The sequence below is a fragment of the Mucilaginibacter psychrotolerans genome, from assembly GCF_004519315.1.
Classification (GTDB): domain Bacteria; phylum Bacteroidota; class Bacteroidia; order Sphingobacteriales; family Sphingobacteriaceae; genus Mucilaginibacter; species Mucilaginibacter psychrotolerans.
Window position 1 is genome coordinate 1 of sequence record NZ_SOZE01000011.1, and the last position, 57,671, is coordinate 57,671.

General features: G+C 45.5%; 49 protein-coding genes and 1 pseudogene (1 of these 50 running past the window's edge). 36 read left to right on the forward strand and 14 right to left on the reverse strand.

Annotated elements, in window-relative coordinates; translation table 11 throughout:
• Nucleotides 1-150 precede the first annotated feature (150 nt).
• The 3 genes from E2R66_RS12310 to E2R66_RS12320 all read left to right on the forward strand — a co-directional run bounded on the left by E2R66_RS12310 (nt 151) and on the right by E2R66_RS12320 (nt 2,371).
• Nucleotides 151-663 (forward strand): hypothetical protein, encoded by a 513-nt coding sequence (locus E2R66_RS12310; protein ID WP_133231397.1) that lies wholly within the window; start codon nt 151-153, stop codon nt 661-663.
• 25 nt (nt 664-688) lie between these two features.
• The gene (locus E2R66_RS12315; RefSeq protein ID WP_133231395.1) at nt 689-1,471 is read left to right on the forward strand and encodes a hypothetical protein; all 783 of its coding nucleotides are present in this window, start codon (nt 689-691) and stop codon (nt 1,469-1,471) included.
• Between the two features lie 246 nt (nt 1,472-1,717).
• Entirely contained in the window at nt 1,718-2,371 is a 654-nt protein-coding gene (locus E2R66_RS12320) for a dioxygenase family protein (protein ID WP_133231393.1), read from the forward strand.
• A gap of 600 nt (nt 2,372-2,971) precedes the next feature.
• Here E2R66_RS12320 and E2R66_RS12325 read toward each other — a convergent pair.
• The 7 genes from E2R66_RS12325 to E2R66_RS12355 form a co-directional block, all read right to left on the reverse strand.
• Complete coding sequence (locus E2R66_RS12325; protein ID WP_133231391.1) at nt 2,972-3,976, reverse strand: NADP-dependent oxidoreductase; 1,005 nt, start codon at nt 3,974-3,976, stop codon at nt 2,972-2,974.
• Nucleotides 3,977-4,016: 40 nt separating this feature from the next.
• Nucleotides 4,017-4,784: an SDR family oxidoreductase gene (locus E2R66_RS12330; protein WP_133231389.1), complete on the reverse strand. Its 768-nt coding sequence runs from the start codon at nt 4,782-4,784 to the stop codon at nt 4,017-4,019.
• A gap of 22 nt (nt 4,785-4,806) precedes the next feature.
• Nucleotides 4,807-5,622: an SDR family NAD(P)-dependent oxidoreductase gene (locus tag E2R66_RS12335; RefSeq protein ID WP_133231387.1), complete on the reverse strand. Its 816-nt coding sequence runs from the start codon at nt 5,620-5,622 to the stop codon at nt 4,807-4,809.
• A 45-nt stretch (nt 5,623-5,667) separates the two neighbouring features.
• Nucleotides 5,668-6,264, reverse strand: a complete 597-nt coding sequence (locus E2R66_RS12340; RefSeq protein ID WP_240049311.1) for a TetR/AcrR family transcriptional regulator — start codon at nt 6,262-6,264, stop codon at nt 5,668-5,670.
• 444 nt (nt 6,265-6,708) lie between these two features.
• Nucleotides 6,709-6,918 (reverse strand): hypothetical protein, encoded by a 210-nt coding sequence (locus E2R66_RS12345; protein WP_133231383.1) that lies wholly within the window; start codon nt 6,916-6,918, stop codon nt 6,709-6,711.
• A 341-nt stretch (nt 6,919-7,259) separates the two neighbouring features.
• Nucleotides 7,260-7,442, reverse strand: coding sequence for a hypothetical protein (locus E2R66_RS12350; protein ID WP_133231381.1), 183 nt, complete (start codon nt 7,440-7,442; stop codon nt 7,260-7,262).
• 62 nt (nt 7,443-7,504) lie between these two features.
• Nucleotides 7,505-8,557, reverse strand: a complete 1,053-nt coding sequence (locus E2R66_RS12355; RefSeq protein ID WP_133231379.1) for a serine hydrolase domain-containing protein — start codon at nt 8,555-8,557, stop codon at nt 7,505-7,507.
• A gap of 167 nt (nt 8,558-8,724) precedes the next feature.
• Here E2R66_RS12355 and E2R66_RS12360 point away from each other — a divergent pair, with 167 nt between their 5' ends.
• The 5 genes from E2R66_RS12360 (at nt 8,725) to E2R66_RS12380 (ending at nt 19,186) form a co-directional block, all read left to right on the forward strand.
• Nucleotides 8,725-10,263: a TROVE domain-containing protein gene (locus E2R66_RS12360; protein WP_240049312.1), complete on the forward strand. Its 1,539-nt coding sequence runs from the start codon at nt 8,725-8,727 to the stop codon at nt 10,261-10,263.
• 1,128 nt (nt 10,264-11,391) lie between these two features.
• Entirely contained in the window at nt 11,392-12,219 is an 828-nt protein-coding gene (locus E2R66_RS12365) for a hypothetical protein (RefSeq protein WP_133231377.1), read from the forward strand.
• A 175-nt stretch (nt 12,220-12,394) separates the two neighbouring features.
• On the forward strand, nt 12,395-15,739 hold the full coding sequence (locus E2R66_RS12370) for a transglutaminase family protein (protein WP_133231375.1): 3,345 nt from the start codon (nt 12,395-12,397) through the stop codon (nt 15,737-15,739).
• A 22-nt stretch (nt 15,740-15,761) separates the two neighbouring features.
• Nucleotides 15,762-18,314 (forward strand): circularly permuted type 2 ATP-grasp protein, encoded by a 2,553-nt coding sequence (locus E2R66_RS12375; protein ID WP_133231373.1) that lies wholly within the window; start codon nt 15,762-15,764, stop codon nt 18,312-18,314.
• Entirely contained in the window at nt 18,311-19,186 is an 876-nt protein-coding gene (locus E2R66_RS12380; RefSeq protein ID WP_133231371.1) for a transglutaminase family protein, read from the forward strand. The genes E2R66_RS12375 and E2R66_RS12380 overlap by 4 nt, the downstream gene beginning before the upstream one ends.
• Nucleotides 19,187-19,386: 200 nt before the next feature.
• Here E2R66_RS12380 and E2R66_RS12385 read toward each other — a convergent pair whose 3' ends face one another.
• A complete protein-coding gene (locus E2R66_RS12385) occupies nt 19,387-20,490 on the reverse strand; it encodes a zinc-binding metallopeptidase family protein (protein WP_133231369.1) in 1,104 nt (367 codons plus the stop codon).
• A 272-nt stretch (nt 20,491-20,762) separates the two neighbouring features.
• On the opposite strand from E2R66_RS12385, the gene E2R66_RS12390 reads away from it, so the two are divergent.
• The 16 genes from E2R66_RS12390 (at nt 20,763) to E2R66_RS12465 (ending at nt 39,022) form a co-directional block, all read left to right on the forward strand.
• Nucleotides 20,763-21,152: a BlaI/MecI/CopY family transcriptional regulator gene (locus E2R66_RS12390; RefSeq protein WP_133231413.1), complete on the forward strand. Its 390-nt coding sequence runs from the start codon at nt 20,763-20,765 to the stop codon at nt 21,150-21,152.
• Nucleotides 21,153-21,177: 25 nt separating this feature from the next.
• Nucleotides 21,178-22,923, forward strand: coding sequence for a M56 family metallopeptidase (locus tag E2R66_RS12395; protein ID WP_133231367.1), 1,746 nt, complete (start codon nt 21,178-21,180; stop codon nt 22,921-22,923).
• A 101-nt stretch (nt 22,924-23,024) separates the two neighbouring features.
• Complete coding sequence (locus E2R66_RS12400; RefSeq protein WP_133231365.1) at nt 23,025-25,451, forward strand: outer membrane beta-barrel protein; 2,427 nt, start codon at nt 23,025-23,027, stop codon at nt 25,449-25,451.
• A gap of 105 nt (nt 25,452-25,556) precedes the next feature.
• The gene (locus E2R66_RS12405) at nt 25,557-26,873 is read left to right on the forward strand and encodes a DUF5690 family protein (RefSeq protein WP_158288399.1); all 1,317 of its coding nucleotides are present in this window, start codon (nt 25,557-25,559) and stop codon (nt 26,871-26,873) included.
• A complete protein-coding gene (locus tag E2R66_RS12410) occupies nt 26,824-27,924 on the forward strand; it encodes a zinc-binding dehydrogenase (protein WP_133231361.1) in 1,101 nt (366 codons plus the stop codon). Before E2R66_RS12405 ends, E2R66_RS12410 begins: the two co-directional genes overlap by 50 nt.
• Nucleotides 27,925-28,009: 85 nt before the next feature.
• Entirely contained in the window at nt 28,010-28,690 is a 681-nt protein-coding gene (locus tag E2R66_RS12415) for a phosphonatase-like hydrolase (protein ID WP_204985915.1), read from the forward strand.
• 356 nt (nt 28,691-29,046) lie between these two features.
• Entirely contained in the window at nt 29,047-30,099 is a 1,053-nt protein-coding gene (locus E2R66_RS12420; RefSeq protein ID WP_192901971.1) for a hypothetical protein, read from the forward strand.
• The gene (locus tag E2R66_RS12425; protein ID WP_133231359.1) at nt 30,089-30,916 is read left to right on the forward strand and encodes a cytidylyltransferase domain-containing protein; all 828 of its coding nucleotides are present in this window, start codon (nt 30,089-30,091) and stop codon (nt 30,914-30,916) included. The genes E2R66_RS12420 and E2R66_RS12425 overlap by 11 nt, the downstream gene beginning before the upstream one ends.
• A 7-nt stretch (nt 30,917-30,923) precedes the next feature.
• Nucleotides 30,924-31,757: a transketolase gene (locus E2R66_RS12430; RefSeq protein ID WP_133231357.1), complete on the forward strand. Its 834-nt coding sequence runs from the start codon at nt 30,924-30,926 to the stop codon at nt 31,755-31,757.
• A 1-nt stretch (nt 31,758) separates the two neighbouring features.
• Nucleotides 31,759-32,694: a transketolase family protein gene (locus tag E2R66_RS12435; protein ID WP_133231355.1), complete on the forward strand. Its 936-nt coding sequence runs from the start codon at nt 31,759-31,761 to the stop codon at nt 32,692-32,694.
• Nucleotides 32,695-32,700: 6 nt separating this feature from the next.
• Nucleotides 32,701-34,047 carry an aminotransferase class III-fold pyridoxal phosphate-dependent enzyme gene (locus E2R66_RS12440; RefSeq protein ID WP_133231353.1) on the forward strand — a complete coding sequence of 449 codons (1,347 nt, stop codon included), beginning with the start codon at nt 32,701-32,703 and terminating at the stop codon, nt 34,045-34,047.
• Nucleotides 34,047-34,850 (forward strand): SDR family oxidoreductase, encoded by an 804-nt coding sequence (locus E2R66_RS12445; protein ID WP_133231351.1) that lies wholly within the window; start codon nt 34,047-34,049, stop codon nt 34,848-34,850. The genes E2R66_RS12440 and E2R66_RS12445 overlap by 1 nt, the downstream gene beginning before the upstream one ends.
• Nucleotides 34,851-34,861: 11 nt before the next feature.
• Complete coding sequence (locus tag E2R66_RS28980) at nt 34,862-36,301, forward strand: N-acetylneuraminate synthase family protein (RefSeq protein WP_133231349.1); 1,440 nt, start codon at nt 34,862-34,864, stop codon at nt 36,299-36,301.
• Nucleotides 36,302-37,228 carry a sterol desaturase family protein gene (locus E2R66_RS12455; protein WP_133231347.1) on the forward strand — a complete coding sequence of 309 codons (927 nt, stop codon included), beginning with the start codon at nt 36,302-36,304 and terminating at the stop codon, nt 37,226-37,228.
• Nucleotides 37,229-37,231: 3 nt separating this feature from the next.
• Nucleotides 37,232-37,606 (forward strand): DMT family transporter, encoded by a 375-nt coding sequence (locus E2R66_RS12460; RefSeq protein ID WP_133231345.1) that lies wholly within the window; start codon nt 37,232-37,234, stop codon nt 37,604-37,606.
• Nucleotides 37,607-37,771: 165 nt separating this feature from the next.
• A complete protein-coding gene (locus E2R66_RS12465) occupies nt 37,772-39,022 on the forward strand; it encodes an alpha/beta hydrolase-fold protein (protein ID WP_158288400.1) in 1,251 nt (416 codons plus the stop codon).
• An 85-nt stretch (nt 39,023-39,107) separates the two neighbouring features.
• Here the strand turns inward: E2R66_RS12465 and E2R66_RS12470 are convergent, their stop codons facing one another.
• The 3 genes from E2R66_RS12470 to E2R66_RS12480 form a co-directional block, all read right to left on the reverse strand.
• Nucleotides 39,108-40,127 (reverse strand): LLM class flavin-dependent oxidoreductase, encoded by a 1,020-nt coding sequence (locus tag E2R66_RS12470; protein WP_133231341.1) that lies wholly within the window; start codon nt 40,125-40,127, stop codon nt 39,108-39,110.
• A gap of 310 nt (nt 40,128-40,437) precedes the next feature.
• The gene (locus E2R66_RS12475; protein WP_133231339.1) at nt 40,438-40,854 is read right to left on the reverse strand and encodes a hypothetical protein; all 417 of its coding nucleotides are present in this window, start codon (nt 40,852-40,854) and stop codon (nt 40,438-40,440) included.
• Nucleotides 40,844-41,560, reverse strand: a complete 717-nt coding sequence (locus tag E2R66_RS12480; protein ID WP_158288401.1) for a GNAT family N-acetyltransferase — start codon at nt 41,558-41,560, stop codon at nt 40,844-40,846. Before E2R66_RS12480 ends, E2R66_RS12475 begins: the two co-directional genes overlap by 11 nt.
• Nucleotides 41,561-42,205: 645 nt before the next feature.
• Between E2R66_RS12480 and E2R66_RS29275 the strand changes: the two are divergent.
• The 7 genes and pseudogenes from E2R66_RS29275 to E2R66_RS12510 form a co-directional block, all read left to right on the forward strand.
• Nucleotides 42,206-42,346: pseudogene (locus tag E2R66_RS29275) on the forward strand (DNA adenine methylase); the annotation flags it as partial.
• A 458-nt stretch (nt 42,347-42,804) separates the two neighbouring features.
• Nucleotides 42,805-43,515, forward strand: a complete 711-nt coding sequence (locus E2R66_RS12490; protein WP_133231335.1) for a c-type cytochrome — start codon at nt 42,805-42,807, stop codon at nt 43,513-43,515.
• Nucleotides 43,488-43,889 carry a cytochrome c gene (locus E2R66_RS12495; protein ID WP_133231333.1) on the forward strand — a complete coding sequence of 134 codons (402 nt, stop codon included), beginning with the start codon at nt 43,488-43,490 and terminating at the stop codon, nt 43,887-43,889. Before E2R66_RS12490 ends, E2R66_RS12495 begins: the two co-directional genes overlap by 28 nt.
• A 4-nt stretch (nt 43,890-43,893) precedes the next feature.
• Nucleotides 43,894-44,436 carry a YceI family protein gene (locus E2R66_RS12500; RefSeq protein WP_133231331.1) on the forward strand — a complete coding sequence of 181 codons (543 nt, stop codon included), beginning with the start codon at nt 43,894-43,896 and terminating at the stop codon, nt 44,434-44,436.
• Complete coding sequence (locus E2R66_RS28340; RefSeq protein ID WP_158288402.1) at nt 44,436-45,380, forward strand: DUF5777 family beta-barrel protein; 945 nt, start codon at nt 44,436-44,438, stop codon at nt 45,378-45,380. Before E2R66_RS12500 ends, E2R66_RS28340 begins: the two co-directional genes overlap by 1 nt.
• Nucleotides 45,381-45,387: 7 nt before the next feature.
• Nucleotides 45,388-45,801: an OB-fold protein gene (locus tag E2R66_RS12505; RefSeq protein WP_158288403.1), complete on the forward strand. Its 414-nt coding sequence runs from the start codon at nt 45,388-45,390 to the stop codon at nt 45,799-45,801.
• Between the two features lie 715 nt (nt 45,802-46,516).
• Complete coding sequence (locus E2R66_RS12510; protein WP_133231327.1) at nt 46,517-47,338, forward strand: alpha/beta fold hydrolase; 822 nt, start codon at nt 46,517-46,519, stop codon at nt 47,336-47,338.
• A 477-nt stretch (nt 47,339-47,815) separates the two neighbouring features.
• On the opposite strand, the gene E2R66_RS12515 is transcribed toward E2R66_RS12510, so the two are convergent.
• Nucleotides 47,816-48,175 (reverse strand): winged helix-turn-helix transcriptional regulator, encoded by a 360-nt coding sequence (locus E2R66_RS12515; RefSeq protein ID WP_133231325.1) that lies wholly within the window; start codon nt 48,173-48,175, stop codon nt 47,816-47,818.
• Nucleotides 48,176-48,299: 124 nt separating this feature from the next.
• On the opposite strand from E2R66_RS12515, the gene E2R66_RS12520 reads away from it, so the two are divergent.
• The 4 genes from E2R66_RS12520 to E2R66_RS12535 all read left to right on the forward strand — a co-directional run bounded on the left by E2R66_RS12520 (nt 48,300) and on the right by E2R66_RS12535 (nt 51,531).
• Complete coding sequence (locus E2R66_RS12520) at nt 48,300-49,094, forward strand: SDR family oxidoreductase (RefSeq protein WP_133231323.1); 795 nt, start codon at nt 48,300-48,302, stop codon at nt 49,092-49,094.
• An 18-nt stretch (nt 49,095-49,112) separates the two neighbouring features.
• Nucleotides 49,113-49,436 carry a nuclear transport factor 2 family protein gene (locus E2R66_RS12525; RefSeq protein WP_133231322.1) on the forward strand — a complete coding sequence of 108 codons (324 nt, stop codon included), beginning with the start codon at nt 49,113-49,115 and terminating at the stop codon, nt 49,434-49,436.
• A 157-nt stretch (nt 49,437-49,593) separates the two neighbouring features.
• Nucleotides 49,594-50,475, forward strand: coding sequence for a helix-turn-helix domain-containing protein (locus tag E2R66_RS12530; RefSeq protein WP_133231320.1), 882 nt, complete (start codon nt 49,594-49,596; stop codon nt 50,473-50,475).
• A 42-nt stretch (nt 50,476-50,517) separates the two neighbouring features.
• Nucleotides 50,518-51,531, forward strand: coding sequence for a hypothetical protein (locus tag E2R66_RS12535; RefSeq protein WP_204985916.1), 1,014 nt, complete (start codon nt 50,518-50,520; stop codon nt 51,529-51,531).
• A 302-nt stretch (nt 51,532-51,833) separates the two neighbouring features.
• On the opposite strand, the gene E2R66_RS12540 is transcribed toward E2R66_RS12535, so the two are convergent.
• Complete coding sequence (locus E2R66_RS12540) at nt 51,834-52,973, reverse strand: ISAs1 family transposase (RefSeq protein ID WP_158288404.1); 1,140 nt, start codon at nt 52,971-52,973, stop codon at nt 51,834-51,836.
• A 342-nt stretch (nt 52,974-53,315) separates the two neighbouring features.
• Complete coding sequence (locus E2R66_RS12545; RefSeq protein ID WP_133231316.1) at nt 53,316-56,336, reverse strand: ligand-binding sensor domain-containing protein; 3,021 nt, start codon at nt 56,334-56,336, stop codon at nt 53,316-53,318.
• On the opposite strand from E2R66_RS12545, the gene E2R66_RS12550 reads away from it, so the two are divergent.
• Nucleotides 56,313-57,671 carry the 5' portion of a clostripain-related cysteine peptidase gene (locus E2R66_RS12550; protein WP_133231314.1) on the forward strand. 432 nt of this gene lie beyond the right edge of the window, so only the first 1,359 of its 1,791 coding nucleotides appear in the window; the start codon lies at nt 56,313-56,315; its stop codon lies off the right edge, out of view. The two genes, E2R66_RS12545 and E2R66_RS12550, sit on opposite strands and share 24 nt — an antisense overlap.

A 57,671-nucleotide genomic window follows, 5' to 3' on the forward strand; every position in this document is an offset into this window, starting at 1 on the left:
ATCGAAAAAACCGACATCCAGAGAGCCAACAAAGTAAGGTCAACAAAGGGCTTGCTTGTACATGTCTTTGGCAAAATTGCCGCTGCCTTTATTTACCTAATATTTAACTCTTGATTCGCATAAATAACACAACTCCTTATTCCAAAGAAAATGTTTAAAGTAAACTTACTATCGCATGATGGCTACCAGTTCAGTGATCTGGAGAAGCTGCAAAAAGCATTGAGCCTATTTGAGGCGGCAATGAATACTGAAAGATTAAAATCAGAAATCGTTAATTTCTCATGCGTACTGGGCAACAAGTTCGAAGACAACCAGGGGCTTTCAAACCAACAGGTGTTTGAGAAATTATATGCGGGCGAAGAACATTACGCTGCGGGTATTAATTTTACGGCGGATCTTATTCTGGTGTTGGTTAAAAAAAGAAAACCGCCATTTTTCATTCTACATCCGGCTATCGGTTTTGGTATGCCCGGGCAAAAAGAAATTAACACCTATACATGGTGGTTTTACCGGGCGGAACTCTATGAATTAGCTGGCCATTTTGCCCATGAATGGTCACACAAATTAGGTTTCGACCATTCATATAACCCCACACCTACAAGAGATTTTTCCGTACCCTATGCGTTTGGTTATATGGTAGCGGAAATTGCAAAAACGTTATAATTTAATCATCAATAAAACTACTCAAATGAAAGGACCACAAGAACAATATACAGACGAACTGAAAAAGAACTTCGGTTTTATCGCAACCTGGCTTCCCGGTACCCCGTTCCTGTTAGGGGATATCGGCATCTTAAATGACAATGTTTTTACAAGGGTTGCCAGCTTGGAAGATTTCCATATACAGTTCGATATACGGGAAGACGATACGGCTGATGACCTGGATTATTCATCCAAAGGGTCTGTTTCTGTTACTACAAAATTTTCGGGAAAAGCATCGCCACAGGGCAGCGTGCTTGGAGATGCAGATGCTGGTTTCATCGTAGAATTTGGTCACGAAAACGCTGTCCTCTTCAAAGCTAAACAAACCCGGACCAACCTGATTAAAGATACCATTAAGTTAGGAGAGTCGGTTTTACAACTTTACAGGGACGGCAAATGGAACAAAAACTGGGTAATCATTACCGAATTGGTAAAGGCAGAAAGTGCTACCATACTAATATCCAATAGCGTAAACGGAAAAATCGAACTTAAGGCATCCGCTAATATCGACGCAGCTAAACTTGATATTGCCGACGCTAAATTCGAGTTCGCATCTGTTTTTTCTAAAGGAATGGATACGCAAATCGTTTCAAGCCAAGGCCTCACACCGCTATTTAAAGTTAAAGGGATAAAAACAAGGATATTTTTACCACCGATTTTCAAGCAGAGAGGTTTAAGCACCTTGGATTTATTTACGCCAGAAACAGCCAAAGGAGAGCATAAAGACCAATTATACTTTGACTACATATCTGATGACGTTAGGGAATAAGGCTTTATCATTCATATGCGACAAACCTATCAATGCCATTTCTGCTGGTGATAGGTTTGTCGCATAATTTTAGTGTGAAAAAATCCATGAGTATAATGTTTCAAATTTGCGCAATAATTTTACTTGAAACTTCCTCCTACTGTGCGCTCAAAATCAAAAACGCAAATTTATATCCGGCCTTTATATCCTATTTTCCTGCAAACATGCTTAAATTGCGCTACCCAATTTAACTGGCTGATTACCCATATGAAAAGAGCAAATTTCCTCTCCGCTTTAGGGCTAACGTTTTTGGGCACCATGTTATCGTCGTCGAAAAAAGCCGCCATCATTACCTACTGCGGCGACCCTATAACCCCGCCCATACCCGAAGGCCCTTACTATAAAGACGAAAAGCTCAACCGCATCAACATTGCCGAGCATAAAGAAGGACTGCCTATTACTTACCTTTTTAAGGTAGAGGATAGCGATTGCAAACCCCTTGCAGGCGCTATTGTAAATATATGGCAATGCGACAACAACGGCCACTACTCCGATTATCAGCAGGAAAAAACATTAGGCGAAACCTGGCTAAGGGGCTACCAGGTAACGGATAAGCAGGGCAATTGCCGTTTTGATGCGGTGTTCCCGGGTTGGTACAATGGCCGCCTTACGCATTTGCACGCCAAAGTGCGCGTTGAGGGCAAGAGCACGCTCACTACAAACTTCTTTTTCCCCAAAGAAGTGGAGAATAAAGTTTTCCAAAGCCCGCTGTACCCCAAAGGCCCAAACCCCGTTACCATGGCGCAGGATTTTGAACTGCGGGGCGATAAAGACACGCACCGCCGCGATACGCTGGTTATGCAGGTTTCGCAAGATGATACTGGTAAAATGGTGGCTAAATACACTATTGCGATAGCATAGGCGGCACAAAAAAAACATCGAATATCGAACTCCGAACGCCCAACATCGAAGTTTTTTTTACTTCATTATTGGATATTCAGAATTCGGCGTTCGATATTAAACAGGTCGCCAAACAAAATCCAGAAATATCTTTACAATACTACACACCCTCCCCTACCAGCTTGGCGCAGTTAATCTCCTCTTTGTGTCCCCGCTTTCCTGCATGGATTCGAACCACAATCTCCTGAACCAAATTAGGCGTGCTACCGTTGCACCATAGGAAAATATTAGCCTAAAATTAAGCCCCCCAGCGCCCTGAAGGGGGAGCCGGATTTATATCTTATTCGATTCCCCCTTCAGGGGGCCAGGGGGATTAACCGTCACTGTATAAGGGTGTTGCTCTAACCATTGAGCTATATTTCCTTAATAAATTGTAGGGTAACCCGGGCTCGAACCGGGAACCTCTCCGTTCCCCTAACCACCTAAAGTAGTAAGTTCAATGTTTAGCCGATTAATGTGGCGGTTTAAACATAAAGTGGTAAAATACTTATGTCTTTAATTTATAACCTACTATCCCTTGTTTTGCAACTGTGATAGCAGGGATAGTCACTCACACATTCATTATTTAACTTTAATGACCACTTTTCCTTTTGCGCGGCCAGATTCCACATAAGCCAATGCATCGTTGGTTTGCTCAAACGCAAATAATTTATCGATCACCGGTTTAATAACCCCTGCTTCTATTAATGCTGTAATTTTTGAAAGTTGATTGCCTTCTGCCCTCATAAATAAGAAGCGAAAGGTCGCATTTGCTTTTTTTGCTTTTTTCTTTGCGCCGGAACTCAGAAGCTTTGTCACCAATTTTAGATACCAGGGCAAGCCGATCTCCGCTGCAAATTCCGGCGTAGGTGGTCCGACCAACGAAATCAGCTGCCCGCCTGCTTTCAGGATATGGAATGATTTTTCGAGGATTTTGGCATCACGATTACTGTGTATAACCAAATCATAATCTTTCAACAGAGTTTCAAAATCCTGTGTTTTGTAGTCAATGACGAGGTCTGCACCGAGTTTTTTAACCCAATCAGCATTGGCAGCACTTGTCGTGGTGGCAACATAAGCACCTAAATGTTTGGCCAACTGGATAGCGAATGTCCCCACACCACCGGAACCCGCCTGAATGAAAACCTTCTGACCTTTCTTTATATTGCCAATCTCGACAAGCGCTTGCCATGCGGTTAAGCCAACCAATGGAATAGAGGCAGCTTCATCCATAGTCAAACTTTTAGGCTTTAAGGCTAAGTCGCCTTCACTAACCGCGATATGTTCTGCAAAAGTACCGATGCGGTGATCGCCCACTCTAGAAAATACCTCATCACCAATTTTGTATTTGCTGACTTTTGCCCCAACTTTAGATACTACACCTGCCATATCATGGCCGGTTATAAATGGTGGCTTGTAGGGTAAAAACAGTTTGAAATCGCCGTTTCTGATAAGCGAATCCAACAAATTGACACCTGCTGAGTATATTTGTACCAATACCTCATTTTCCTTTAAAGCTGGTTCCGGCAATTCGGTCAGCTGTAATTTTTCTTTTTTGCCGTAGCTTTTTACGATGAATGCCCGCATGATTTTTAGTTTTTTTATTACTTTTAGTATTGTAATGATTTTATGATGCTATCACCGCGTGACTTTGCTTAGGATTAACCAATCCGAAGGCCACTTTTGGGAAAAGCCTGTTGAGGATATAAAGCGCTTTGGTATCGCCAACCCTGATCGTAAGCTGATCTTTCTTCAAACCTCGAATAAGTGCTATCACCAAACCTTCCGTAGTCATTTTTTTGCCCTTCCGCTCAGCGGTCATTTTGGTAGCCACAACAGGTGGTAATAGTTCGAATACTTTTACGTTGCTGTTCAAAATTTGCAGGTGCTTTCTCAACGTTTCTGTATAAAACCGCAATGCAACTTTGGATGCTGAATAAGTGGCTTCCAGTAATGAAGGTACATAGCTGAGTATGGACGTGGTATTGATAATCGCACTTTCATTCCTTGACTTCAGCATATCCATGAACAGGTTATTAAGCCGGATCACCCCGAGGTAGTTGACGTTTATTTCATAAGCCGCGTCTTCAAAATGCCGGTCGTTTGCTATTCCCAGGTTAGTCGGGTCGGTTAACACACCAGCGTTATTGTACAAAATATCTATCCCGCCCAATTGCTGTACCTGGTTGAAAAGCTTTTTCGTATCGTTGGCGTCCGATACATCACTTTTAATGGCCGTAATTGCCGGGTACAGCTTCCTTGCTTCATCTAATTTTGCCCGGTTCCTGCCGGTAATGATCACATGGGCGCCGTTGATTAAAAATTGTTTTGCTGCTTCCAGCCCTATACCCGATGCACCACCCGTGATCAATACTGTTTTTCCTTTTAATTGCATGATATGCTCTTTAATGTGAATGTTATTTCGATGCGTTAACCGACTTCAGAATAGATTTTTCGAACAGCTTATAGGCGAAATGTTGCAGCAGCAGTATGATCGATGAGCCTTTTCCGACAGGGAAGCCAAACGTTGGATTTTTTTCTCTTACCGCCCGCAGCAAAGCATCGATAACAGGTGCAGGCTCGGGTGCCTTTTCAAATGTCTGTTGGGTGTACGCAACAACTTTTTTTCTGAACGGATCGTAATCTGCGATATTTTTCCCAGTTGCCACAGTTCCGCTTTCACCGATATTAGTTTTAAAACTCATTGGCTCAACCATTACCACTTTGATGTTAAATTGGTTCAATTCAAACCGGAGCGCCTTAAAATAGCCTTCGAGGGCATGTTTGGACGCCGCGTAATAGGAAACGTATGGAAGGCTCACTAAACCAAGGAGAGAACCGATGGTAATAATTTTTCCATGTTTTTGCTTCCTGAAATAGGGCAGCAACTCGTTGGTTAATTTGATGGTTCCCCAAAAGTTAGTCTCAAACTGCTGTTTGCCTAACTCAATGGGGGTTTCTTCGGCAAGTCCGTTGACTAGGTAACCCGCGTTATTGATCAGCACATCTAATGTTTTAATCTCGCTGAACAAATGCTTGCCAAAAGAGGCTATAGAATGGTCAACATTCAAGTCCAATGGCAGTAACTTAAATGGCAATCTTGCCTGATGCTTTTCCGGGTTCCGGCTTGTGCCGATTACCTGGTAGCCATTTTCGTGTAGCTTGCCGGCAACAAGCAGCCCGATGCCCGATGAGGCACCGGTGACTAATACCGTTTGTTTCTTTAATTCCATGATTTTTTATTTTAGACTTTTTAGTATATTTTACGTTAAAAAAAATCAGAGCGCATAGCCCTCTAATTCCGACTTGAGACTATTGAGCAAACTTGCCATGGGTTTTGAAGTATTCATGGCCTTGCACATCACAACGGCACCTTCAACGGCAGCTACTGCCTTAAAAGCGTAAACAGCAGGATCAAGTTTGTTAGAAAATTCACCGTTCTCAATACCCTGATTCAAAATGCTGACAAACAATTCCTGGCCATGGCGAATTACACCCGCAATCTTTTCCTTTATCGCCGGAAAGTTATCATCAGATTCCACTGCGATATTAAATATAGGGCATCCGCCCTTAAGGTAAGTGTTCAAAGGATCCTTATAAAAATCGAGAAAAGCAAATACCTTAGCCTTGGCTGTTTTACCCTTACTGATGGTCAACAACATTTTCTCGCCGTTAGCATTCAGCATATGTTCAACAACCTGTAAGGCCAGGTCCTCCTTACCTTCAAAATGACCGTAAAGGCATCCTTTAGTCAGTTTAGTAGCAGCAAGCACGTCGTCTATATTAGCGCCGGATATCCCTTTCTGATTAAAGATAGGAGCCGCTGTTTCCAAAATAAATTGTTTTGTTCTTTCCGCTTTGGTAAGCATACTCATGAGTTTAACTGCACAAAAATATACTAAAAAGTATAATTAATTAAACTTTTTAGTATATTTTACACAACAATGTTTATTTAAGGTTGATCCCATGTCTTTACAAGCTTAATTATAGAAAACAATTTGATTTTAAAAGAGCTAATAGAAATAAGTATTGCATTTTGTATTTGTGAAAAATATTTATCGATACCCAAGAGTGTACATAGTAAGGAATAAAAAGTATATTCCCTTCTATCGTTGGCAAGCTTATTTCAAAGGTAATTGAACTCGAACCGATAAATGTTTAATATACCGTAATTTAAATAAAAATAAAACGTTAAATGAAGGGTACAATTAAAAAAGCCTTCAAAATCAATGACTTTGAAGGCTTTTACTTTTAAGTGCGGAAGAAAGGACTCGAACCTCACTTCCCGCTACGCCAAGTCCTAATTCTAATAATTCCTATCAGCCATTTCCTTTATTTCGCAGATTCATGGCCTGGGCGCTAATTTGGGCTACATCCATGCCTTCAAAAGCACTTCGCTGCCATAAAGTATAATCTAAAGGATCCCGGTTCAGCAAGATTATAAAGCGTTCTGCATCAACTTCGCCCAAGGCATCTAATAGTGCACTCAATCCCTTTCTTTTAACTTCCGTATCTGTTATTGTTGTCATAACACGTCAATTACATTTATAAATTCGAAAGGAGTTACGGCCCTGTATTACCGGCACAATATCAAATTTACCGAGCCCGACCTGCCCCGAAAAATAATATTGAGACGATTGCTTGAACAAATCCTTAAAACTGAAACGCTTCGGTGGCTCTGCTTCCTTTTGCAAACGTTCTTCTACTTCGCAGGGCTTAACGCGGTTGTGATGTAAAAATCATCATAGGGCAGATATTTCATAAATGGTTTGGGCCAATTAAGCTATCGAACTTAAAGACTCTTTTTTAATTTTCGCTTTGCGGATTTGTTAAAAGCCCTGCTCCGTGTTGTACCAACTCTTACGCGCTTTTATTTACCTCTGGAGCTCCTGCCCAAAATATAAATTGAAATAATAAAGGTAATCAGGTAAACAATGTCTAAAGCGGGTTGCTGGAATCTTAAATTTTTAAAATCGAAGTGCTTAAATAACACCACACCTAAAATGACTGCTACGATGCCCAATGTAAATGATATTGATTTTTTCTTTTCCATATGTTGATGTTATTTAAACTGAAATCATCATGCACCAAATGAATAGCACAATGATAAAAAACTTATTTTACCACCGGCAATTGAAATGGTTTATTGTAAATAACGTAAATGATGTTCTTTATAAAATCTTCTTTAACGATGCGTTCTCCATTTGTAGCATAGGCAATAGAAATATCAGCTTCCGGGTTGTATATCAACACAGTATGAGACCCTAAAGTATCTCCGCCATGCCCATAAAACGTAATCCCATCAAAGTCGCAAATGGCCATACCCCTCCCCCAGGTTTCTTTTCCCACAATGGGCATCATCATCTGCAATGACTCCGTTTTGATGATTTTGCCGCGAAACAGGTTTTCGTTGAAAATATTGAGTTCTTTGGGTGTGGAGACGATGTCGCCAACGCCAATCACATTCAGGAAATCCAGGTCCTTCTTTTCGCTCCAGCTCTTATTTACGTATTCGTAAGGCGCATACACATGTTGAGGATTCGATTTGATGGATGCCAGGCTCTTTAATTTAAGCGGTTTTACAATAAGCTTATTGATGAGTTCGTGATAAGGTTTTTTGTACTTTTTCTCAATGATTTTTGCGAGCAAGTAATAGCCCGTGTTAGAATAATCTACTTTTTCACCCGGCTCAAAGCTTACCCCCTGTTTAATGATCAAATCAAGAATTGCTTTCTCTGTTACTTTTTCCGTTACCCATACTTCGCCGTCTTTTACCACATAACTGCCCAGCCCGCTGGTATGCCCCAATAAATTTTTGATGGTTATTTTTTGTGCGTTCGGTATTTCGGGGTAAAACGCTGCCAGTTTATCGTCCAGCTTAAATTGTCCGTCTTCAATCAATTTAAAGATGAGCGTTGCGGTAAACATCTTAGTCACCGAGCCAACGTGGTATTGATTGGCCTGGCCACCGCCTCCGTTGCTTAAATTTTTCTGGCCGAAGTCTTTACTGTAGACCTCTTTACCGGCATTAAAAATAGATATACTACCAATGCCCAAATTACTGCTTTCGATACAATTCAAATAATCATCAAGTTTTTGCTTATCGATAGTTTGCGCGTAGATACAATTGGAAATGAGTAACAATAAGGCAAAGAGTGTTAATTTCATATAAGTAGGCGGAAGCATGGCCAAGGTTTACGCTGTTTTGCCCGTAAACATACCCCAAAATCGTAACTCCCTCAATTATTAAAAAAAAAATCAAATTTTTTCCTACTGCGCAAATACACTGCGCAGTAGCACTATTCCTTTGTATCAACAAAAAAAGAAAGGAGTAAATGATGAAATTCAACCTGTTAAGCAAATTCAATAACCGAACGGTAAACCACGAGGGTGCCAAAGCCTACCAGCTAAGCCCCGAAATGGAACTATACGCCGCCGTGGTTACCTGGAGCTTAAATGACTCTTTTTACGAAAAAGACCAAACCCGACTAGTCCGCCTGCGCGAGTTGATTGCGCAATGCAACCCAACATTTGTAGGTAAGCTGGCGGTGTACGCCCGAACCAAAATGTACATGCGCTCGGTGCCATTGGTGTTGACTACCGAACTGGCGCACCTGCACCGCGGCGATGGCCTGGTGGCCCGCGTTACCGAAGGCGTGGTAAACCGTGCCGACGAGATTACCGAACTGCTGGCCTGTTACCAACAGCTCAACACGCGTACCGGCACCAAAAAGCTGAACCGCCTTAGCAAGCAGATGCAAAAGGGTCTGTCGGCAGCGTTTAACCGGTTTGATGAGTACCAGTTTGCCAAGTACAACCGCGATAGCAGCATCAAGCTGCGTGATGCCTTGTTTTTGGTGCACCCAAAAGCGGCGAGCCATGTGCAGCAGCAGATATTCGATAAAATAGTGAACGGCACTTTGCAAACGCCATACACCTGGGAAACCGAGCTATCGGCCATAGGTCAGCTAAATTATGATAATGCCGAAGCCAAAGCCATGGCATTCCGCAGCAAGTGGGAAGAACTGATCGACAGCGGTAAGCTGGGTTACATGGCCCTGCTGCGTAACCTGCGCAACATACAGCAGGCCGGCGTAAGCTACGCGCACTTCGAAAAAGTATGCGCACGTTTGGCCGATGCGGATGAAGTGGCCCGCGCAAAGCAGTTCCCCTTCCGTTACCTGGCGGCCTACCGCGAGTTGCTGGCCGATAATAAGGCTGTAGGCAATAAAGGCTACACCGGCCAGTTGCTGGATGTTTTGGAAAAAGCCGTACAGGCAAGTGCCGCCAACATCAAAGGCTTCGGCCCTGCAACAAGCGTGCTGCTGGCTTGCGACGTATCGGGTTCCATGCAAACACCTGTATCGGCCAACAGCAAGATATTGCTGTACGATGTGGGCCTGATGCTCGCCATGCTGCTGCAGAGCCGCTGCAAAAACGTGGAGGTGGGCATGTTCGGCGATACCTGGAAAACCATCATGGTGCCAAACAGCCATATACTGGGCAACGTGCAGGAGTTATACCGACGCGAGGGCGGGGTGGGTTACTCCACCAATGGCTACCTGGTTGTTAAAGACCTATTGCAGCGCTGCGTAAAAATGGATAAGGTAATGCTGTTTACCGACTGCCAGCTATGGAACAGCCGCCAAACTGCCGACGATATACAAACCCTATGGGTGCGTTACAAAGCAGAGGTTGCGCCGGAAGCAAGGCTCTACCTGTTCGACCTGAAGGGTTACGGCCAGGCACCATTGCAGGTACTGAACAACGGCGTGTACCTGGTAGCCGGCTGGAGCGATAAGGTTTTCGAGGCACTAGCTGCCTTAGAAGCCGGAGGCACCGCGCTGAACGCTATAAATAACATGGAGCTATAAACGCGAGCCCCCCGGCCCCCTGAAGGGGGAGCTCGAAAGTAATATCGAACACCGAATATTGAATAATGAATGATGAAGTAAAAAAAACTTCGACATTCAGTATTCGGAGTTCAGTGTTCGATATTATTCAACCTAAAGCAAATTCCCCCTTCAGGGGGTTAGGGGGCTTAAAGATGCCGTTAGAGGTGGGTTACTTCGCCCAAATTAGAAATGCTGTGGTCAGTGCGGCGCAAGCCGTATAAGGTTCAACTCCTTACAAATATCCCACTCTCGCCTGTTGCTCTTTATTAAGCCCCCCAGCCCACTGAAGGGGGAGCAGGAAAGAAATATCCAACACCGAATATTGAATAATGAATGATGAAGTAAAAAAACTTCGACATTCAGTATTCGGAGTTCAGTGTTCGATATTCAAAATCCCCCCTTCAGGGGGTTAGGGGGCAAAAGGTGCCGTAAACAAGTGTTACTTCGCAATCCAAAACTGAGACACCGGTTCGAGCCCGGTTCCGCAAGGATAGTTGAGATGGTACAACGCAGGCAAAAGCCACTTGTTGCTTTTCGCCCTTCTTTTTAAAGGAATTGAAAATAAAAAGGTGTCGTAAATAAGTGTTACTTCGATGTTAACGTCCGGGTCGTTGGTTCGAATCCAACCATGAGCTTCTCGCTTTTTGCGAAGGTTGGTGTAGCTCAGTTGGTCAGAGCAGGAATGCCGCAAGGCCTGTCGCACTTATTGCCTGTTACCCTATGCCCCCCAGCCCCCTAAAGGGGGAGCTTTTGATTTGCAAACTATTGTTCCCCCTTCAGGGGGTTAGGGGGCTTAAAGGTGCCGTAAACCTGGTGATACATCGGTTAGAACGCTCCGATAATGTCGGGGAAACGTCGGTTCAACTCCGGCCAGCGGTTAGTTCCGGAAGTAGTTTAGGAAAAAAAACGTCACAGGTTGGTTGTTGCCCTTTTATTAAGAAAAAACAGGATGCCGTAAGCCTGGGTTACTTCGCCTGTCACGCAAATACCAAAACACGCAGGCAATTTTTGCTCTTGTTTTAAAGGTGCCGTAAACCTGGTGATGAATTTATTAATGGAGCCAATATCAAGCTAATAATACGTATATTACTTTAACCAAATTAAATTATGATTGACCAAAAATCCGAAATCGTTGTTGCCTTTGAAAAATACAAAACCATCATTTTCAATGTGGATGTTGACTTGAATTTTTGGACGGGTTTCGTTAGCACGTCGATTGTAAATTTCCAGCAACGTACTGATATAGGCGACGAAATTTATGAGGCGGGATTTGCAGTATATGATTGGGATATACCGATGGCAGCTGGTTATCTAAAAATGAACCCTCTAACACGCATGATACGCAAAAGCGAATTAGACCAACAGCGGTTAAATTTCTTTGCTTGGATACGCAACTTAGCCGTTTTGAAAAGCTACAATGCTTTAGAATTGTTGCTTATTGATGCTCTTTGGATAATTTATTTCCCTGCGGAAAAAGCCCCCAGCAGTAGTAAAAAAGCAGCTGACAATATTCAAAATAAAATAAAAGAACAACTCAGTTTATTCGGGCTTCCAATCGATTCAAAAAACAATCGCCATCTAATTGAATTTCTAAAACATAAGGTTCCCGATTATTCTCGCTACTTAAATAGCCCTCTAAATATCGACTTAACAACAACATGGGGCAATTATTTTGAAATGATTTCAGTCTTAAGAAATATTATAGCTCATCAGGGAACAATTATAAATACAGACACCCTCAACGAAATTAAGTCGAAAGCCAAAGATATTTTTCAACGGCATTTTAAGGTAGTTAAAGATGATTTTAACGATAATCATTTGCAGCCAAAAGAAATTGCATTTTCCCATTTTGTAAGTATTATTAACACGTTTGCGCTTAATACTATAAAGTTTGCTTCGGGTGAAGTTGATTTTGGATTCTTGAATATGCAATAGTCTATGAAAGACAAAGTTCAAAAACCAATTAATTGTTTTTTGAATCGCAGACATACCATTGTTGGCAATTACCCCTAAGACCATACTTCTATTTTTCCAATTCCCACAAAAAAAACACCCTTTTGTTACGTATTTCATCATAAATAGGCTATGTTTATAACATAAAACGTAGCCGATGTCGATAAAAGTAGCAATCCGTCATTTTACAAGTTATAAATACGACAAGCATATCACGCTGTCGCCGCAGGTTATCCGTTTGCGCCCCGCCGCGCACTCGCGTACCATGATCAAAGGCTATTCCCTTAAGATACTGCCCGAGAAGCACTTCATCAACTGGCAGCAGGACCCTTTTGGCAATTACCTGGCCCGCATCGTGTTCCCCGAGAAGGTGAACGAATTTGTGATAGATGTAGAGGTAATTGCCGATATGGTGGTGATAAACCCCTTCGATTTCTTTGTGGAAGAATATGCCAACCACTACCCTTTTGAGTACGAAGATTCGCTGCAGAAAAACCTGGTGCCCTATTTAGAAATAACCGAGCGCGGCCCCCTGCTGATGGAACTCACCGAAAAAGCTGCCGAACTACTCAAAAAAAATACCGTTACGCAGGATTTCCTGGTGAGCCTCAACCGCTTGCTGTACCTCACCATCTCCTACAACATCCGTATGGAGCCCGGCATACAAAGCTGCGAGGAAACATTAGGGCTTAAATCCGGCTCCTGCCGCGATACGGCCTGGCTGTTTGTGCAATTGCTGCGCCATTTTGGGCTGGCCGCGCGCTTCGCATCGGGTTACCTGGTGCAGCTAAGGCCCGATATTAAATCTTTAGACGGCCCATCAGGCCCCGAAGAAGACTTTACCGACCTGCACGCCTGGACGGAGGTTTACCTCCCCGGTGCCGGCTGGGTAGGCCTCGACCCTACCTCGGGTTTATTTGCCGGCGAGGGTCACATCCCGCTGGCCTGCACGCCGGATCCGCAGAGCGCGGCGCCGATCAGCGGCATGGCCGAGCCCGCCGAAACCGAGTTCCACTTCGAGAATACCATCACCCGCATCGAAGAAAAACCACGCGTAACCAAGCCCTTCTCTGATGAGCAATGGGAAGATATTATGGCCCTTGGCGATAAGGTGGATGAGGAGTTTGCTGCCAACAACGTGCGCCTCACCATGGGCGGCGAGCCTACCTTTGTATCGGTAGATAATAACGAGGCCCCCGAATGGAACTCTGCTGCCGATGGCGAGCATAAACGCCGCCTCTCCAATATCCTGTTCCACAAGCTTAAAGATGAATATGGCGATGGCGCACTGATGCAATACGGGCAGGGCAAATGGTACCCCGGCGAACCGCTCCCCCGCTGGAAACTAGCCTGCTACTGGCGCAAGGACCATGTGCCGATGTGGAACAACGATAAGCTGATGGCCGATATCTCTAAAGATTACGGCCTTGGCCCAAAGCATGCTAAAAACTTTATGCGTCAGCTGGCCAAAGAATTGCATATCGATACTAAAAATATCGCCCCTACCTACGAGGACCCTTTTTACTTTTTGTGGGAAGAAAGCAAAACCCCGATAAATGTAGACCCGCTAAAGGTTGACTTGAAATCGCCGCTGGAAAGGCAAAAACTGGCCGAATTGCTAAACACCGGCCTTAACGAACCGGTAGGCTACGTATTACCCATTAAATGGGATCTGGAGCAAAGCAACTGGCAAAGCTGCAAATGGAGCTTCCGCCGCAATAATTTGTTTTTGGTGCCAGGCAATTCGCCAGTGGGCTTGCGCCTTCCGCTCGATTCGGTACAGTATTTCGACCCAAAAGAACAGGAAGAACTGCCCGAAAGGAGCCTTTTTGCCGATGTAGATGCCCTGCCCGAGGGCGACCATCTTATCCCGTCTGTAGGTGCAAAGTTCAACAACAGCAAAATCATATTTAAAACCGCGCTGGTGGTAGAGGTGCGGCAGGGCAAACTATTCATTTTCTTCCCGCCAACCAGTTATTTCGAGCATTACCTGTACCTGGTAAACGCCGTGGAGCGTACCGCCGAGCAACTGAAGATACCCATCCTGATAGAGGGTTACGACCCGCCTACCGATAATCGCGTTACCAAAATGATGATAACGCCCGATCCGGGGGTTATAGAGGTGAATATACACCCCGCAGGAAGCTGGCGCGAACTGGCACACAATTACGATATCCTATACAAAAAGGCAGCGGAATCGCGCCTGGCTACAGAAAAATTCAATATCGATGGCAGGCACACCGGCACGGGCGGCGGTAACCACGTTACCCTGGGCGGCGAAACGCCAAGTGATAGTCCGCTATTACGCCGGCCGGATATCCTGCGTAGCTTCATCACATTCTGGCAGCACCACCCTTCGCTGTCGTACCTGTTCTCTACCCAGTTCATCGGGCCAACCAGCCAGGCACCACGGGTAGATGAGGGCCGCATGGAAAACCTGTACGAACTGGAAATCGCTTTCCAACAAGTGCCCGAAAGGGCCGAAAACGAAGTGCCGTTCTGGCTGGTCGACCGTATCTTCCGACACTTCTTAACCGATATTACCGGCAACACCCACCGCTCAGAGTTCTGCATCGATAAGCTCTATTCGCCCGATTCATCGAGCGGGAGGCTGGGGATACTCGAGTTCCGCGGCTTTGATATGCCGCCCCATTACCGCATGAGCATGGTGCAGTTCCTGCTCATCCGTACGCTGCTGGCCTGGTTCTGGAAAACGCCTTACAACCACAAGCTGGTACGCTGGGGTACCGAACTGCACGACCGTTTCCTGCTGCCGCACTATTGCCTGAAGGACATGACCGAGGTAGTGAACAGCCTGCGCGATGCCGGTTATGGGTTTGATATCTCCTGGTTCGAACCCTTTTTCAGCTTCCGTTTCCCTTTCCTGGGCGAGCTTCAGGTAGATGATATCAATATCGAGATCAAAATGGCTATTGAGCCTTGGCACGTACTGGGCGAAGAGATGTCGAGCACGGGTACGGCCCGCTTCGTCGATTCCTCGCTGGAGCGCATCCAGGTAAAAATTTCCGGCCTTACCGATTCGCGCTACACCTTCCTATGCAACGGACTCAAAATACCGCTGAAAAGCACAGGCGTGCAAGGCGAGTACATTGCGGGTGTACGTTACCGCGCATGGCAGCCACCATCGGCATTGCACCCCACCATCGGTACGGATACCCCGCTGGTTTTCGATTTATTCGACACCTGGACGCAGAAATCGGTTGCGGCCTGCCAGTACCATGTATCGCACCCGGGTGGTCGCAGTTACGATACGTTCCCTGTAAACAGCTACGAAGCCGAATCGCGTATTATTTCCCGCTTCTTCGATTTCGGGCATTCGGTAAACCTGGTAGAGCCTGCTGCGGCGCAGCAAACCACGGGCGGCCGTTTTGTAACCAAAATGAACATATTACCGCATTACACCATAACTAACGAGGTGGTGAGCCCCGAGTACCCTTACACCATGGATTTACGCAGATATAAAAATGCCAAGAATTTATAGCGGAAAAATATAGATTTGGGAAATGATTGAAACGTACCTGCGGCGGAGCGGCAGCACTGCCAAACCTTTTTTTGATGAGCTTGCTGCCCCTGAAGGGGTGGTGCGCGAACATTGGAAAAAGCTTGCGCATGCTTATGAGGAGCTGGGCCTGGATAAGATGGAGCTGCGCAGCCGCGAAATTAGCCAGGAACTGCGCGATAACGGTGTAACGTACAACGTTTACAGCGACCCCGACGGCATCAACCGCCCATGGAAGCTGGACCCCGTGCCGATGGTTTTCAGCCAGCTGGAATGGGAGAGCATAGAAAGGGGACTGGCCCAGCGCGCCGAACTGCTGAACCTCATCCTTACGGATATTTACGGTGAACGCCGGTTGATCAAAGAGGGCTTCATACCCTTCGATTTGATATTTACGCATAAGGGCTTTTTGCGGCAGGCCGATAAGCTCATCATGCCGGGTAAATTCCAGTTGATACAATACTCGGCAGATTTGGTGCGCGGGCCAAACGGCAAGATGTGGGTACTGCACGATCGTACCGATGCCCCCTCAGGAGCAGGTTATACGCTGGAAAACCGCGCCGCCATGACGCGCGTATTCCCCGATTTGATACGCGAGAACCAGGTACGCAAGATATCCTCTTATTATCAAACGCTGAAGAATACGCTCACCAAACTCTCCATACAAAACAAGGAGAACCCGCGGGTGGTGCTATTATCGCCGGGCACAGCCAACGAAACCTATTTCGAGCATGCTTACCTCGCCTCGTCATTAGGTTTTACCCTCGTATTCGGGCAGGACCTTACCGTGAGCGACGGCTACGTTTGGCTCAAAACCCTCAAAGGGCTGGAAAAGGTTGACGTTATCGTTCGCCGTGTGGATGATATTTTCTGCGATCCGCTGGAGTTCCTGGGCGATTCTCACCTGGGCGTGGTGGGCCTGATGGAAGCTGTAAGGCAAAAAAAGGTAACCGTTATCAACCCATTGGGTGCCCGCATATTAGAGAACCCCGGACTGATGGCCTTTTTACCCCGCCTTTGCCGGCACCTGCTCAACCAGGAACTGATACTGCCATCGGTAGCTACCTGGTGGTGCGGGCATGAAAAGGAAAAGAAATACGTGCTGGATAACCTGCCTTTCCTCATCATCCGCTCTATCTATCGCAGTAATGAGAACCTGCCCTACATCGGCAGTGAGATGAGCAAGAAACAAATCGAAGAGCTACGCAAAGAAATCATCACCCGCCCCTATTTGTATGTGGCGCAGGAGGTGGTGAGCTTCAGCACCACGCCATCACTGATAGATAACAGCCTCCAGGCCTGTAACGCCATCTTCCGCAGCTACATCGTAGCCGATACCGAAAAGGAGGCCTACAACGTAATGCCGGGCGGCTTATCGCGCAGCTTCCCTACCAAGGGCGAGTTCATTATTTCGAACCAAACGGGCGGCATCAGCAAGGATACCTGGGTACTTGGCCCCTCTCCGGAAGATCAACCCAAACGGGCCGTAAACCAGCCAATTTTAAGACAGGTGAAGAACATATTGCCCAGTCGCACCGGCGAAAGCCTTTTTTGGTTGGGCCGCTATTTGGACAGAGCCGTGAGCAACGTGCGGATGATGCGCATCGTGCTGAAAATATACAACGAGCGCGACGACGAGATACATCCCGAAACCAACGAAACCTTGGTGATACTACTCAAGAGCCTAAGTACCCTTACCAGCACCCTGCCCGGCTTCACCGCGCCCGATCAGGCCAAACTACGTCAGCCCGAAAAGGAATTGCTGTCCCTTGCCGTAGAAACAGGGCGCGCGGGCACACTCGCGCAATCACTGCAATCCTTTCTCACCAATGGTTATGCCGTTAGGGATCGTTTGAGTTTGGATACCTGGCGTATTTTAGACAGCATATCTGAAGAGTTTGAGGCGATGAAGCAAAACGGCAACGATTTGCGTAAGATATACCATAACCTCGATCAGTTTATTATTAAGCTGATGGCCTTCATTGGCCTCAACAACGATAACATGACGCGGGCATCCAGCTGGCGTTTACTCAATATAGGCCGCTTTTTAGAATCGGCGTTAAATACTTGTAATATACTGCAGGCTGCGTTGGGCAACAATGTAAAACCCGATGTAGAGAAGCAACTGATGGAACTGGTGCTGATGTGCAACGAAAGCCTGGTTACCTACCGTTACCTGTACCGCTCTACCCTGCAATTGCCGGGTGTGCTCAATTTATTGCTGGTGAATGAGGATAACCCTAAATCGGTGGCGTTTTTAATTGCCAAGATAGACGAGCACCTGGCCCACCTGCCCGATAATTATGATGGTGGCGGCCTTAGTCCCGCCCATAAAAAACTATTGGAAGCGTTGACCATGATCAGGCTTTGCGATATCAATAAGATGGTACCGGCCAACCTAACCGATGATTTTAGCAAAAAGGAATTGAACCGGTTCCTGCATCATTTGATAGAAGTGCTGGGGCAGGCTGCAAGCATCATCTTTGAGAGCTATTTTAGCCCTACCCAAAGCCAGTACAGCTTCGTAAAAAGCAATAACGCCTTACCCGAACTATGAAATACCAGGTTACCCATATCACACGGTACGAGTACCAGCTCCCGGCCTCGCTTTGCCATAACCTGGTGTACCAGGTACCAGTGAACCATAGTTTTCAGGAAGTGGAGAAAGTGCATTACCAAATACATCCTGTACCACATTTTTTGGCAACGCGGGAGGATTTCTTCCATAACAAATTCATTTATTTCTCCATTGAAGAGTCGCATCAGAAACTGACGGTAGAAATAAAAAGCGAGGTTAAAGTGGCCCAGCCCGTTTGGACAAATACCGTAGCCAAAGATACCACACCCTGGGAAAACGTGGCCAGCTGGCTGCGCAGCACCAGTGCGGATAGCGACATCAGGCAGTATTACCTCGAATCGGACCATGTTACGTTCATCCCCGGCATACGGGAATATGCCCTTGAATCCTTCACGCCGGGCAGACCCATCATGGAGGCCATGCTGCACCTGAATGCCCGCATCTTTAATGATTTCGATTTCACGCCGGGCTTTACCGATGTAACCACCAAGCTGGAAGACGTTTTCCTGCACCGCAAGGGCGTTTGCCAGGATTTTGCCCACTTTTCCTTAGCTTGCCTGCGGGCCATCGGCCTTGCCGCGCGTTATGTAAGTGGCTATATAGAAACCCTGCCGCCGCCCGGTAAACCCAAACTCTTCGGCTCGGATGCCTCACACGCCTGGATAGCCCTGTACATCCCTACCGTGGGCTGGACAGAGTTCGACGCGACCAACAACCTGCTGGTAAACGACCGGCACATCCGCACCGCCATTGGCCGCGATTTTGCCGACGTAGTGCCCCTTAAAGGCGTTGTGTACAGCGGCGCTGGCCAGCGCATGTACGTAAATGTAGATGTAAGGCGGGTTGAGTAATTCCTGACTCTGTGTGTTCAATATTAAATATCGAACACCGAATGCTGAATATCGAATGATGAAGTAAAACACCATCAATAACGAATAACGCTATTTGGAATGTCCTGGTGCCGCTGGGTCCTTTTTCAAAGAATACGGAGACGTTATGTAAATATAGAAGTTTCCTACTTCATCATTCGGTGTTCGACATTATTTCTTTCTTAATTCACCCTCGATGCAAAACACACCTTATGTATAAAGCTGAGCTTTTCTACCACTTTTGGCGGTATAACAAACGGGTACAAATCATGGTTGCCCATGCTGCGGTTCATGCTGTTCATGGCGAAGGTTAGCGGCAGCCACATATCCAATAATTGCTGAAAATTTTGCTGCTCGTAAGGGTTTACTTTGATTACCGCGTTGGAGTGATCGCTTTTTGTGGCGATGCGCGGCGCTACGCTTATGCCAAAGGTATCTGCCGTTTCCAGCGTATCCATAATGTGCAGGTAATGCGCCCAGGTTTCGGCCCAATCTTCCCAGGAGTGCGATGTGGCATACTCGCTAATGAAATGCTGCTGCCAATCGGCCGGTGCGCCCTGGCTGTAGTGCCGCTGTAGGGCCTGGCCATAATCTTCGCGCTCGTCGCCAAATATTTGGCGGTATTCATCAATAAAAGTACTGTTATCTAACAGGCAATCCCAATAATAATGGCCCACCTCATGGCGAAAATGTCCCAATAACGTGCGATAGGGTTCGTTCATTTCCTTGCGGGATAGCTCTCGCTTGTCGTCGTCGGCCTCATTGATATTCAGGGTAATCAGACCGTTCTCGTGCCCGGTGAGCACCTTTTGCACGGCATTCACGTCCGTCATAAAATCGAAGCTGAGGCCTTTTTCCAAATCATCCAGTTTGCTAAGCAGGGGCAGTTTCATTTGCAGCAAACTGTAAATAAGGCGGTGCTTTGCGGCTTCAATCAATCCCCATTGCCGTAAGTGCTCAGGGTCGGTCAAATTGGGTACAATGTGGTTGAGTTCGCAGGCGCGGCAATAGGTTTTCTCACTTTCGGCGGGGATCAACCAGTTACAAACGCCATACTGGAAGTTGTTGCAGTACTTAAAAGCGGGTTTGCTGTTCTTCCCGAAAAGCTTACCGAACAAAGGCGTCTTTTCGGTACTGTGCAGGGTATAAGTAAGGTTCTCGCCTTGCACCAGCGTAGCCAGGCTTAAATTTTCGGGAATAAAACCTAATGGGTGTTTGCAGCATTCGCAAAGGCTGTTTTCAAAGTATAACAACTGGCCGCAATTGGTGCATTTAAATAGTTTCATAATTTGTAAAAGCGCCATCCTATTGTGAATGACTTGTGAGTTAACAGATTATACTTCTCCGGGTTTTAAAGAAATGAAATAACCGGGAATGTCTAATTCCGCAAAGCAGTAGTCGCCATAAACAGGTTTGTTCGTTCGATTTTTTGGGGGAATAATACTGGCTATATGCAAACGGCTACAAAACCTACCTGCTCCAGATAAGTGCAAACAAAAGGTAGGAAAAAATTCCTAATTAAATTTGCATGGTAGAAAACTTTTCCTACCTTTGGATTATGGATACCAAAAACGATCGGCAAATGGTGGAGCCAACCAAATCAGAACTGGAGATACTGCAGGTTTTGTGGGAAACCGGCCCGGCGACCGTACGCACTGTAAATGATGAATTGCTGAAGCAAAAGGACGTGAACTATAGCACCACCCTTAAGTTTATGCAGATTATGACCGAAAAAGGTTTGTTAAAACGCGACGACAGCCAGATGAAACATATTTACAGCGTAGCTGAAGCCGAGGAAAAAACCAAAGCACATCTGCTGGATAAATTTGTGGATTCGATGTATAAAGGCTCGGCCGGCAAATTGGTAATGCAGCTGCTGGGCGATAAAAAACCATCGAAACACGAACTGCAACAGATCAAAGACCTGCTTGATAAATACGAAGAATAATACCACAGCACCAAAAAACTACCCAATGGAAACGATACCTAACCACCTCATAAATGCCATTTGCGATACGCTGCTCAGTTCCCTTTGGCTTGGGCTAATATTAGCTGCCGCCGCAGGGCTGGCCGTACTTTGCACCCGTAAGCAAAGCGCACAACTGAGGTATAACCTGTTGGTTGGTGGCCTGGGCGTTTTCACGACTGCTGTACTGTTCGTGTTTGTGAAACAGCTGCTGCCACATGAAACGGTATCCGGCACTGCTTCGGTGCAAACTACTACCCTGCCGACCACCATCGTATCGCAACAACACCTCGACACGAACAAATACGACTTTATTGCCGGCTTGCTGCGCGCACATGCTAACAGCATAGTACTGATATGGTTGCTTATTGTATTGGCCAGGGCATTACAGTTGCTTACCGGCCTACAGAGCCTCTATTTTTTACGACGCAGGCAAATTGCAGCCGTTGGCGATGAATGGGTAGAGCGGGTTCAGCAACTTGCCGACCAGATGGGTATCAAACGATTGGTAGGCATTGCCGAATCGGGCATGGCTAAGGTGCCTATGGTGATCGGCCATTTGAAACCACTCATCCTTATTCCCGCGGGCTTAATTACCGCCTTGCCCCCGGCAGGTATAGAAGCCATATTGGTACACGAACTGGCGCACATCCACCGCCGCGATTATTTGGTAAACCTGCTCATCAGCAGCTTAGAGGTGATATTCTTTTTCAACCCCGCCGTGCTGTGGCTGTCAGCCCTTATAAGGGCCGAACGCGAGAATTGCTGCGACGACATGGCACTCGCCCAAACCGGCAGCAAAACCAATTACATCAAAGCCCTGGTGGCCTGCCACGAATACCAGGCCGATGTACCTGCTTATGCTATGGCTTTCGGCGGGCAAAAAAACCATTTGCTGGGCCGTGTACAACGGATGCTATCTAACAGCAATACATCATTAAGCATAGCCGAACGTGCTGTATTAGCCGTAGGTTTACTTATGGGCGTGTTGTTCACTGCAGCGTTTACAAATCCCGATAAGGTAACACAGTTGGTGTCTAAAGTAACACATACTACCGTTACTATTACGAACAACACCGAGACAGAAACCGCTAAAACCGATACGCTAAAGAAAAAGCTACCCCCGGCAAGCAAACCCAAAAATGTAGCTCCATTAGGCGTGGCAGCCCCGGTTGCACCTGTGGATACGCCGCGCATGACGATTTACCACCCGGAAAAGATTAGCGACTCTACCGATATACTCCTGGGCAATGGCGACATGCAAACCCGCCTGGTAAAAGTGGATGGCGTTTTATACCAGCTGAACAGACGTGCCGACAGGCTGATGTCTATGCAGGTAAATGGCAAAACCGTGCCCGCGGAAGATTATCCCCGTTACCTGAGCATCATCGATAATCTGATGCAAACAAAATTGCGAGGCATCACCAGGCCTGTAAACATTACCACCTCTTCCCCGGCACCCATCAGTAGCGGCCTGGGTAGCTTAAAGCAGCAGCCCGATTACAATACCAGCACACATGCTTATCACGACGGTACAGTGAGAGAAAAGCTAACCGCCGACCTGATTGCAGATGGCATCATCAAGAATGCCGACGATTTAACATCGTTTAAACTGAGCGATACAGAATTCATCGTAAACGGTAAAAAAATTCCCGCCGAAACCTATCAAAAATACCGAAAAGCTTACGTAAAAGCACCCGAAAACGGCAAGCAGGGCAGTTGGGCATGGATGTATAATTTCGAAGAAAAGTAATCGCAACTACATTGATTAACCACAAGGACTTTCAGTCCTTGTGGATACCTATGGCCCTAAACTAAGAAAAACAACATTCAACCTTTAAAAACCCACCCATCATGAAATTAAGAATAGCGGCCTTCTTTGCCGCCTGGATAAGTATTGCCCCAATTTTGGCGAAGGCTCAAAGCATGTACCTGCTTAGCGGTAAAGTACTCAGTTCGGAGCAGAAAGCACTGGACGGCGCAACCGTATACCTACTCAAAGCACAGGATTCTACGCTAATCAAAAGTGCTCTTACTGATGCGTCGGGTAATTTCGCGTTCGCAGGGCAGGCTGCGGGCAGTTACCGCCTATCCGTTACCATGCTGGGTTATAATACAGCTAAAATAGCTCTATTCCATTTATCTGCGGATATGAAACTACCAGACATTATCCTTTCTGCCACGAACAAACAGTTGCAGGAAGTGACGGTAACTGCCGCCAGGCCTTTCGTTGAGCAGAAGATAGACCGCACCGTAGTTAACCCCGAAGCGCTCATCAGCAATGCAGGCAGCACCGCGCTGGATGTACTGGAGAAAGCCCCCGGCGTAATCGTAGACCAAAACGGCGGCATTACCCTTAAGGGCAAAGGCGTTGTGATTTTTATAGATGATAAGCCTACTTACCTATCCGGTGCCGACCTGCAAAACTACCTCCGCTCGCTCAACTCAGCCGGTATCGACCAACTGGAACTCATGACCAACCCACCCGCTAAGTACGATGCTGCGGGTAACGGTGGGGTAATCAACATCCGCACCAAACGGAACAAGGCAAAGGGCTTTAATGGCGGGCTAAACCTGGCTTACATACAGGGCAAATTAGCCAAAACCAATAATAGCCTCAATTTGAATTATCGTTCGGGAAAGCTCAATCTGTTTGGCAATTTCAGTTACAATTACGGCAATGCCTTTACCGACCTAACCATCAACCGCCATTTTTTCGATGCACAAGGCAATCTGTTAAGTAACTTCATGCAGGCTTCATACATCCGCAACCGTAGCAATAACTATTTAGCCAAGATAGGTGCCGATTACTACCTCTCGGACAAGAGCACGCTTGGCGTAAACTTCACCGGCTTATATAACCCCGCAAACCGCATAACGCCGGTTACCAGCAATTTTACCAACGCAACGGGTGTTTTAGATTCCACCGTACTGGCCGATAATGGCCAGCACTACCTGCTGCGCAATGGCAGCGCTAACATCAACTATCGCCACCAGTTTAAAAAAGACGGTCCGCAGTTAAGCGCCGACCTGGATTACCTGAACTATTATACCAACGACCAGCAATCGTTTGATAACCGCAGCTTTTTTGCCGATGGTACCCCTAAGGGCAGCGATCTGCTTACCGGCAGCCTGCCGGCGCATATCGATATCTATTCGGCCAAGGCCGATTATGAGCATCCCCTATCCAGCGGAATCAAGCTGTCGGCGGGCCTTAAATCCAGCTATACCAAAACCGATAACGTTGCCGATTATTTTTATACCACCTCACCCGATTATGGTAAGACCAACCATTTCCTCTATAAAGAAAATATCAACGACGCTTACCTTAATGCCTCCAGGGATATTAAACGCTTTTCATTTCAGGCGGGCCTACGTTTGGAGAACACGGTGTCTAACGGGCACCAGTTGGGCAACGCACAGAAAGCCGATTCCAGCTTCCGTCGCAATTATACCAGCCTCTTCCCTACCTTTTATATGCAATACAAAGCCGATACCGCAGGACTCAATGTATTCAGCATCGACTATGGCCGCCGGATAGACAGGCCATATTACCAGGACCTAAACCCCTTCCTTAATCCGCTGGATAAGTTTACCTATTACACAGGCAACCCATTCCTGAGGCCATCTTTTACGAACAACATCGAGGTATCACATACCTACCACGACCGCTATACCACTACTTTTAGCTATAGCAACACGAAGGACGACGTGAACGAAACCATCGAAATCGTAAATGGCATCTACTACAGCAGACCCGGCAACATCGGCAAAAGCACGGTGATGACCTTATCTTTCGATGCCTCCTTCGACCCTACTAAGTGGCTCAGTATCCAGTTGCACACGCATGCTACGCAAATCCATTCGGTAAGCGATTTTTATACCGGGACGCTCGACACCAAGGGAACCCTCTACTTCGTAAGGCCGGTATTCAGTTTTAAAACCGGCAAAGACTGGACACTACAGCTGGATGGCGGGTATCAAACCAAAGTAACCAATGCACAATTTGTTGTACAGGCCCGTGGGCGGGTGAACGGTGCGGTCTCTAAAAAACTTTCCCCGGCCACCTCGCTCAAATTGGTACTGAACGATATATTCTACACCAATATAACCCATGGTGAAATAAACAACCTGGCCAACACCACGGCAAACTGGGTAAACCGATCTGATAGCCGTACGGCGGTACTCTCCCTATCCTATCGCTTCGGTAAATCTATCGCCGGGCAGCGTAAGCACGAAGCTAACGGCGCAGAAAGCGAACAAAACCGGGTGAAGAAATAGGGCTTATTTGAAAGTGCTAAACAAAACATAACAAAAACTTAATACACGATACACTGCCAAATAGTAAACAATGTTTAGTTTTGCTAAACATTGTTTATTGTAATTGTGGCCAAAACCGAAGCAACTTCTTCAAACACCTTCCCGGCAAAAATATTTGCAAACCCTGCCTGGGCATTGGTGGCGGCCTTTGGCACTTACTTTTGCATGTATGGCTACCGCAAGCCATACACTGCAGCATCTTTTGCCGATGCCGGGTATTGGGGACTTAGCTTTAAATTCAGCCTCATTATTGTACAAACAATAGGCTACGTACTGGCCAAATGGTTCGGCATTAAATTCGTTTCCGAAATAAAAGCCCATCAACGCATCACTGCGATCATTGTATTACTGGCCTTCGCCGAGGTGATGCTTTTGTTGTTCGCCATAACGCCCCGCCCCTGGAGCCTTGCCTTTATGCTGCTAAATGGCTTACCGCTCGGCGTTATATTTGGATTGGTACTGAGTTTTGTAGAAGGGCGCAGGCAAACCGAGTTCCTGATAGCCGGGCTTTGCGCCAGCTTTATCTTATCAGATGGGGTATCCAAATCCGTAGGCGCGTTTTTATTATCCATCCATATAAACGAAAACTGGATGCCCTTTATGGCCGGGCTGGTTTTTGCGCTGCCAACCGCGCTGTTTACAACTATGCTTGCCTGTGTACCAAAACCCACGGCAAGCGATATTAAATCGCGGTCGGCACGCATCCCCATGACGGGTGCCGACCGCCTGCGTTTCTTCAAAAAATATATGCCGGGGCTCATAGCCATCATCCTTATCTATTTATTCGTAACCCTGTTACGTAGCGTGCGTGCCGATTTTGCCGTAGAGCTGTGGGCGGGACTAGGCTATGCGCACACGCCGGATGTCTTTACCACATCGGAGCTATTGGTATCGCTCGGCGTAATTGTGATAACCAGTCTCGCGGTATTCGTGCAAAACCATTACAAGGCTTTCAAAGTTTCGCTTCTTACCAGTTTCGTGGGCTTCCTCATTGTTTTACTGGCTGCTTTAGGTCTGGATTACGGCTTGGGCAAATTCAGCTTTATGGTATTGGTGGGGCTGGGCGTTTATTTGCCCTATGTGGCGGTGCACGCTGTAATCTTCGAGCGGCTTATCGCCATCACTCGTGAAAAGGCAACGGTGGGTTTCCTGATGTACATCGTAGATTCCGTAGGGTATACCGGCTATATCGGCCTCATGCTGATGCGGTTTTTCCTGCCGGCATCAGATAGTATATTATCCTTATTTCTGAAGATATGCATCGGCCTGGCAATTGCCGGCATGCTGCTGATGGGTTTTACGCATTTATATTTTAAAACAAAACTGAAAGTTGATGGACCAACAAATGCCAATATTCCCTCAGGGGCGGGCAGCGCTGTTTGAGGGCGTTGGCAAGCCTTTTAAGGCTATAAACCGCGAAGTACCAGCTCTTGCCGAAGGGGAGATACTTGTCAAAAACCGCTACACTACCCTCTGCGGCAGTGATATACACACCTATTGCGGCCACCGTAAAGAGCCCGATGAAGTGGTTTTGGGCCACGAAATTATCGGCGATATTTTATGGCTGCCTGAAGGCGAAGAATTCAAAGATTATCGGGGTGAGACGGTACAGATTGGCGACCGCATCACCTGGTCGATTTTTGCGGTGCCGGCAGGCATTGAAGCTCCCAGGGCAGACATGCCTCAGAAAAGCGCGGGGCTGTTTAAATACGGCCATGCACAAGCCACCGATACCGATTTGTTCAACGGCGGCCTGGCAGATTACTGCGTGCTCAGGCCAAATACCGCATTCCTCAAGATATCGCCTAAGATACCCATGAAGGTTGCCGCCACCATCAGCTGCGCACACTCCACTGTAACAGGCGCGTTGAGGGTTGCGGGCAATATCAAAGGCAAAAAGGTGTTGGTATTCGGTGCGGGTCTGTTGGGTATCTCCTGTGTGGCCATGTGCCGCGAAGCCGGCGCAAGCTGGGTGGGTTTGATAGATAATGATGCATCGCGCTTAAGCTGGGGCGAAAAGTTTGGTGCCGACGAGCAATTCATCTTCCCCAATAATCCGGTAGACGGCAGTTTTCCCTGGCCGCAGGCGGATGTGGTGTTCGATATGACCGGTCGCCCCGAAGCCATGAAAGTCGGCGTGGAATCGCTTGGCCTTGGCGGCACTGTAGTTTGGATTGGCGCAGTTTTCCCGGCATCACCTGTACCTGTAGATGCACAGCGTGTGGTACGCAACCTTTTAGAAATAAAAGGTCTGCACAACTACAATTATGACGATTTTGTGAACGCCACTATTTTTATAGAGCAGAATTTCGAGAAATACCCCTTTGAAGAACTGGTGGAAAAAGAATATACACTTGACCAGATTGCCGAAGCTTTTAAATACGCCAGCGAGCAAAAGCCGGTGCGTGTGGGCATCAATATAGATAATGACTAAATGCCATTACCTAAGTGGCTACGAAGCGCACCGACTCTTAAATAAACGACATTGAATAACGACAACTAAAACAAATAACAATAATATGGAGCAGCAAATTAAAATGGTAGTTTTCGATATGGCCGGAACCACCATCGACGAGAACAATCTCGTTTACAAAACCTTAAGGAAAGCCATTAACGAAGCAGGTTTCGATTTCACTTTAGACCAGGTACTGGCCGAAGGCGCAGGTAAAGAAAAGAAACAAGCTATACGCTCGGTTTTGGCCGCATTCGCTGGTATAGAAGATGAAGAATTTACCAATAAGATTTATGCTAACTTTTTGCCGCAGCTTACTGAGGCCTACGTTACGGCAGATATTATCCCCCAGCCTAATTCTCTTGAACTTTTTGCCGAACTGAAAAGACGCGGTATTTATGCCGTGCTGAATACAGGGTACGACCGTACTACCGCTCAATCCATTATTACCAAACTGGGCTGGCAGGAAGGTGTTGAGTATGACGGCCTGGTTACCGCCACCGACGTAGGCAAAAACCGGCCCGACCCGGCCATGATTGTATTCGCCATGGAGAAATTCGGCATAACAGATGCTGCCGGGGTAGTAAAAGTAGGCGATTCTATCATCGATATACAAGAAGGCCAAAACGCAGGCTGCAGCGTAAACGTGGGCATCACCACAGGCGCGCATACAGCAGCACAACTGCAAACCGCCAACCCGAACGCCGTAATAGACAATCTGATTGAGCTATTACCGCTGATCAATTAAGCAAACTGTTCTCTATTAAATTCGCCGCAGGCACCCGCCAGGGGTGCTTTGCGGTTTTTTTTATATTCTCTCGTCTTCTATTTGTTCCGGAAGCCTGTAAACATTGACCAAAGGCAACAATATCCGCAAATAAATTCCCGCCCAAAACTCGCATATTCTCTATCAAAATAACCTCATTAATAACAAATTAGCACTTTTAAGTTACCTCAACTTCAATACAGTTTAATGTCATTATTTGATGCTTAACAATTTGATAATGTAAAATATTCATTACCGAAAAGTGGCACGTCTAAATTTATGCTCATTCATATCAGGCTTAAGATTTGTTTAAAGTCTGCTTAACTGAAATGACATATATGAGGAAAGTTTTATTCATTACCGGCTCGGTTCATCAAACATCGCAAATGCATCAGATTGCTGCCGAGCTTTTTGGGGTAGATTGCTGGTTCAGTCAGGTTTTTGCGGATAGCCCGATCATCAATTTCCTTACTAATAAAACCACATTGCTAAATGGTACTGCGCTCGCCGGGCAATTTAGGACTAACTCAGAGAAGTACATGCGCGAGCATGGCTTGCAGGTAGATTATCGCGCCCATCTTAATCATTACGACTTGGTGGTGTATTGCTCTGATCTGCTTATTCCCCATCGCCTGCGCAAAATTAAAACGGTTTGGGTTCAGGAAGGTATGGTAGACCGGATAACACCTGTGAGCAAAGTGGTGAAAGCCCTCAAACTTCATCCGGCATTATCGGGCAATACTTCGCTTAACGGCTCCTCCAATATCTGCGATGTTTATTGTGCAGCCTCAGAGGGCTATAAGCAATATTTCAGCAACCTGGGTACCGAGAAACGCAAACTGGTGGTTACGGGCATACCCAATTATGACAATGCCGTACAATTCAGGGATAATGATTTCCCTTACCATGATTACGTTATGGTAGCCACTACCGACATGCGCGAAACCTATCGTTTCGAGAACAGGCCAGCCTTCATCAAAGACGCGGTAAAAATTGCCGCAGGCAGGCGCTTGCTGTTCAAATTTCACCCTAACGAAGATTTTGAACGGGCCGAAGCCGAAATACGCGAACATGCACCCGAAGGAACGCTGATGTTCCGTAGCGGCAATACTAACCACATGATAGCCAATTGCACTGAGCTCATCACACAATATTCTACCGTGGTTTTCACCGGCATTGCGCTGGGTAAAAAAGTACATTCCTGGTTTGATGTACCCACCTTGCATCAGCTTTCGCCATGGCAAAACGGGGGCACATCGGCGCAAAACATAGCTGCGGTTTGCCAAAGCTACCTCGATTACCAGGGTGATAAAAAACATTTCGACCCAACCGCAGCTATGGCCGAGGCCCTGGCCCATCATTCGGTATTAAACGAGGTATATGCAGGATAAAATCGTCATCGTTATACAGGCCCGTATGGGTTCCAGTCGTTTGCCCGGCAAGGTAATGCTGCCGATACTTGGTCAAAGCCTGCTGGCTCGGATGATAGAACGGCTGCATATGGTGAAACACCCTGTAACGCTGGTTGTGGCAACTTCTGTGAACGAAGCAGACGATGTAATAGCACAGGAAGCCGAAGCACTAGGTGTAGCTTGCTATCGCGGAAGCGAAAATAACCTGCTCGACAGGCACTACCAGGCGGCGCTATTGCTGGATGCCACCGTCGTATTAAAGATACCCTCTGATTGCCCGATGATAGACCCCGCGGCCATAGATGCCGCATTGGAGTATTTCTTTGCAGCTGGCAGCCGCTTCGATTATATCAGCAACCTGCACCCTGCTACCTGGCCCGATGGTAACGATGTAGAAATCATGACCATGCAATGCCTTACCCACGCGCATCAGCAGGCTACCCGCCAACTGGAACTGGAGCATACTACGCCGTATATATGGGAGAACCCTGAGCAATTCCGCATTGGCAACATTGCCTGGGAAACCGGACTGGACTACTCCATGTCGCACCGGTTCACTATAGATTATCAAGAGGACTACGAATTTATCAAAGCCGTTTTCGAGGCGCTTTATCCCTCGAAAACGGAATTTCCCTGTGCAGACATCCTGAATCTGCTTGAACAGCGGCCGGATATTATGGCCATCAACAGCGCCTATGCCGGGGTAAACTGGTACCGCCATCATTTAGATGAACTAAAGACGATAGATGCCGGGCAAACCAAAACCATTACGCCAACACAACACTCAACCCATTAATTGATAAATGGAAAAAATAGCTTTAAACGTACGCGAGCACATCATTAAAATGGCCACCGATGGCGGCTGCTTCATCGGTGCATCGCTTTCTGCAACCGACCTGATGGTTTACCTGTACACCCGTTTCCTAAACGTAAACAAGGATAACCTGGAAGACCCCGACCGCGATTACCTCTTCCTGTCGAAGGGTCACGATGTGCCGGCGCTATACGGTACGCTTGCCGAACTGGGTATCATCGAGAAAAGTCGCCTTGCCAACCACCTATCGCTCAACGATCATATCTACTGGCACCCCAATACCCATATACCGGGTATCGAGTTCCATTCAGGCTCGCTGGGGCATTTGCCATCGGTGGCTGTGGGCGTGGCTATGGATATAAAAATAAGCGGCGGCAACAATAAAGTGGTATGCATTTTAGGCGACGGCGAACTCAACGAAGGCACTTGCTGGGAGGCCGTACTGGTAGCCAATGCTTATAAACTGGATAACCTTATTTTTGTGATAGACCGTAACCAGTTCCAGGCCAATGTACGCACCGAAGAGCTCATCCCGCTGGAACCCCTTAAAGATAAGTTCGAGGCATTTGGCGCGGCGGTAAAACGGGTAGACGGGCACGATTTCGGCCAGTTGGAAGAAGCCTTCAGCGCTTACCCTTTCCAACCGGGTAAACTAAACGTAGTGATAGCTGATACCGTGCGCGGCAAAGGACTGCCAAGCATAGAAGAACGTGCCGACAGGTGGTTCTGCAATTTCTCCGGCCAGGAGATAGACCAGCTATTGCTCGAACTACACGGCGAAGCGGCCACTACCCTTACATCCGAAACCTTAATCGTACGCTAAAATGACCTACGAAGAATTACTGACCGAAACCGCCCTCGCCAATGAACAGGTGGTGGTGATGACCGCCGAAAACCGCGCGCTGGTACGCAACCTGCCGGGCATATTGGGCAAAAGGTTTATAGATACCGGCATAACCGAACAAACCATGGTAGGTGCCGCTGCGGGCCTCGCACTACGTGGCCGTATCCCGGTGATACACGCCCTTACCTCCTTTTTAACGATGCGTGCTTTCGAATTCGTGCGCACAGACGTGGGTATAGCCAACCTGCCGGTAAAACTGAGCGGTTTTATCCCAGGCTTTTTATCAGACGGCAATGGCCCTACCCACCAGGCTATAGAAGATATCTCCCTGATGCGCGGCATCCCGAATATGACGGTTTTTGCACCTGCAGACGAAGACGATCTGGTGAAGATGCTGCCCGCCATATGGCAATCGAAGCGACCCGCTTATACCCGAATCAATACCCGCAAAACCAGCTATCAACATGCAGACTATTTGCCCGGTAAAGCCGAGGTAATAGCAGAGGGTAGCGATGTAACTATACTAACCTACGGATTGCTGTTTGAACAGGCGCTTATAGCACTGGATATATTGAAGAGCGAAGGCCTTTCCGTCGGCCTGATCAACATGCGCAGCCTGAAACCTGTAGATGAGCAGGCGATACTGAATGCTGCAAAATCGAATCTGGTGGTTACGCTGGAAGACCATTTCCTAACCGGCGGGCTGTACAGCATCGTTGCCGAAGTGCTGCTGAAGCACCGCCAAACCGCCAACGTACTGCCTCTTGCGCTGGAAGAACGCTGGTTTAAACCCGCTTTGCTGCCCGATGTTTTGCAGCACGAAGGCTTTACCGGCAAACAGATAGCCGAAAAAATACTGGGTTACCGCACCACCAGCGAGCAACCCGAAATATTACTCACCGAATTTTCAGAATAAATAGATATGGCCAATAAAATAGCTTTAAACCAGGATTATCCGCAGATAACCCAATCCGACGAATTGTACGCCCGTGCGCTTAAGGTGCAGATGCCTGTAACGCAAACTTTGGCTAAGGGACCAGGCCAGTTTACCAAAGGCGTTGCTCCGAAATATTTGGCCAAGGGCAAAGGCTCGCATGTATGGGATGTGGATAGCAACGAGTATATCGATTTCAACGCGGCGATAGGTCCATTGTCGTTAGGCTACGCCTACCCTGCGGTGGATAACGCCATCAGGCAGCAACTGGAAGATGGTATTACCTTTTCGTTGATGCACCCGCTGGAAGTGGAGCTGTGCGAACTGGTGCAACAGGTTATCCCCAATGCCGAGGCGGTGAAGATAGCCAAAACCGGTGCCGACGTATGCTCAGCGGCCATCCGCGTAGCCCGCGCCTTTACTGGCCGTGATAAGGTTTTCTGCTGCGGCTACCACGGCTGGCACGATTGGTACATCGGCATTACCAGCCGCAATGCGGGCATACCAGAGGCCATACAAGACCTCACTTACACCTTCGAATACAACGACATCGAATCGATAAAGGCTGCCTTAGACGAGACCGTAGCCGCGTTGATACTGGAGCCTTTTATCTTCGAGGCACCCAAACCCAACTTTTTGCAGGAACTGGCGGCTGCTTGCAAGGAAAACGGCACCCTATTGATATTCGACGAGATGTGGACCGGCTTCCGCATCGCTGTAGGCGGCGCACAGGAATACTTCGGCGTAAAGGCTGATTTGGCCGTTTACTCCAAAGCATGTGCCAATGGCATGCCTATAGCCCTGCTCACCGGCCGCGCCGATGTGATGGATTTGTTCAATTCCAAGGTATTCAGCTATACTACCTTCGGCGGCGAGGCCCTTTCGCTGGCGGCATGCATAGCTACCATTAACGAACTGATTGATAAACAAGTACCACAATACCTGGATACCAAAGGAGCCTTGCTTAAAGATGGCTACAACCAGCTGGCCCTTGAATTGGGCATGGATAAATATACCCGCTGTATAGGCTACAACTGCCGCAGCATGGTAACCTTTACACCCGAAGCAGGCAACGGCCTGGAGGTAAAGACCTTGATGCAACAGGAAATGATCAAACGCGGTGTGCTTTGGGCCGGTTTCCACAATATGTGCTACAGCCATTCCGATGAGGATATTGCCTACACCCTGGCTGCCTACCGCGAGGTATTGCCTATTGTAAAAGAAGCTATTGAAAGCGGCGACCTCAAAAGCTACCTGAAAGGCGAAGTGCTGGAAGCCGTTTTCCGTAAGGTGAGCAATTACAATATCAAACCAAAAGCAAGCGCACTAGCCTAATGGAACTTTTCAGCTTAAAAGGTAAAACAGCCATTGTAACGGGCGCGCTCGGCCTCATCGGCAAAAAACATTGCGAAGCATTGGCTACGGCTGGTGCAAACGTGGTAGTAGCCGATATGGATGGCAAAATGGCGCAGCACTTTGCCCAGCAACTGGGCAAGGGGCACATGGGCATCGGCATTAACGTTACGAGCAAGGAATCACTTTTAGATGGTGCAGCACTTGTTTATGAGCGGTATGGCAGCGTGGATATTTTGGTAAACAACGCGGCCATCAACGATATGTTCGAGAATCCGGCACTGGCTAAAGATCTCTCGGCCTTTGAAAACTACCCGCTGGATGCCTTCCAAAAATCGTTGGATGTAAACGTTACCGGCGTGTTTCTGTGTTCGCAGGTGTTCGGCACAAAAATGGCCGAACAAGGTAGCGGCAGCATCATCAATATCGCATCAACCTATGGCGTGGTTGGTCCCGACCAAAGCATATACCGCAATGCATGTGGCGAGCAAACCTTTTTTAAATCGCCGGCATACCCGGTTACCAAAGGGGCCGTAATCAACTTTACCCGCTTTTTGGCCGCCTATTGGGGCCATAAGGGTGTAAGGGTAAATACCCTCTCGCCCGGAGGTGTAGAAAACAGCCAGGACGAATTTTTCGTCCAAAGTTATTCCGCAAAAACCCTGTTGGGCCGTATGGCTAAAGCAACAGATTACCAGGGTGCCCTCGTCTTTCTGGCCAGCGAGGCATCGGCATACATGACCGGCGCAAACCTAATTGTAGACGGCGGGTGGACCGCAATTTAAACTAAAGAACCATGAAAGAAATCCTAAAACAAAAAGCTTCAAAAATTAAGTTACTGATTACCGATTGCGACGGCGTTTTAACCGATGCAGGCGTTTATTACGGCCAGGACGGCGAGTACCTAAAAAAATTCAACATCCGCGATGGTATGGGTGTAGAGCGTTTACGCAAATTGGCTGGTGTGGAAACTGCCATTATCACCGGTGAAAAATCGCCCTCGGTAATTACCCGCGCCCAAAAACTACAGATAACCGAAGTGCATTTGTTTGTAAAAGACAAGCCGCAGGTACTTAAAGAAATTATAGCCCGCCTGCAACTGGAAAAAGAAGAAATAGCCTACATAGGCGACGATTACAACGACCTGGAAGTGATGAAGCTGGTACGCCTCACCGCCTCCCCTGCCGATGCTTTGCCGGCCATTAAAAACACCGTTGATTACGTTTGCCAGGCCAAAGGCGGCGAAGGCTGCTACCGCGAATTTGCCGAGTTGATTATCGATGCAAAAAACGACACCGTGGCTGCATTGCCCATAAAATCGGGCGTAATTACCCTAAGCAATGGCCGCAAGATAGGTCCGGGCCAACCCAGCTATATCATTGCCGAAATAGGCATTAACCACAACGGCTCGCTGGAAACCGCCAAGCAACTCATAGACGAAGCAGTTACCGCAAAAGCCGATGCCGTAAAATTCCAGAAACGTACGCCGGAAATTTGCGTACCGCGCGACCAGTGGGAAATTATGCGCGATACCCCATGGGGCCGTATGAGCTATATTGATTACAAGCGCAAAACCGAATTCGGCATAGCCGAGTATGCTACGATTGACCAATATTGCAAAAAGGTAGGCATCGATTGGTTTGTATCTGCCTGGGATGCACCATCGGTAGATTTTATGGAGCAATTTGATACCATACTTTACAAACTGGCATCGGCATCACTTACCGATTTTGAATTGATTGAAAGGATATTGGAAACCGGCCGCCCGCTGATGTTATCCAGCGGCATGTCTACCATGAAAGAAATTGAGAACGCCCTGCGTTTCGTGAACGATTTCGATCCGAATTACCCGGTGTTCCTGGCACATTCCACGTCGGCTTACCCTTGCAAACCCGAGGAATTGAACCTGAGGATGATCAATACACTGGCCAATAAATTCCCGGGCATCCCAATCGGTTACTCTGGTCACGAAACCGGACTGGCTACCACCGTTGCTGCCGTAGCTTTGGGTGCAACCTTTGTAGAGCGCCATTTTACCCTTGATCGCGCCATGTGGGGATCAGATCATGCCGCCTCGGTAGAGCCTCAAGGTTTCCAGCGCCTGGTGCGCGATATCCGCGATATAGAAACCGCAGCCGGAGACGGTATCAAACAAGTTTATGAATCTGAACTGGCCCCAATGAAACGCCTGCGCGTAAACATTGGCGAAGAGTATAAAACAAAGCCATTGGTGTAAATGCCGCAATTAGATGTTTTAACCGTAACTACCGCTATCCTTTTTTGCTGGATAGCGGTAATTATTACCTGGGAACGTGTATCGCCCTATCGCAAAGGCCTGCCCTTTTTGCGCGACGGCTTCTGGGTAGATTTGGTGTGGTACACGCTTATACAAAGCTATTTTCTGAAAATATTGATTTTCGACTATATCATTGCGCCTATGCAAAGGCATTTCGATTGGTCGCGTTTCCAGTTCGTTCAGCATTGGCCCATTTGGGTGCAGGTGCTGTTTTTCTTGGTGATACACGATCTGTATATCTACCTTTTCCACCGTTTCCAGCATAGCAATAAATTCTTCTGGCGGTTTCATGAAGCCCACCATTCTGTAAAACAGGTCGATTTTTTGGCGGGTTCGCGCTCGCATGTCATGGAGATCATCATCAACCAAACCATCGAATTTGCACCCATTATCCTTTTAGGTGCCGACCCTGCGGTGATACCCATCAAGGCCCTGCTCGATTCCATGTTCGGCTTATTCATCCATGCCAATATCAAGGTTAACCTGGGCAGGTTCAAATATTTTTTGAACAGTCCCGGCCTGCACCTGTGGCACCATGCCAATTACCAGGAAGTTTTCCATGCGAATTTCGCTACCAAATTCTCGGTGTGGGATTACCTTTTCGGCACGGTTTACGATCCGGGACATGCCCCCGGCGACAAGCCCGAAAACTGGGGTTTGTATTATGACTACCCGCGCGACTACTTTCTGCAACATGCCTTCTCGGTAAAACGGTTCGACGAGCAGAAGCTTTTGAAATACCCCTGGTTTAAATGGTATTATAACCTGCGGCCCAATATCATCAGGTTTTTTACCCGGAGGACTCCGGTACAACAACAAGCGAAAGATACTACACACCAATCACACATCTTAACAGCAAAGCAGTAAGCCATGGCCTGGTTATTCCTCATCATTGCCGCGGCTTGCGAAACCGCCTGGACCTACTCGCTCAAGCTGATGAAATTCAGCGAGCTAAAAAAACTCAACTTCCAAACGTTGATAACCCCGGCGGTATCGTTACCCGTTGTTCTGCCCTTTGTGGGCTATATCGTCTTCGGGCTTGTTAATGTCTATTTCTTTTCGATGGCAGTTAAACAGATGCCAATGGCTATGGCCTTCGCTGTTTGGACGGCGGTAACCCTTATCTTCATGAAATTCACCGAGGTACTCTTCCTAAAGCAGTCTGTATCCTGGCCCGAGGTATTCTTTATGCTGATGATTATGGGCGGCATCATCGGGCTGAAAACATATGTGGTCACAAAATAATCGGTGTATGTAATTCGCAAAGCATTTGCTGGCCCGTAATATCACCGGGTACATGGACGACTTTCATTACAGTTTAAATTTCCGGGTAAATTAACGGAAAATTTAAATATGAAAAGGCTTTGCGCATTTGGGGGAAACACTAAATTTAGCTCCAAACAGTTCCAGATGAAACCTTTACTTTTCCTGTCCTTTTTATTTGCCGCCCTTAATGTCGGCGCGCAGGTGACCGTTAAAAACAACCAAATTATCCTTGGCAAAACGGATAGTGTTTACTCGAAGATTATAGGCGAAAAAAGAAAGGTTTGGATTTACCTGCCCGGCGACTATAACGACATTAGCTTGCCCCGTAAAATTTACCCGGTGGTTTACCTGCTGGATGGCGACGGACACTTCAGCTCCATCGCCGGGATGATTCAGCAACTGAGCGAGGTAAATGGCAACATGGTGTTACCACAGATGATTATTGTAGCCATACCCAATACCAACCGCATGCGCGATCTTACCCCCAGCCAGGCGAAGACGTCGTATGAAGGCAAAAAAGACCCCGCGTTAGCAATAACCGGCGGGGGCGAAAAATTCACCGCCTTCATACAGCAGGAACTGATGCCGCATATCGATTCGGCGTACCGTACCGCGCCTTATAAGCTATTTATCGGCCACTCTTTAGGTGGGCTGATGGTTATCAACACGCTTATCAACCACAGCGATATGTTCAACGCCTACATTGCTATAGACCCCAGCATGTGGTGGGATGGCAAAAAGCTGCTTACGCAAGCGCGGCAGTTACTGGATCAAAAACGTTTCGGCGGGAAATCGCTATATATGGGCATTGCCAATACCATGGACGAAGGAATGGACACCCTGAAAGTAAGGAAGGACACAGCCAACGCATCCTTGCATATCCGGTCGATCTTAGCGTTGAAGGATATGCTGCAAAACAAGGCCGCCGATGGGCTCACGTTCGGTTATCAATATTATTCCAATGATACCCATAGCTCGGCACCGCTCATAACCGCCTATGATGGGATGCGCTTTTTGTTCCCTTTCTACAAAATGCCGGCGGGTGCCGAAAGCAAAATAGAGACGGACGATGCCTTCGACATCCCCGCGTTTTACAGTAATTTCTACGCCGATATATCAAAACACATGGGCTACAAAGTATTGCCGAACCAAGGCGATTTAAACCAGACCGGCTATTACTTTTTGCAGGCACATAAACCGCAAAAGGCCTACCAATTCTTTGCCATCAATATAGCCAACTACCCGCAAAGCGCCAACGCATACGATAGCATGGGCGATTACTACGCCGACCAAAAAAACAAAGCGAAAGCCATAGAAATGTTTACCAAAGCCTACCAACTGGGCAAAAACCCGGATACGAAAAAGAAGCTAGACAAGCTGGTTGCAGGCAAATAAAAGCCCGAGCAGTTTAACCAGTTTGATTAACAGCAAGCCAATTGCTGCATCCCGCGAATGCTTAATTTAGTTGGCAACAGCTTTGTTACCGCCAGCCCAATGCAGGCGCAACATGCTCTAAGATAGCCGATAACACATGTACGTTGTAATCAACACCCAGGGTGTTCGGTATGGTGAGCAGCAGGGTATCTGCTTCCTGTATGGCTTCGTCCTGCGCCAGTTCTTTGATCAGCTGATCCGGTTCGGCGGCATAGCTTTTGCCGAAAACCGCGCGTTTGTCGGCCTCTATATAGCCAAAGCTGTCGCCACCTTTTGCCTGCCCAAAGTATTGCCTGTCCTGCTCGGTAACCAGCGCAAAAATAGACCGGCTTACCGATACCCTTGCTTCGCGCTCGTGCCCTGCTTTTTTCCAGGCTTCTTTGTATAACCGTATCTGTTCGGCCTGCTGTATATGGAAAGGCTTGCCGCTTTCATCAAATTTCAGGGTAGAACTTTGCAGGTGCATGGCATTCTCGGCTGCCCAAACTGCCGTTGCATTACTGGCGGCTCCCCACCAGATGCGTTCGCGCAAACCTTCGGCATAGGGTTCCAGGCGCAATAAGCCCGGCGGGTTCGGGAACATCGGGTACGGGTTAGGCTCGGCAAATCCTTTGCCCTTTAATTTATCCAGAAACTCCAAAGCTTTTTTCCGACCCATATCGGCGTCATTTTCTCCCTCCTCGGGCGCATAGCCGAAATAGCGCCAGCCTTCGATTACCTGCTCCGGCGAACCCCTGCTGAGGCCCAATTGTAACCGCCCGCCCGAAATCAGGTCGGCAGCGCCGGCATCTTCTACCATATACATCGGGTTTTCATAACGCATATCAATAACGCCGGTCCCAATCTCTATCTTACTGGTTTTGGCACCGATAGCCGAAAGCAAAGGAAAGGGCGAAGCCAATTGCCGCGCAAAATGATGCACCCGGAAGTAAGCACCATCTACCCCTATCTCCTCCGCCGCAACCGCCAAGTCTATCGACTGCAGCAAGGTATCGCCCGCCGTACGGGTTTGGTAAGCGGGGTGGTTAGACCAATGCCCGAATGATAAAAATCCTATCTTCTTCATCAAAAACAATATTTACCGGCAAAGGTAAGCATAGGGGCTTGTGGGAGAGGTCACGGGTGGGTAATAATGATTGGGGAGAGCTTTTTATACGCAGTGCGGTAAAATCGGCCTGGGGTTTACATTTAGGGCGATAAAGCAGTAACAATGTAATGACCTGTTACATTAGGCAATATAACAAGTTGTTGGTTATAAAGGAATAGGTAAGTTTTATGGTATAACACCAACCACAGGCACCTTGTGAAACTTATGCCCCCTCACAACAATCAATAATGTAATTAATTTATTTTTTGATGATAAGCTATTGACAGGTTCAAGCCTTTGCCTTTAGCTCTTTGATGTCTTTAGACATTCCTTGAAGTTCCTTTTTGATCTTGCTGATACGCTTGCTTAAAAGGTTATGCAATTGGTCGTCAAATGAATTGTCGATCATTTTAACAAAAACTTCCAGATAATATGGAGCGGCGAAACTTGTTTTAATTGTTGAATAAACGTTTGTACTGCCAGATAAGCTCAGAAATATATTTGCATTAGATTTCTTCGCGATATAACTTTCATATTCTTCTTTACTTAACAGGTATGCTTCTAACGCTTCATCTAATGAAAAATCCCCATCCGCAATGCTCTGTTCAACAACCATGCATTTATGCAGGTTGTCTTTCTCAGGATCGCTGAAAAGTTCTTCTCCGATATAAGCGGATTCAGTGTATTTCTTTCTGTCAAGCAACATAATATTTAAATTTAGCTAAAAGTTCTGAATTATTCAAATCGATCTCTCCGTGCCAGCGACTTTTCCTTAGTATAGTTTCCATCCCCTCGAGCCGACTCCACTTTACCATTGGAAAGGCCTTTCCATTAGGGTATTTGGAGTAATAATTATCATAAACCCTTTTAACAAACTTGAACTGCGCCGGAGATAGACACTTTTCCGCTTCATCTAAGATCATTTTTACTTCTGTGGGAACAGTTGCCGTAAAAAAAGCTTTGGCCCAAACATAGCTGCCATCGGCAAGCGCGGCTTCAAGTACAATTTTATCAACGCCCAAACGCAAATATTGTTGCAAACTTAAATTGAGCATTTTTTTACCAATTCCCTGTCCTCTTGCCGTTTCCGGGATGCGAAAAAAGTCGTGTTCCGCTATAAGTTCGTCGTCATGCCTGATAAATGCCCGCGACAATGCTAAACCTGTCTCATCATCTCCTTCATCTTCTGAATAGAATTGAACAATGATCATCGGTGGCGGTTCTTCAAAATAAGCCAGCTCTTTTTCTATTTTGGCTTGCGTTAAAGGAGTAAGTAATTCACCTATTTCTTTTAGATATTCTCTAAGATCGAACCCTGGAAAATAAGCTAACAGAAAATCTTTCAATGGCTTTTTGCCTGACGTTATGTTGAAGCCGATTGCCTCGACTTCCGCAATATCTTCAGCTGTCACTATATGGGGATTTCCAGTCGGCATCATTTTTCAAATATCGCTTTTATGGCTGGAAATCTACATCAGTTCATGCAACTTCATAGCCATTGCTGTTCAGCCTGTGGTTGGTGCCTTCACCATACCACCTCCGGGATGCTTTTATCTGTGGTTTATATTTGTGTTACCATGTGGGTTCGTATAAAATGGAGTACGCTGCGAGTAACAAATTCAATCTACATTTAGGGCACGTAGCGGTAAAAAATATAATGCCCTGTTGCATTTGGCAATATAACAACTTATTGATTTTGAGGGTATCCGTGAGTGGTATGATGACACCACCAACTACAGGCACAAAAGCAGTATTCATGAGAAACATTGTACTGATGACAAAAGTGACACCAAATACAAATATGAATTTATACAGGCTGTCAGTTGGCGGTGTAGGTATCATGTTGAAAAGCACCTAACTTGTCCTTTACAAAAATAAATTACGGTCTATTTTTATCATTCTCAATCATTAGTGCTGGCAAGGAACCCGCTAATTATTAAGAAAATGATCAAAATTAAGCTCAAACGCCAATTACCTACTACGGCGGTAAACAAAAGTTGGCTGCAAAGATCGTCTCGCTCATCCCCGACGATCATATTCTTTAAGTAGAAGCATTCACCGGTGGCGCAGCCGTATTATTTGCGAAGCATCCCTTCAGGGCGGAAGTGCTCAACGACCCCAATAAGAAGCTCATGAACTTTTACAGTACCGTACAGAACGATTTCGTTGAACTGGAAAAAGAAATCTATCAAATTTAATTAGTCGATAATTTCTTGAATCAACTTGCAAAGCACGACCGAAATGTTTTAATTTAAATTAAAAACTTGATAATGAGTGTTTTATGTTAAAAATAAATTATTATTTTATGGAAGTCCTTATTTTTCATACTAACTACAGATTCCAATTGTAACATTGTGGTGACAATTGGAGTGGCAAATAATTAAAGCCGGTATCCGTTTCGATTCTATTTTAAAGTAGTTGTTTATGTAAATGAACCATTACCGCAGATTTAACACATACTATTCAATAATTACGCAATTTAAATGCTGTTTTTACTACTCAACTTATTTATAATTAGTTATTTACTAAAATAAGCATGATGTATTTATATTAATCAGTGGCCTTATAATTCGAGCCATTGAAACAAATCTACCGAGTAAAGCCATTCAAATATTAAACGAAATATCCCTGACAAAATTTATTTAATCGCGACATCATGAAAAGATTGTTAATTATTCTCGGCGTTTTATCCAGTCTCACAATTGCATGTACGCATGATGGCGTAGCACCCCAAGGGATAACGGGAGATACAACCACTGGGGGAGGCACAATCACTGGGGGAGGCACAACCACTACACCAAGTGATGTCGTTTGCTTTCAAACAGATGTATTGCCGCTTTTTCAAACCTATTGTGCGAGTGCGGGATGTCACAACGCAACGACTAAAGCCGAAGGCCTTGTATTGATCAGCTATGCTAATATTATGCGGGGTATTAGCGCGAATAACACAAGTGGAAGCAAATATTACAAGGTGATACAGAACGGTTCGATGCCGCCGAGGAATAAACCACAATTAAGCAGTATACAGGTTACTACCATTGCGAAATGGATAAATCAGGGAGCTTTGAATAACACCTGTGCCGTAACTGTATGCGATACAACAAAAACAACTTATAACAACGGCATTTCACAACTCTTCGCAACCTATTGCAATGGATGCCACGGAGTTTCACCAGGGTCTGGAAATGTTATACTGAGCAATTACGCCAGCGCCAAATCTGCAGGAACCTCAATGAAAACGGCGTTTTTAAACGGGATTAATTTCACATCTGCAAATGCCGCCATGAATATGCCGCAATCCGGAAAATTGAGCAGTTGCCAGATAACCCAAATAACCAAATGGATAAACGGTGGATGCCCACAATAAAAACGACAATTATGCGAATTTATATCATTGTTTTTTTCACACTCATCAGTTTAAGCGGTTGTTATTACGACCATGCTAATTTGGTCTATCCCCAGGTGCCGTGTACAATCACTACAGCAACCTACAGCCAAAATGTTTCAGGCATCATCACTACAAACTGTTCGAGTTGCCATAGCGGAAATGCTTCCGCCGGTGCGGGAATCAAATTAGACAGCTATACTGCGTTAAAAACGTATGTGAGCAATGGCCAGTTGATGAACTCTATCAATCACACCGGAGGAATACCAGTTATGCCGCAAAATGGGCAGAAACTTTCCTCGTGCGATATAAAAACCATCCAAACGTGGATAGATAACGGAACCCTTAACAATTAAAATTATGATGAACAAAGCGACCCTTGTTTTATTTCTTGTGACCTTCAGCTTCAGTCTACATGCGCAGAAATTGTTTTCAACTAAAACAGGTCAGATCAGATTCAACGCCAGCAGCCCTCTTGAACAGATCGCGGCGATTAACAACCAGGTCGATAGCAAAATGATCGACAAAACAGGTCAGATCGTATTCAGCGTTTTGATCAAAAGTTTCAAGTTCGAAAATCAATTAATGGAAGACCATTTTAATGAGAATTATTTGGAAAGTTCCAAAATCCCCAAAGCTGATTTTAAAGGCTTCATTTCCAATATCGCGAGCGTAAATTTTGCAAAAGACGGTAAATATCCGGCAGTTTTTATTGGCACATTAACCATTCATGGCGTCCAGCAAAAAGTATCAACTACTGGTGATGTGATCATTGCCGATGGAACCCCGTCAATAAGCGGTGTTTTTAAAATAAAGCTTGCGGACTATGGCATAGTAGGATCGTATATCGGCGGAAAAATAGCGAACGAAGCAGAAGTAACCGTTAATTGCAAATATCAATAATGGAAACATACAATCACAATAGAAGCAAAAAGTTACTCTGGTGTATTGCTTTATTTAGCATCGCTTATTTACTTCCACATAGCGCAGTTGCCCAAACAACCGATCTGTTTAAATTACAGGACGAGCAGGACAAAAAGGATGCGAAAGAAAAAACAGATATCACCACCTCGATATTCAAATCGACCAGGCTGATCAACGGACAAACAATAGAAAATACGGGCGCTGGTATTTTAGATCTTCGAATATCACATCGGTTTGGTATGGTAAATACGGGGGCGTATAATTTTTTTGGCCTGGACCAGGCAACCATGCGCCTGGGACTTGATTATGGTATTACTAACAGGCTTGAAGTGGGCATTGGCAGAAGTACTTTTAATAAGGAATTCGATGGATTTTTTAAGTACCGGATATTGCGGCAGTCAACCGGTAAAACGGAGATGCCCATTTCAATAAGCCTGGCGGAAACAGGCGTATGGCGGTCGCTTAAAGATCCCGCTACTACCTACCAGATAAATTATTCAGATCATTTTAGCTTTGCTAGCCAATTGATACTGGCGCGAAAATTCAACGACTATTTTTCGTTACAACTGATCCCGACGATGGTACATTATAACATTGTTGCAGATAAGGAGATCAAAAATGATCTGTACTCAATGGGAGTTGGTTTTCGTGCGCGTTTATCGAGGAGAGTTAACCTCACGGGAGAGTATTATTACCAAATAACCCAGTTAGGGGGATATAAAAACTCTGCATCGGTAGGATTTGATATCGAGACGGGTGGCCATGTGTTCCAGTTATTTTTCACCAACTCAACAGGTATCAACGAAAGTAGTTTTATTACGCAGACCCAAGGTTTATGGAGTAATGGCGGGGTGCATTTTGGTTTTAATATTTCGAGGGTATTTACGGTTGTTAAACCAAAAAACGCCGGGAGAACAAACTAATATAATCATGAAAAGTAAAATTTCATTAATCATTTTCGTTCTTGCCTTTGCGGCAGCAATTGGAGTTTGGTATTATGCATTTAAATATTCGGTAACAAACCACAGAGATGTAGCAAATGAAAACGCCATTATTGTAAGTGCCTCACAAATCGTTAAGGATTTTCAAACTAATGAAACCAAAGCAAATAAAACCTATTTAAATAAGGTGATCCAATTAAAGGGAGAAGTACTGAAAAAAGACCAGGACCAAGCCGGGAATTACACCTTAACGCTGAAGAGCGACGATCCGTTTTCAAGTGTTTTCTGTACTTTAAAAAAAGGAGTCAAATTAAGCAATAAGGACTCGACCATAACCATAAAAGGCGTTTGCGAAGGCTTTTTATCCGATGTTGTATTGAACGACGGTGTAATTGTAAAATAGCAAGCATCTGCGATTAACACGTTCGTCAGGGGGTCTCTTTCTAAATTAGCCAATGCCGTCTTTATAGCCGGAAGACCTACCGTTATACGCTGGGAGCCCGAATATTATCGACAAAATCGAATCTAAAATCATGATAAGGTTTATACACATTCTAACCAATACCAGATTATTGATTGATCAAAGTGCTATATTTTATCAGGGTAACTGGATGCCTTTAGCCGCAAAAGGTGGTTATTTTGACCTACCAGTGCCTGCCGTGGCTGTATAAATTGAATTAATCATTGATGCTTTTTTACAAATTATTGCAATTGTATTGGCTGGTGTTAGTGCCCTAATAAACATTTTATTTATCCAAAGTCTGGCTCCAGTATCCCGGCTGGGCTAAGTGGTGGGCTACTCGTGCTTAAGCAGGCGTTGGTTGCGTAAGAAAGCAACAGGCCTATCGGCGCAAAACCGAAGGTATCGCTACGATAATATCACCTATACCACCAACAAATCCGGCTAACCCAAGCCCCTCAACCATCTAGCGGCCCACAAGATCCGGCTGCAAATCCTCCCCCCCTAGGCACATTTTCTCTATGAGGGAAAAATGTACAAGATTGTTGTCTTTTTGTCCATTCCCTTGCTTTGGCTTTCTGCCCATCTTTGTAATGTCAAACAAACAACAAAATTTCAAACTACAAATCATTTATCAATAACATTAAAAACTAAGACCATGAACAAATTCACAGTAAAAGACGGCACAGAGATTTACTTTAAAGACCTGGGACAAGGACAACCTATTTTCTTTCACCACGGATGGCCATTATCATCTGATGATTGGGATGCACAAATGATGTTTTTCTTAGAAAAAGGGTTTAGGGTAATTGCACATGACAGGCGCGGGCATGGCCGTTCAACACAAACCTTTCAAGGTAACGACATGGATACCTACGCTGCCGATGTGGCTGAATTGGTGGAATTCCTGGATTTGAAAAACGCTATTCACGTTGGCCACTCTACAGGTGGTGGTGAAGCCATCAGATATGCTGCACAATACGGCAAAGACCGCGTAGCAAAAGTGGTTTTAATTAGCGCCATTACGCCTTATATGATTGCCGATGATAACAATCCGAACGGGGTACCATTAGCCGTGTTTGATGATATTCGCCACAATACGCAACACAACAGGGCGCAGTTTTACCATGATATCACTTTCCCGTTCTTTGGCTATAACCGCGACGGTGCCGACATTAAAAAAGGGATTCAGGACAACTGGTGGCGCCAGGGCATGATGGGCGGCATTAAAGCGCAATACGATTGTGTGAAGGTGTTTTCTGAAACCGATTTTACAGCCGACTTAAAAAGTGTAACCGTGCCTGTACTGGTACTACATGGCGACGACGACCAGATTGTCCCCTACCAAACTACTGCTGTTAAAGCTGCCGAACTATTGCAAAACGGTAAATTAATTATCTATCCCGGCTTCCCTCACGGTATGCCAACAACAGAAGCAGCTACCATCAACAAAGACATACTGGGGTTCATCAACGCGTAATGTTGTAAAAAATAAAGCAACGAAATAAGCTAAAAAGAGGCAGCCCAATATATTGGTACTGCCTCTTTTTTTTATTGAACAGGGAATGCCTGTTGAGTATCGCCGTATAATTTAACAGCCTAAAAGGGACCAGACAGGCGATTTAACTGAAGCTGCTCTTCGGTAACAAAAAGACGTTGAGACTTGTCCATTTTTCTATCCAGAAAAATCGTGTTTAAATTAATACGAGCCAGGGCTTGTGCGATGAGGCTGTATCATAAATAAACCAGGTATTAAACAACAAAACTAAATTTGTCAAGATAGGCTTTGTGCCCTTTGTGCTAAACAATATGCCAATCTTTGCGGACTTTGTGGTTAAAATTTTACCACAAAGTCCACAAAGGGAGAAACACAAAGAACACAAAGCCAAATTTAATTTTGAGTGAAATGCGTAAAATGTATTTGTGATACAGCTTCGTAAAAACCTAAATAAAAAAATTACGCCGGGAATTGCTTTGTTATCACGGTTCTTAAGCGGTCCTGATGCTCATCGCCCCACAGCCCGATAGCCTGGATGAGCGGGATGAGTGTTTTGCCAAATTCGGTGAGGTCATATTCCACTTTTGGGGGCATCACCGGGTAAATCTTCCGGGTAACCAGTTCGTGGTCTTCCAGTTCTTTCAGTTGAATGTTCAACACCCTCCTGGAAACATCGGGTATCTTGCGCTGCAGTTCGCTGGGGCGTTTGTGGCCCTCATGAATAAACCATAATATCCTGATCTTCCACTTGCCGTAAAGTACTTCGCCAACCAGGTCGAGGCCGCAATGCAGATGGGGTAAGATCTTTCTTTCGTACATCAATACAAAGATAGCGCTACCACCCCATGCGAACAATAGGGATAAATTCCGCCCTATATGAATCGTAAGCCCGTACTTGTTAGGAGTTGATGTACTATCGAAATTTGTACAAAAACACAACCCTATGAAAAACGAGTTCAATTTCGCTAATGAGTTGGCGGGCAAGATAGCCCTGGTTACAGGTGGCACAAAGGGAGCCGGCAAAGCCATGGCCAACCGCTTACAGGCAGCCGGTGCAACCGTTATTATTACTGCCAGGAATAAACCGGAGGGAGATGAGGCGCATCTGCATTTTATAGCTGCCGATTTGAGTCGGCCTGAAGCGGTCAATAAAGTTGTTGCGGAAGTACTCAACAAATTTGGCCGGCTGGATATACTGATCAACAACCTTGGCGGTGCGGATACACCCGGCGGCGGGTTTGCGGCGTTAAGCAACGAAGACTGGGAAACTGCCATGCGTACAAACCTGCTGGCACCGGTAGGTTTAGACCGCGGTTTCCTGCCGCAAATGTTGCAGCGTGGCAGTGGCGTAATTATCCATATTGCATCCATTCAGGGCAAACTACCCTTGTTTGACTCTACCCTACCCTATGCGGCGGCAAAGGCGGCCCTGATTAATTACAGCAAGGGTTTATCGAAAGAAGTGGCGCCTAAAGGCGTGCGGGTGCTCACCGTGTCGCCGGGCTGGATCATGACCGATGCTTCTGAACGCATGATGGAGCGGATATCCCAAAGCGCGAACATTACCCTTGATGAAGCGACCAAAAGCGTGATGGATGCTTTAGGCGGCATACCGATGGGCAGGCCCGCACAGCCGGATGAAGTAGCCGAACTGGTTGGCTTCCTGGTATCGCCAAGGGCGGGCTATTTAACCGGGACCGAATTTGTAATTGACGGCGGAACCATACCAACTATTTAACACATCAATACTAATACCATGAATTTACATAAAACCATTGCGAACCTGGTAGCAGCGCAGAACAATCACGACAGCCAGGCCTACGTAGCCTGTTTTTCGGATGCCGCCATTGTGCATGATGAGGGTAAAACACATCAGGGCAAAGCCGAGATAAGGCAGTGGATAGCGCGCTCGGACCATGAATATCACACCGAATTGAAGCCGCTTACCTTTGAGGAAACCGGAGCGAAAAGTTTATTAACCGCAGAGGTATCGGGCGAGTTCCCGGGAAGCCCTGCCGTTCTTCGGTTCCATTTTCAACTGGAAGAGGGCCTGATCAGTTCATTGCGCATAACCGGGTGATGCGTATAACGATCAACTGTTTTTTTAAAATGAAGATCTTTAGCCTTAACTTTGAAGCAAATCAACTACGCTTGCCTGCCGGACGATGGGTGTGCAGGCAAGTGTATTTTGCATATCGCTTCGGCACACCTTAACTGTAGCGTATCACAAGAAGATTATGAATAAAAATATTTTTGACACCAACCTTAAAACCATTGGCTTGCTGCAGCTGAATGCCGAAAATCTGGAGTTGATCAATGCTGATGCGTATAAGACTTATATCAAGGTGATGTATCTGCCCAAAGGATGCAAGGTAAAAGTGGACTTTAGTATTTATGAGACCGATGGCCCCGCACTTTTTTTTATCAGCCCCAACCAGGTGCTGAGCATTCAGGAGCTATGCTCCGGATCGGGTCATTTCATTTTCTACAACCGCGATTTCTATTGCGTACAGATACATGACGAAGAAGTGGCCTGCGACGGCTTGTTATTTAATAATATCAACAATATGCCGATGACCGCCGTACCCGGGCATGAGGCTGCCTTTATTGACCACCTTTTTTTGCAGATAGCGCATGAATTTGCACTTAAAGACTCCTCGCAGGAGGAAATGCTGCGGACTTATTTAAAACAACTGCTCATTAAATCGACAAGGTTGTGGAAACAGCAGCATCTTGGCGGTGTACTCACCGATCAAAACAATGACCCAGATACGTTCAGGCGTTTTTCGCAATTGGTAGATGCGCACTACAAAGAAAAGCATACCGTAGCCGATTATGCCGATCTGCTGCTGATCGCTCCGAAAACACTTACCCACAAATTTAAAAGGATGAATTTGCCACAACCCAATGAGGTGATCAAAAACCGCATAATATTGGAGGCAAAAAGGCTTTTGGTGCATACGGCCATGTCTGCTAAAGAGATAGCCTATGAACTGGGGTATGACGACCCCGCTTACTTCAGTCGCTTGTTTTTGATTAAAACCGGCGAGTCGCCGTCGGGTTTTAAAGCGAAGTACCTTACACAAAACAGCGCAAAGGCGGCTGATCTGGATAGCTGATCAGCATAAAGCCACTTACCGCCAAAATAAAACAATCATTTGATGATCGCCATATTTTTGAAAAACGCCATAAAATTCTGCAAGGTTAAAAGCTCACTTTGCTTTTTTGCCGTCGTGCTGCTGACCGCGCCGCAAAGCTTTGCACAAAATAAAAAGATACTGACCCCGGGGTCGGCGTTGCAAGAAGTTCAGCACCAATACGGGCTTAACCCCAAAAGCACTTTCCTCTCTAGGGTCACCACCACGCCGGATGATATCATGCAGAAATTCCGTGACGCCGGGATGTCGCCAACAGCACATCAGCTAACAAATGAAGAGCGGAAGACCATCGCAGCGGCCTTTGCTACCTTACCTCCCCTACACCAACGGGTATTGAAACAACATCTAAAAAGTATCAGCTTTTTGGATAATATGCCCAATACGGCATTAACATCCCCGGTTACTACAGTCGAAGGTATCAACCTCTATCATATCACCTTTAGGGCCGGGATACTGCATCAAACCATTTCTGAATGGGTTACCGAAAAAGAACGCACCTGCTTTGCCAGGGGCGATTCAACGATAACGGTGTCGGTTGAGGCAGGTATGTTAAGTGCCTTAACCTATATCGCGCTGCACGAGGGCACCCACGTGGTGGACGGCTCTCTGCATCTGATTGCTACGGACACAATAGCCGGGCAGTCCGCGCCAAATACTTTTACCAAAAGTTTTGCGCAGGGTATATGGAAAAACATCAATACCCCCGAGTGGCCGGTAACAGACTCCATGGTGCTGAAAAGCCGCTTTCGTGCGGGCGGCCGGCGTTTCCTTACCACAGAAGCTGCGAAGGTTTATACGGCGCTTAGTCAAACCCCGTTTGTATCGCAATACAGCACCGCCAGCTGGCACGAAGATCTGGCCGAAATCCTGACGGTGTACCACCTGACGCATGTACTAAAGCAACCATTCCGTTTGGTGGTGAGCCAGAACGGTAAGCCAGTTTTTAGTTATGACCCGATGAGCTCAGCTTCAGTAAAAAAGCGTAGCGAAATACTGAAGCGATTTTACACCCAATAGCTTTTAATTCGGTTTTGGTTACTGCCCCCATCTACCCTGCAGAAAAAAGTAACAATCCGTTCTATGAGAGCCGTGCTAAATGGCGGGCTATGCATACCTGTAGCCAACCTGGAATTCCCCGGAAAACCACGGCTAAAAATTCCGTTTGCAGGGAAATGAGCTCGTTTTTGCAGTCAGTCAAAAAAAACTCCGAAAAACAAAGAAAAACAAAGAAAAACACGGATTTATTTCGGGTTTTGGAGGGTAAAAATCACCCGGAAGGGTGATGTATGGCCCGTCGCGGACGGGCCAGGGCCGACGCATTAGAAAAAATCATTTGCTAAAATTTTGATGAGATAATTTTCATTCCATCCAGCTTTCAGCCTTCTGGCCTTGAGGCTGAGCTTACTTGTTTTATCTGCTTTGAGTATATTGATAGCCATTTTTCTGACTAAAGCGAGATTTTGAGCCGCCTGTCCGTTACGGGTAGTATTATAGTCCTCGCCGAAGCCGACATCTAACTGCCAGTGGAGGTGATTCTCAATTCCCCAGTGGCTTCTGACCGACGAGTTAAACCAAGCGGCATCGGCGGGCAGACTGGAAATATAATACCGGTCCTGTAAACTGCTTTTCTCGCCAATAATCCGTTCTGAACTTATTTTTATAATGCTGCTTAGCTTAGTCAAATGCTCTTTTTCATCCAACCAGTTTAGTTGTTGGATGACTTTACAGGTTCTGATCTCAATCCGGCCGTGGCCCTTGTCGTGGCTTTGGCTATAACTATCCTCTTTATAGCTGTTGAACAGGCTGGTTACTTGTTCATAAAGCGCCCCCTGGTTTTCTTTCAGCGAGAGGATATAGTCACCCTGGGCAGTAATGATCTGTTCAGCAATCTTCTTTTGTGTCCCCATCGCGTCTATGGTGACAACGGAATCTTTAATATCCAAAAGGGACAGTAACTCTGGTATAGCTGTAATCTCGTTGCTTTTATCGGCTACTTTATACTGCCCCAGCACCAACTGGTTATGTGCCGACCAGGCACTTACCAGGTGTAGAGCCCCCAGGCCCTGCTGTCGGCAGGCGCTTTTGCGCACACTTTTAACGTCGATAGCAATGATTGTCTTTTCTACAGGGCCTTCATCCCTTACCTGCTTTTGTGCAGCCAAAACCTGGCTAAGCTCTGCCGTCCAGGCCCGGAATGCACGCTCGAATAACCGCACATCTATCACCATAAAAACCCGGTTGAAAGTGTCGTGGCTCGGAATACCGTGCTCCAAAGACAGAAATTGCTTGAGAAATTCTTTTTTGTCGTTACCAAAGGCCTCCATGTCATACCAGCTTTCTGCTCCGCATATTACTGCTATGACCGATAAAAGTAGCACCTCTACAAGATTATGGAGCTTGTGATTCCCCCGACGCGGATCAGGTATCCATCTGAAATGTTTGTGAAAGGATGTTTCCATGTTCTTTTTACAAAAAAACATCCTATCAAGGTAGTATCCCTTTTTTCAGCCCTTAAGTTATCTCTTCTTTACTAACACTTTGTGAATATCTACCCGATTTTTCAAACTTCTTATGCGTCAGCCCTGAAAATCTGGTACCATATCCCCAACAGTGGTAAATACACTCCGAAAAGACTGCTTTTAAATATATAGGGCAGTCGACTTATTCACCAAACCCTAAGTAGAGGGAACGCGCGAAATGTCGAACTTTTTGGAGGATATACAATCAATCATTGATTATCAAAAATCAAAAATTGCGCTGTTAAAATAACTATTCTTCTCAAACCACTCCGATTTTGAAAATTACTTTTTTTCAACTGTTATAGTGGTTCCATTTCCGGGAGATGAATTATAATGAATCAAATAATTAATTTGTTCTGCTCTATATTTCATATTATTTAAGCCATACCCTTTTGATTTATCGGCGATGTTAAATCCTGCTCCGTCATCTGATATTGATAATGAAATTTTGTTATTGCTTCCTGGTTTAATTATGATTGTTATTGTTCGGCATTCAGCATATTTAAAACAATTATTTATTGCTTCCTTTGCAATTAACAGCAGATTCCTTTTTTCTGTTTTTGAAATGCTTTGGCTGCCAAGGCCTTGTTCAATCTGATGCTCAAAATTTATTTGATTTGCATGGGCAATCGGAGTAGCAAACTTCTTAATCCTATCCAATAGTTCGTTTATATCATCCTGCGAATCTTCTAACACCCAAAGCATATCCCGAAGCCCAACGGCCGTACTGGTTATCAACTTTTCAATTTCGTTTAAATAGGAGGCGTTTTGTTTTTTTTCGAGAGCAAGGTGAGTAAATATTTTAATTGAGTTTAAGGAACCGCCCAAGTCATCATGCAGGTCGTTAGCGATGTCCCGTCTTATTCGCTGCTGGATTTTAATTTGTTTAATACGATATTGATAAAAAGCACTCACAATTATTACACCTAAAATTATCATTCCAAGTTTAAACAACCATGTTTCGAACCATTTGGGTTCCACTTTCACAATGAGCGTTTTCGGATAACTCCAATAACCATCCTCGTTTGCTGTTTTTACCTCAATGGTATAGGTGTTTGGTGGGAGACCAATAATATTGATCAGTTCGCGATGATTATTATTTATCCAGTTTGTGTCGATTTCCTTTATGCGATATTTATAAGTTACCCGCTTAGGATTGTCAAAATTTATCCCAATAAATGATATTGATGTTTGCAGCCAATTACTGGGAATTGGGAGCGTTTTGATATCGAGACTTGTATTAACACTATTTTGGCCGTTGTTTAACTTTACCTCAACGGTTTCGTAATAAAGAATAGGAGGCCTTTTGTTTACAACCAATTTAGACGGGTCTATCACAGTAAGGCCGTTGATGCCCCCTGCATAAATCTTACTGTGATAAATTGTAGACGTAACTTCTTCAAAACTATTCGATTGCAATCCACTTTCGATGTAATAATTTTTAAAATTTTGCTTTTTTATATTGTAGAACGATAGGCCGTTATTGGACGTGATTAGTAAGCTTGAGTCTTTGATATTAAAAATGTTATAAACACCCTCGTTACACAATCCATCTTTTTGCCTGATAAGTTTCCTGATCTTCCATTTGTTATCTATTTGAATAATGCCATTCCCATAAGAAGCAATCCAATAATAGCCGCCAGATTCGCATATATCAAAAAATAAATCAAGCTTACGGTGCTTTTTTTCTGAAACAAAATCTAAACTCCTTGATACGGTGAAACTACTATTTATTACGGTTATAACCTTATCCGATAACACCCATAAGTTTCCACCTTTATCACGATAAATATTGTTAACTGTATTGGAGGCCAAACAGGGCGATGAAGATGTATCAAATTTCCTCACATAGTGCCGTTTATAGTTCCAGATCAAAATACCCTCGTCGTTTTCTGTGCCCATAATTACTGCAGAATCTCCCACGATAACATGGCTGTTAATGGTATACGTTTTATACTTTTTGAATTCCGGATAAATGCTCTCAATTGATTTAAGAGCCTTGTTTTTAAGGATATACAGTCCTTGATCTCTGGAAAGAAAAGCTAAGTTATTGTTGTCTAAAAAAATATGATGATAAAGATGCGCCTTATCCAATGTGGTAAAACTATTGTCTGAATGATTTATCAAAATCAAACCGCTACTTAAACCAGCCAAAATATCCTCGCCTGGTAAAACACATATTGAGCGCATATGCTCGAGCTTGTATCCTGTTTTCTCATCGTAGTAATATTTTGCAAAAGGACTGGTACTGTTTCTCAGCATCCCGATTCCTTGCTGGCAGCCTAACCAAATCTTGTCGCCGTCGGTGTAGATTGATTGAGCATAGTTTATCCATTTGCTTTCTGCTTCGCCTATACTTTCATCGTAGATCACATAACTACTTAGCGCGAAATTAAACTGATATAAATGGCCATTACCGGAAATTACTATTTTGTCAGGACGGATGGTTTTTATAGCATCTATTGGGGAATTATTTAAAATGTTTAAATTTTTAACAGGGTTATTTTCAATTGTTAATGAATAAAACTTATCGAAATAAACCCTTCTCAGACCCTGATCGGTGGCAAACAGGATTTCATTGTCATTAACCAGCGTGAAGTCGTTGACGCGAATAGTATTACGTCCTAAGTGGTCCCCAAAGTCTTTTAATTTAATTTCCGTTATTTCTTTCAAACTGCTTCCATTATATATAACAATACCATAGCCGGTATAACAAACCCAAACATTATTAAAATTGTCTCTTGCTATGCAATTGATTTCGGAGTTGGTTGCTGTTTTTACGAGGTCGCTCTTGATTTTTGGCGGCGGAATAAATTGCCAATTTTTGGTGTTTAGTATTTTTAAACCGCGAAAGGACCCAATCCATAAGTTATTTGCGCAATTTGCCATCGTGATGTTCCAGTCGTCATTGGCGTAATTTGGAATAGATACGTTTTTAATTACATCCCCATTAGTGGTATTGATGATATGCAATTGATCTCTGTTCGGTAAAACCCATAATGCTTTGTGTATAGTATCTTCAATTATTTTACGTACATCCGGGCCGGATATCCGGTGTTTTTGCGACGATTGTTTTGTGTATGGTAAAAAAGATTTGCCGTTAAACCTGGTTAAACCATCTTGTGAAGCTATCCAAAGAAAACCATTTTGATCTTTGATAATTTGCCGTATATTGTAACTTGATAATCCTTCGGATTGTCCGTATTTCACCAGCGATACTCTGACTTTTTGTTGAGCAAAAGATTTAGTACCTAAACCAAGTAACAATAAAACTCCGATATGAAAAATTCTCCCGACGGTCAAAGCAATAGGTGGTTGATTATCTTTCTAATTTACGCAGATTTTACCACAAATGAAAAGCTGCCGATGATAGAAAAAATGAAATTTATGCTCAATAGTATGTTGGGCGATATCATAACCACGCCAATCAATAACCAGCAAGCACGCATTTTTGTTATTTTTAACAGTATTAAATATTATCCCGACGTGGCAACAAGCGAAGTTGCTGACAAAACTGCATTTTATACCTTTAAAAATGCAGCAGATGGCACCCAGAATCAGATAGAAGATTGTGAAATAATTGACAATAAGGAATACTATACCCAAGATGGCAATGGGGGAAACGTATTACAAAGAACCGTTCAATTAAGGGCGATTTTAGAAAAAACCCACGTTCAGGATGATGAAGAGATATTACTGATCACCTGGGACCATGGCTCTTCGTTCGGAATTTTCAGAGAAGGGGTACGTGCGGCGGCTGTTAACAACATAAGGACGGAAATTTACGATCGTTTAGAGCAGTATCCGTTTTTGAAATCATTTTGGGATACCGCTACAAAAAAAGATAAGACTTTGTTGGAAAATAAATTGTGTGGCGGTTCTTACACCTCCATTCAGGTCAGCAATAAACTGGTAAAAGTAGAAAACAATAGGAAAAATTCAGCTGTCATAAATTTCCATCAAAAGTATGACAGTAAGTGTTACTACGACCAGCAAACAGAAAAAATAACTTTTATTACAACCGGAAATGCGCCCGCTGAAGAATTGACCTTAAACCAATCCGGTACAATTGAACAAACTCATGAAGCCCCTTCTACAAATGCCTTAGTGAAAAGTATACTCGAAGCAAAGCCAGGCGCTACGGAAATTTTAAAAAACACCGAATTAGATACAGCTTTGAAAGAATGGCTGCGCAACAGGAATAAAAAGGTAGGTGTTTTATTAATGTGTAATTGCTGGATGATGAACCTGCACACAATGTATACGCTTAAAAATTCTGTTCAATGCCTGGTTGCTCCGCAGGGAAATATAGACTACCCCGGATATAATATTAAAGATATATTGAACTATATCAATAGGCCGGCTCCAGGTAAAACCGGTACGGTTGGGCCTGCAGAGTTGGCTAAAATATGTGTTGAAACCTTTGATAACAATTACTCAAAGGCCAAAGCTATAATGTTCAACCGCGACGACCCCAAAGTTACCGAACGCTTTAAAATATTTGCGGTTGATCTAAGCAAGAAAACGGGAACGGAAAGCAACCTAGATATACAAATCAAACTTTTGAATGACCTTGTGGTCCTGTTGAATAAAGAACTGGCTAGACCTGTTGCGATAGAACGGGAACTGAAATTTTTC

Excerpts from the sequence above, each read along its gene's own strand:
- E2R66_RS12395 (WP_133231367.1), top strand. The coding sequence starts at position 21,178 with ATGGAAACGATACCTAACCACCTCATAAATGCCATTTGCGATACGCTG.
- E2R66_RS12470 (WP_133231341.1), bottom strand. The coding sequence starts at position 40,127 with ATGAAGAAGATAGGATTTTTATCATTCGGGCATTGGTCTAACCACCCC.
- E2R66_RS12500 (WP_133231331.1), top strand. The coding sequence starts at position 43,894 with ATGATGAACAAAGCGACCCTTGTTTTATTTCTTGTGACCTTCAGCTTC.
- E2R66_RS12425 (WP_133231359.1), top strand. The coding sequence starts at position 30,089 with ATGCAGGATAAAATCGTCATCGTTATACAGGCCCGTATGGGTTCCAGT.
- E2R66_RS12495 (WP_133231333.1), top strand. The coding sequence starts at position 43,488 with ATGGATAAACGGTGGATGCCCACAATAAAAACGACAATTATGCGAATT.
- E2R66_RS12400 (WP_133231365.1), top strand. The coding sequence starts at position 23,025 with ATGAAATTAAGAATAGCGGCCTTCTTTGCCGCCTGGATAAGTATTGCC.
- E2R66_RS12440 (WP_133231353.1), top strand. The coding sequence starts at position 32,701 with ATGGCCAATAAAATAGCTTTAAACCAGGATTATCCGCAGATAACCCAA.
- E2R66_RS12460 (WP_133231345.1), top strand. The coding sequence starts at position 37,232 with ATGGCCTGGTTATTCCTCATCATTGCCGCGGCTTGCGAAACCGCCTGG.
- E2R66_RS12360 (WP_240049312.1), top strand. The coding sequence starts at position 8,725 with ATGATGAAATTCAACCTGTTAAGCAAATTCAATAACCGAACGGTAAAC.
- E2R66_RS12530 (WP_133231320.1), top strand. The coding sequence starts at position 49,594 with ATGAATAAAAATATTTTTGACACCAACCTTAAAACCATTGGCTTGCTG.
- E2R66_RS12355 (WP_133231379.1), bottom strand. The coding sequence starts at position 8,557 with ATGAAATTAACACTCTTTGCCTTATTGTTACTCATTTCCAATTGTATC.
- E2R66_RS12340 (WP_240049311.1), bottom strand. The coding sequence starts at position 6,264 with ATGAGTATGCTTACCAAAGCGGAAAGAACAAAACAATTTATTTTGGAA.
- E2R66_RS12420 (WP_192901971.1), top strand. The coding sequence starts at position 29,047 with ATGAGGAAAGTTTTATTCATTACCGGCTCGGTTCATCAAACATCGCAA.
- E2R66_RS12310 (WP_133231397.1), top strand. The coding sequence starts at position 151 with ATGTTTAAAGTAAACTTACTATCGCATGATGGCTACCAGTTCAGTGAT.
- E2R66_RS12520 (WP_133231323.1), top strand. The coding sequence starts at position 48,300 with ATGAAAAACGAGTTCAATTTCGCTAATGAGTTGGCGGGCAAGATAGCC.
- E2R66_RS12380 (WP_133231371.1), top strand. The coding sequence starts at position 18,311 with ATGAAATACCAGGTTACCCATATCACACGGTACGAGTACCAGCTCCCG.
- E2R66_RS12350 (WP_133231381.1), bottom strand. The coding sequence starts at position 7,442 with ATGGAAAAGAAAAAATCAATATCATTTACATTGGGCATCGTAGCAGTC.
- E2R66_RS12330 (WP_133231389.1), bottom strand. The coding sequence starts at position 4,784 with ATGCAATTAAAAGGAAAAACAGTATTGATCACGGGTGGTGCATCGGGT.
- E2R66_RS12475 (WP_133231339.1), bottom strand. The coding sequence starts at position 40,854 with ATGTTGCTTGACAGAAAGAAATACACTGAATCCGCTTATATCGGAGAA.
- E2R66_RS12320 (WP_133231393.1), top strand. The coding sequence starts at position 1,718 with ATGAAAAGAGCAAATTTCCTCTCCGCTTTAGGGCTAACGTTTTTGGGC.
- E2R66_RS12445 (WP_133231351.1), top strand. The coding sequence starts at position 34,047 with ATGGAACTTTTCAGCTTAAAAGGTAAAACAGCCATTGTAACGGGCGCG.
- E2R66_RS12365 (WP_133231377.1), top strand. The coding sequence starts at position 11,392 with ATGATTGACCAAAAATCCGAAATCGTTGTTGCCTTTGAAAAATACAAA.
- E2R66_RS12325 (WP_133231391.1), bottom strand. The coding sequence starts at position 3,976 with ATGCGGGCATTCATCGTAAAAAGCTACGGCAAAAAAGAAAAATTACAG.
- E2R66_RS12435 (WP_133231355.1), top strand. The coding sequence starts at position 31,759 with ATGACCTACGAAGAATTACTGACCGAAACCGCCCTCGCCAATGAACAG.
- E2R66_RS12490 (WP_133231335.1), top strand. The coding sequence starts at position 42,805 with ATGAAAAGATTGTTAATTATTCTCGGCGTTTTATCCAGTCTCACAATT.
- E2R66_RS12525 (WP_133231322.1), top strand. The coding sequence starts at position 49,113 with ATGAATTTACATAAAACCATTGCGAACCTGGTAGCAGCGCAGAACAAT.
- E2R66_RS12455 (WP_133231347.1), top strand. The coding sequence starts at position 36,302 with ATGCCGCAATTAGATGTTTTAACCGTAACTACCGCTATCCTTTTTTGC.
- E2R66_RS12465 (WP_158288400.1), top strand. The coding sequence starts at position 37,772 with ATGAAACCTTTACTTTTCCTGTCCTTTTTATTTGCCGCCCTTAATGTC.
- E2R66_RS12430 (WP_133231357.1), top strand. The coding sequence starts at position 30,924 with ATGGAAAAAATAGCTTTAAACGTACGCGAGCACATCATTAAAATGGCC.
- E2R66_RS12505 (WP_158288403.1), top strand. The coding sequence starts at position 45,388 with ATGAAAAGTAAAATTTCATTAATCATTTTCGTTCTTGCCTTTGCGGCA.
- E2R66_RS12415 (WP_204985915.1), top strand. The coding sequence starts at position 28,010 with ATGGAGCAGCAAATTAAAATGGTAGTTTTCGATATGGCCGGAACCACC.
- E2R66_RS12510 (WP_133231327.1), top strand. The coding sequence starts at position 46,517 with ATGAACAAATTCACAGTAAAAGACGGCACAGAGATTTACTTTAAAGAC.
- E2R66_RS12535 (WP_204985916.1), top strand. The coding sequence starts at position 50,518 with ATGATCGCCATATTTTTGAAAAACGCCATAAAATTCTGCAAGGTTAAA.
- E2R66_RS12375 (WP_133231373.1), top strand. The coding sequence starts at position 15,762 with ATGATTGAAACGTACCTGCGGCGGAGCGGCAGCACTGCCAAACCTTTT.
- E2R66_RS12335 (WP_133231387.1), bottom strand. The coding sequence starts at position 5,622 with ATGGAATTAAAGAAACAAACGGTATTAGTCACCGGTGCCTCATCGGGC.
- E2R66_RS12345 (WP_133231383.1), bottom strand. The coding sequence starts at position 6,918 with ATGACAACAATAACAGATACGGAAGTTAAAAGAAAGGGATTGAGTGCA.
- E2R66_RS12515 (WP_133231325.1), bottom strand. The coding sequence starts at position 48,175 with ATGTACGAAAGAAAGATCTTACCCCATCTGCATTGCGGCCTCGACCTG.
- E2R66_RS12540 (WP_158288404.1), bottom strand. The coding sequence starts at position 52,973 with ATGGAAACATCCTTTCACAAACATTTCAGATGGATACCTGATCCGCGT.
- E2R66_RS28980 (WP_133231349.1), top strand. The coding sequence starts at position 34,862 with ATGAAAGAAATCCTAAAACAAAAAGCTTCAAAAATTAAGTTACTGATT.
- E2R66_RS28340 (WP_158288402.1), top strand. The coding sequence starts at position 44,436 with ATGGAAACATACAATCACAATAGAAGCAAAAAGTTACTCTGGTGTATT.
- E2R66_RS12370 (WP_133231375.1), top strand. The coding sequence starts at position 12,395 with ATGTCGATAAAAGTAGCAATCCGTCATTTTACAAGTTATAAATACGAC.
- E2R66_RS12315 (WP_133231395.1), top strand. The coding sequence starts at position 689 with ATGAAAGGACCACAAGAACAATATACAGACGAACTGAAAAAGAACTTC.
- E2R66_RS12410 (WP_133231361.1), top strand. The coding sequence starts at position 26,824 with ATGGACCAACAAATGCCAATATTCCCTCAGGGGCGGGCAGCGCTGTTT.
- E2R66_RS12390 (WP_133231413.1), top strand. The coding sequence starts at position 20,763 with ATGGATACCAAAAACGATCGGCAAATGGTGGAGCCAACCAAATCAGAA.
- E2R66_RS12385 (WP_133231369.1), bottom strand. The coding sequence starts at position 20,490 with ATGAAACTATTTAAATGCACCAATTGCGGCCAGTTGTTATACTTTGAA.